We start from the raw sequence: 55511 nt of genomic DNA on the forward strand, positions 1-55511 counted from the left end.
CCCTTGACCCCTGCCCCCGCCCCGCTCGTCGTCTTCGATCTCGACGGCACCCTTCTCGACACCCATGCCGATCTCGTCGAAAGCCTGAACCATACGATCGCAGCCCTCGGCCTCGAACCGGTCAGTTATGACGACCTCACTCACCTCGTCGGCCAGGGAGCGCGGGTGATGATCGAGCGCGCCTGCCGGCTGCGCGGCCATTCGCTCGCGGAAGACGGCTTGCCGCTGCTGGTGGAACGCTTCGTCGCCCATTATGCCGGCAATATGCCCGGCCATACGGAACCCTATCCCGGTGTGGTCGCCGCGATGAACCGCCTGAAATCCGCTGACTACCGCCTCGCCGTCTGCACCAACAAGATGGAGAGCCTCGCGCTCGGTCTGCTCGGCAAGCTCGATCTCGCCCACTATTTCAAAGCAGTCATCGGCGGCGACACCTTCCAATACCGCAAGCCCGACGCCCGTCACCTCACCGGCACCATCGAGCGCGCCGGCGGCAATATTTCCCGAACCGTGATGATCGGCGACAGCATCAACGATATCGCCGTGGCCAGAAACGCCGCCGTGCCGTCGATTGCCGTGCCCTTCGGCTACTCGGATGTGCCGGTCTCGACTTTGAACCCGGACGTGATCATCACGCACTATGATGAACTAACGGTGGAGTTGGTGGAAAGGCTGCTGCGGGAGAATGCGGAGAAGGCTGCTGTTTGAGGGCTGGAAACTTCGCCGATGCCCTGCAGTTGTAGCCCCCTCATCCGCCTGCCGGCACCTTCTCCCTGCTGGGTAGAAGGGACAAGCCTCTGATCCCCTGCTCCCATCAAAACGTCCCATTGTTACGAGGTGTGCGCCGCTTGTTCCCCTTCTACCCAGCGGGGAGCGGTGTCGTACGTGACCCTCAGCCTTGCCTTACCGGGATGGAGGGCAATGTCGAGATGGCTTTTGCCGACATCGATTCCGGCCAGATCATGCTATTATCGGTCATCTTCGTCGTCCCTGTCTTGGATACGAACCCCAAGGTTCCTGCAACCACACGGGCCAGATGAAGAGCCGGTTGCGATCCTGCTCCCCACAGCCCCAAAACGGCTAAGAAGGTGACGATCCGACAACCAGCTGCCGGGCGGGCGGCCACTCGCCCGGCAAGCATCAATATCCTACATTTTTTTCATCGGTGGCCCGAAGGGTCGGATGGGGGGCGGCACGGCGCATCCGATCCTCATATTGCAGCACGCAGACACCCCAATAACGAAACGGGCGGCCCGAAGACCGCCCATTCAATAGCCCAATAAACCTGTATTAGATCTGCGCCCCACGCGCCTTGGTCGTCGCGTCGAAAGCCTTCTCGACATAGGCGTCACGGCCGTAAACGTCATCGAAATACTCCACCACGCCGTCCTTGTTCGGCCAGGCGGTGAAATAGGAGACGTAGACCGGGATCTTCTGCGGCACTTTCACCGCATGGTTCTGGCCGCTTGCAATCTGCCTGGCGACATCGTCAACCGTCGTGCCGAGCACGGCGGCCGCCATCGCGCGCGGATTGGCAAGGCGGACACAACCGTGGCTGAGCGCCCGCATGTCGCGCTTGAAGAAGCTCTTCGAGGGCGTATCGTGCATGTAGATCGCGTGGCTGTTCGGGAACAGGATCTTCAGTTCGCCGAGGGCGTTATCGCCGCTTGGCGGCTGGCGCACCGAAACATTCGCGGTCGAGCCGTACCAGTCGACGCTGGACGAGGCGACGGCATGGCCATTCACCTCAACCTCATACCCGAGCTGATCGAGGTAGTTGGGGTCCGAGCGCAGCTTCGGCAGCATTTCGTTGATGATGATCGACTGCGGCACGCCCCAGAACGGGTTGAACTCCACCGTCTCGATCTCGTCGTTGAAGAAATAGGTCTGGTTGTTCTTGCCGCCGACCACCACGCGCATAGACAGCTGTTCCTTGCCGTCATTGTGGTAGTAGGCCATGTAGGCCGGCTGGTTGATCATGACGTAACGGGAACCCAGATCTTCCGGCAGCCAGCGGACCTGTTCCATGGCGACAACGAGCTTGTCGATCTTCGAGGCATTGGTGTCGCCGCCCGTCATGGCGCGCACCGTCGCCTGGCCGATAACACCATCCGGCTTCAGGCCGTGCTCTTTCTGGAAGTCCTCGACGAGTGAGACGATGTCTGGCGAATAGTCGCTGCCTCCGGCGTAAGCTGCGAACGTCGCCGCATGATCGGTCTTCAGTGTCTCGGACCCGTGCTTCTGCAGCGCCTCGACGATATTGGCGATCTCGGGCGAGCTGTCGCCGGGTCTGAGCAGGCCCTGGAGCGAAATGAGGATCTGCTCCTCATTGCTGTCGGCAGCGCGAAGCTTGGCAAGCTCCGCCTTCAGCGCCTCGAACTGCGTACTATCGGGCGAACGACTGGCGATGTAGGCGCCGGCATTGGGGCTCATGCGGGCAAGCTTCAGCACCGGCGCCAGATTGACGACCTTGCGCTGGAAATCGTGATAGCCGGAAATCTTGTTCGGATCGATGCGGCCGCGGACCGTGTCCTGCACGAAGGCAAGCACCTTGGCCGAAAGTTCCAGCTCGAACTGCGTCAGCGCCCGGTCGCGCGCAGCAGGATCGGGATTGGCCGGATCGACGGCCGGCGCCTGCACGGCGTAATCGGCAGGGTCGAGACCCACGGAAGCCGCATCGGCCAGCGCCGCCATTGCCGACTGGGCGCGCTCGTTGATCTGGTTGCCGTCGACCCAGACGAGCGGATTGCGGCTGTCGCTGTAATAGGTTTCGAGCGCCTTGGCGACGTCGGCATTGGCACGAACCTTGGCCTGCGCCAGGAAGCGGCGCTGCACCACCGGTTCGGAATCGCTCCCCGGCGAAACCTCAGCAACCGCACCAGTGACGATAGGATCGGCAAACTTGCTGGTATCGACGAACTGCAGGGCTTCGGTCTTATAGGTGTAATAACGCGGACCGCTCACCTTCGGCAGCGGCGCCTCCGGGTCAAGCCCGCCAAGCGATCCGCCTTCGCCGCCACGCGGCGCCACACGCCCAGGCGGCATCTGATCCATGAAAATGGTGCTCTGGGTCCGCTGCCTGTCGCCGCGCAGCATATCCATCAGCGTATAGGCATGCGCGGGAGCGGCCATCATTGCCAGGCCGCAGGAAACTGCCAATGCGGATACCGCGCTTTTCAAAACGAACGTCATATATATTCCAGTCCCGATGTCATGCTGTTCTCAGCTCAAATCCCGCGAAACTCAAGCAGCGTAGGGCCTCATTGATCAGAAACCGGCCTTCGCCGCCAGCGCTGGCGGACTCAATTTCATGTGAGAGGAATCCTGCGCGGCGCCGCACAGCAGTTCACACAAAATTATGAAATTATTAGTTAATTTTTTACCGAATTTTCGCCGCCGGACCAGTACGGCAAAAACGTGCCGATACATAAAATTTCCAACGTGGCCGAAAAAGCACGCCGCTCGGCCGGCGCAAACATGACTGTGAGTATCAATATTTCGCACAGCATCCTGTTTTCTTACCCTGGTTTCCAACCTATAAGACCACATCTTTCGAAGATGCCAGAAAACAGCATGCGAGAGGAAGGCAAGGCTCATGACCGCAACCCGCACCGAAACCGATACTTTTGGCCCCATCGATGTCGCCGCCGACCGATATTGGGGCGCCCAGGCCGAGCGTTCGCTCGGCAATTTCAAGATCGGCTGGGAAAAGCAGCCGCTGTCGATCGTGCGCGCGCTCGGCATCGTGAAACAGGCGGCCGCCCGCGCCAACATGTCGCTCGGCCAGCTCGATCCGGCGCTGGGCAAGGCCATCGTCGACGCCGCCCAGGAAGTGATCGACGGCAAGCTCGACGAGCACTTTCCACTGGTCGTCTGGCAGACCGGTTCCGGCACACAGTCCAACATGAATGCCAACGAGGTGATCTCCAATCGTGCCATAGAAATGCTCGGCGGCGTCATGGGTTCCAAGAAGCCGGTGCATCCGAACGATCACGTCAATATGAGCCAGTCGTCGAACGACACCTATCCGACGGCCATGCACATCGCCTGCGCCGAACGGATCGCCCATCACCTGCTGCCCTCGCTGAAGCACCTGCATGCCGCCCTGGATATGAAGGTCACCGAGTTCAGCCACATCATCAAGATCGGCCGCACCCATACTCAGGATGCCACACCACTGACGCTCGGCCAGGAATTCTCCGGCTATGCCGCCCAGGTCGGCTCGGCCATCAAGCGCATCGAGATGACCCTGCCGGGCCTCTGCGAGCTCGCCCAGGGCGGCACCGCCGTCGGCACCGGCCTCAACGCGCCGGTCGGCTTTGCCGAGAAGGTCGCCGAAGAGATCGCTGATATCACCGGCATGCCCTTCGTCAGCGCGCCGAACAAGTTCGAAGCGCTCGCCTCGCATGATAGCATGGTCTTTTCGCATGGCGCCATCAATGCGGCGGCTGCCGCCCTCTTCAAGATCGCCAACGATATTCGCCTGCTCGGCTCCGGCCCGCGCGCCGGCCTGGGTGAACTGGCACTGCCGGAAAACGAGCCAGGCTCGTCGATCATGCCCGGCAAGGTCAATCCGACTCAGTGCGAAGCATTAACGCAGGTTTGCATCCACATCTTCGGCAACCACGCCGCGCTGACTTTTGCCGATAGCCAGGGCCATTTCGAACTCAACGTCTACAATCCGATGATGGCCTATAATTTCCTGCAGTCGGTGCAGCTGCTTGCCGACGCGGCCGTCTCCTTCACCGACAACTGCGTTGTCGGCATCGAGGCGCGCGAGGACAATATCAAGGCCGGCCTCGAGCGCTCGCTGATGCTGGTCACCGCCCTCGCCCCCAAGATCGGCTACGACGCCGCCGCCAAGATCGCCAAGACGGCGCACAAGAATGGCACGACTTTGAAGGAGGAGGCGCTCGCCAGCGGCCTGGTGACGTCGGAAGAATATGACGCGATCGTGCGCCCGGAAACGATGATCGGACCGAAGTAAAGGACAACAGGCGCAACGCCTCTCATCCGCCTGCCGGCACCTTCCCGCTTGCGTGGCGAAGGGGAGATAGCCGCAATGTCTCAGTCCCTCGCCAACCTCTCGCAGGGCACGTCCCCTCGCCCCGTTTTTACGGGGAGAGGGTTAGGGTGACGGGCACACACGGCACACCAGACAAGCCTCAAACCAACAGCGAAAAATTGTCCATCACCACCGAATTGCCCATGAAGTCGAAGCGGATTTCTTCGATGTCTTCGATATCGACCTCGAGATTGGGCCCGGTAACCTCGAGTTCCTGCTGATAGACGATCTGGCCGTCGCTCAGGGCTGTGAGCGTCAGGTGAAAGGGCGACGCCGACAATTCGGCGATCGAAACGCTCTGAAAGGTGAACTCCCCGCCATCGACCATTTTCAGGGTTACGGGCGCAGAACCCGGCGACAGAACGGTATCGCTGAAACCGTCCTCGGTAATGGCGTCGACGCCCGGAATGGTATCATAGACGATGCCGTTCAGAAGCGTCAGGTCGTGGCTGCCGTTCACGGAGAGCGCAAAGCCACGGTAATTGGGAAGAGAGAAATCATCTGCCCTTGATAAGACTCCCATATCATCGAAATCCAGGACTTCGTGGTATTTTTCGTCTTCGTTGACGCCGTCGATCGCCAGGGTCAGCACGCCGAGATCCGTGCCCCCGGAGCCATCGGACATCTTGTAATTCAGCTTTTCGATGAGCTGATCGGACTTACCCAAATTCTTCACCACGTCGAGCGTGTAATCCAGCTCATATGTGAAGTGACCGTCAGGTGTCACTTTGAAGGTTCCGTACTTGCCCTCAATGATCGTTTCGTGGTCAGGCCCATGTTTGGCGTCGATGCGGACGCCATTGACGAAGCGAACATACATGGCCGCTCCTTCGGGATCGCTGGCGAGGCGCAGCAGATCGCCCCTGATCCAGTCATGTTCGAAAAAAACGAGAAGGTCGTCGACAGCAGTTGGCTTTGCATTTGTCATTGGAAGCCCCGGCAGGTTAACGCTGCCGGGAATATGAACCGGGCTTGAACTGAAGGCAACCTGAAGTCGGCCGCTTCGCGACAGATCTCGCTTTCACCTCGCTTATTGCGTGTGCCGGGCAGGTTGCAAAATGTGGCACCATATGGCCCCAGCTCCAGACTCCGCCCCATCCTAATTGCATTTGCTTCGCAGCAGATTTAGACCGGTTCCAATTTTAGCGACGCACGCCCACCAGAAAGGTCACTTGGATGGCTGACGATCTCTTCCCGCTTGGCAAGGATGCCACCCCCTATCGCAAGATCAGCAGCGATTACGTCTCGGTCGACAATTTCAAGGGCCAGGAAATCCTGGCGGTTGATTCCGAGGGAATCCGGCTGCTTGCCGAAACCGCCTTTGCCGACATCAACCACCTGCTGCGCCCCGGCCATCTGAAGCAGCTTGCCGCCATCCTCGACGATCCTGAAGCGACCGACAACGATCGTTTCGTTGCCTATGATCTGCTGAAGAACGCCAATATTGCCGCCGGCGGCGTGCTGCCCATGTGCCAGGACACCGGCACGGCGATCATTATGGGCAAGAAGGGCCGCAGGGTCTGGACAGAGGGCGGTGATGCGGCGGCGCTTTCGAGAGGCGTGCTCGACGCTTATGAAAAGAAGAACCTGCGTTATTCGCAGCTCGCGCCGATCAAGATGTTCGAAGAGAAGAACACTAGGAATAACCTGCCGGCGCAGATCGATATCTATGAGGAAGGCACGGACTCCTACGACTTTCTCTTCGTCGCCAAGGGCGGCGGTTCAGCCAACAAGACCTTCCTCTATCAGGGTACGCCTTCGCTTTTGACCCACGACCGGATGATCGACTTCCTTACGGAGAAGATCCTGACGTTGGGGACGGCAGCCTGTCCTCCCTATCATCTGGCGATCGTGATCGGCGGCACCTCGGCGGAGATGAACCTGAAAACCGTCAAGCTTGCGTCGACCCGTTATCTCGACGAACTGCCGACCGAAGGCTCCGAGAGCGGCCATGCCTTCCGCGACATCGAAATGGAAAAGGAAATCCACAAGCTGACGCAGCAGATGGGCGTCGGCGCTCAGTTCGGCGGCAAGTATTTCTGCCATGACGTGCGCGTCATCCGCCTGCCCCGCCACGGCGCCTCGCTGCCGATCGGCCTCGGCGTCTCCTGTTCCGCCGACCGCCAAGCCAAGGGCAAGATCACCCGCGACGGCATCTTTGTCGAGCAGCTCGAAACCGATCCGTCGAAATACATGCCGGAGATCGACGAAGCGAAACTGTCGGAATCGACCGTGCATATCGACCTCAACAAGCCGATGGCCGAAGTGCTCGCCGAACTATCGAGGCACCCCGTCAAGACGCGCCTTTCGCTGACGGGCACCATTATCGTCGCCCGCGACCTCGCCCATGCCAAGATCCGCGAACGGCTGGAGAAGGGCGAAGGCATGCCCGACTACCTGAAAAATCACCCGGTCTATTATGCCGGCCCCGCCAAGACGCCGGCCGGTTATGCCTCCGGCTCCTTCGGCCCGACGACGGCCGGCCGCATGGACAGCTACGTCGACCAGTTCCAGTCCTTCGGCGGCTCGATGGTGATGCTCGCCAAGGGCAACCGCTCGCGCGCTGTGCGCGAGGCATGCAAGAAACATGGCGGCTTTTACCTGGGCTCGATCGGCGGCCCCGCCGCCCGCCTCGCCAAAGACTGCATCCGCAAGGTCGAAGTGCTGGAATATCCTGAGCTCGGCATGGAAGCGGTCTGGAAGATCGAGGTCGAAGACTTTCCCGCCTTCATCGTCATCGACGACAAAGGCAATGATTTCTTCCAGGAATTGAATTTGGGGTGATTGTCTGGTGTGTCTTTGAAGTCAGGTGAAGGGGAAGCTGACGGCTTGCCGTAAAGCCCCTCATCCGCCTGCCGGATAAGGCGCCGCACGGCGCGACCTTCCGATATTTGCGCGCTTACTGATTATCTGCGGCGCTTATCACATCTCCATCATCCACCCGCGCCAGAATCTCCGTCCGGAATGCGCCGGCAAAGAGACGGGCATGCTCCAGCAGCAAGGCACCGCCTGCGAAGACGATGAAAACGAGGATAACGAAAAAATGGCGCGGCCGCTTTCCATGATCTTACGTCCTGGCTTTTTGGCGGTGTCGGGTTTGGCGGTGAACCGTCATTCCGCATTGCTTCCGAAAATAGGAAACAACCAAAACTTACTGTCGACAAGATGAATACGATCTCTAAGGAGAAAAGAGCTGTAAGTTTTTTAAATACCGCCTCCCGCGCAACGGGTATGCACTGTCCCGATAAGGATACGTTTTTCCTTGAAAAATCATAGACGTACTTGAAGTACTAACCGGCCGCGAAGTTTTCATATGTAATCTTTGGTATATGTCGCTTTAATCTTTTCCCAAGAAATTTAAGCTAACAAATAAATATTGCCTTCGAAGAAATGAGGAGTTTGCCGGATGAATACGGCTGTCGCGCCCAAGGTGCAGGTTCCCGACGTAGCGGGCCAGATCACCTACGCAATGCGCTCGATGGGCGTCGCGCCGATACCCCGCAATTACGAACTCTTCTACGAGGCCTATATCGGCTCCAATCCGGCGCTCACCCGTGAACTCGCAGCTCTCGGCAGCCAGGCGACCCAGGCCGAACTCGATGCGCTGGGCGCGCAGTATTTCACCAGCAGCCCCGCACGCGTCTTCGACGATGCCCATACGCGCATATCAGGCGAACTCGACGGCCTGCTGCGAATCCTGAGGCAGGAGCAAAGTTCGCTCGAAAGCTATACAAGGCTGCTCGGCGAGACCCATAAGCGCATCACCTCCAAGAGCAATGCCAGCGCCGAATTGATCGAAAGCGCTATCGAACTTTTGAGCCAGGCGACTGGCGATACCATGGCGCATGGCGAACGCACCGTCGAGGACGTCGTCCAGCGCTCGCAGGAGATGGACCAAGTCCGCAAGGAACTCGATGAATACAAGCGCATCGCCAACACCGATTCACTGACGCGCCTTTCCAACCGCCGCGCCTTCGATGACCGGCTGTCAGCGGTCTTCAACAATCCCGGCATGCGGCCGGTAACCGCCCTGCTGCTCGCCGACATCGACAACTTCAAGAAGATAAACGACACCTACGGCCATCCCGTCGGCGACAAGATTCTCGCCACGGTCGCCTCCGTCATCCGCAGCAATGTCCGGCGAGACGTCTTCGTCGCCCGTGCCGGCGGCGAGGAATTTGCCCTGATCATCGAGGGCAACACAGCCGAGGAAGTGACGGCGATCGCCGAACGCATCCGCCGCACGCTGGAAACTACGCCGTTCAAGAATTCCCGCACCCGGGTGAATTACGGCCCGATCACCGTTTCGATCGGCATCTGCATGGCCTCGAATGCGGAGGATGCCGGCGAGCTTTACAGCAAGACCGACATCGCCCTTTACGGCGCTAAGAACGCCGGCCGCAACTGTATCGTCCTCTATCAGGACGGCATGCAGAAGGACTTCAGCAAGAGCTGGCTGATCTACAAGGCCTGACACGGAACCCTCATGATAAGCACGCTGTCGCCACAAGGTGACAACCTTCTTTCGTCGTGCTCGGGCTTGTCCCTAGCATCTGCCGCCGGTGCAGCAGATCCTCGGCACAAGGCAGCACAAGGCCGAGGATAACATCGAGTAAAGGGCGAACTCTGTCAAAATTGCGCCGTCACAATGAGATGACAGCGGTTCACCACATCGTCTTCGCCGCCCGTCCCGGCCATTCCCGGTCGTAGGTTTCCTGATCGAAATCGCTGACGGCAGCCTTCAGCATCTGGCCCGGCGTCGGCAAGCTCGCCGGATCAGCAAAATGCCCGGCATTCCAGAGTTCGGCGCGTATCACGGCGCGCGCACACTGGAAATAGACCTCGTCGATCGAAATGACGATGACGGTGCGCGGATGTTTGCCGTCCATCTCGAAACTCGAAAGCAGCGCATCGTCGTTCGAGACGACGCCGCGGCCGTTGATGCGCATCGTGGTGTTGGAGCCGGGGATCAGAAACATCAGCGCGAGCCTGGGATCACGCACGATATTGGAGAGCGAATCCACACGGTTGTTGCCGCGCCAATCCGGCAGATACAGCGTCTCGTCGTCGACGACGCGCACTACGCCGCCGAGATCGCCACGTGGCGAACAATCAAGCCCTTCCGGCCCGACGGTCGCAAGCGCCGCAAACGGCGAGATTTCGATCATCTGACGGTAAAGCGGCGTCAACCGCTTGGTCACCTTGTCGACCGAAGCCTGTGATAGGCCGGCGCCATAGATGGTATTGAGCTCTTCGATGCTGCTGATGATTTTCATGAAGCGTCCCGCCGCGGCTGATCTTTGCCACGGACGCTACAATGCCACGCGCCTCGCCGGAAGCTCAAATAGCGGAATGATCTCAGCATCTTTTTTGATGCTTTCGTCGGTTCCCTCGTCCACGCCGACTGCGAGAAAGGCCGCGATCGCGCCGAGCACCGGAGGCGCGCCGATGATGCGCCGATGGCCGAAACCGTTCGCCCAGAACAGCCGCATTCTCTTACTCGCCGCGCCGTAACGCCGGGCATGGGCCGCTGACACTTCCTTGTCGTCCTCGGCGTGGATCACCAGGACCGACCGGCCGATCGAGCCCGCCGTATTGTTGGCGTCGAAATCTCCGAGTCTTCGCCCAGTGACACGATGAACCTCATTCTCCAACGCAGCCTGCGCGGCGGCGCGAAGCCCGATCATCCGTCCGAAATCAGTGAAAAGCCAGGCCATCTCGCTCGGCGCGCCGATCAGCACCAGTCGCTCCCCGGTAACGGGCGCAGCATCCGGGATCAGGCCCGCCGCCGAGACCATCAGCGCCGCGCCCCCGAAGGAATGGCCAATCGCCGCGTCGAATGCACCGAAGCGCTCCCCTGCTGCCGCGATCGCCTGGACCGCAAGCCCCATATGCAGGAAACGGCCACCCGCGTGCCCATGGCCGGGAAAATCGAGCGCCACCACCTCGGCACCTGTCGCCGCCAGCATCGAGACGAGATCTGCCATGTAGACGGTGCTCGAGCCCCAGCCATGCGTGACGAGGTAGCGCTTGCGCTGACCGATCGCTCCGCCGTTGAGGCGATAGGCATGCGCTTTGGCGCCGCCGGCAAGCCTGAGGACAAAGCGTTCCGCGCCGGCAAGCCGCGCCGCACCAGCCGCGTGCGCCGTCTTTGCCTTCTCTCCCTTCGGCCGCGGCGATGGTGTGCGGCAGAACAGCAGGAATGCCGCCCTGCCCGCCAGCCGCGGCGATATCGCCTGCAGAACCCGAAATCCGAGGCGGGTGACCTCAAGCGCGAAATTTGCCATAGTGGGAATCCAAAAGACTGTTCAACACTGAACAATAAAGTACAACGATGAACAAAAATCAATCCCTGCCCTGGGATCATCCGCGTTTTCGCAGCTGGATCGCGGTGGCACGCGCTTGCCAGCTGATGCAGCAGTCCCTGACCCGCTCGCTTGCCGATCTCGATATCAAGCCGCCACACCTCGATATTCTGGTCAATCTCTACCGTTTCGAGGGTATCTCGCAGCAGGAGCTGGCGCGCAAGCTTCTCGTCGGCCGCTCCAACATGAGCATGCTGCTGCCGCAGATGGAGCAACGGGGTCTGATCGAGCGGCGCGGCGACGAGCGCGACAAGCGGGTGCTGCGCCTTTATCTCACCGGCGAAGGCCGCAAAGTGACCGAGGCGGCGATGGCGATCCAGACCGATCTCATCGAACGCACCCTCTCGGACGAGCCGATCGAACAATGCATGGCGACGGCCACCTCGATGGAGCGCATCATCGCCGTGCTGCTGAAAGATCTGCGCGACGATGACTGATGCATGTTGCCCAAAAGTGTGCAGCGGTCTTGGGAGGACGACATGCATAAAAAGACCCTCAAGCGCCTCGCATGAACCAAGTTCGAGGCGAGGCGCTTGAGGTTCAATGCAGCGACGGCGCCGTCGATGTGCCGCTCAGCGAGCGATATTCCCAGGCGGCGACGATGATCAGCACCAGCGTCGCCAGGATGCCGAGCAGATAGACCTCGAGGAAGGGCGCTGCGAAGGCTAGCAGGATCACCAACACGAGGCCGGCAAGATGCGACAGTGGCATCTGCCCGCTGGTCGCGCCCTTGAACCAGAGATTGCCGGCAAGGAACAGACCGGAGCCGCCGAGCACCGCCGCCCCGACGCCGAAGTCACCCGTCTCGTGCGGATGCGAGAACATGAATTCGACCGCCACCGCATGCACGATGATGCCGGCCAGGATCGGGATATGCGCGTAGGTGAAAGCCTGCCGCGCCAGAGCCCCCGGCGTCTCCTCATGCTCGATGCGATGAGCGGCGCGCCCGTGGCCGAAGCGGAAATAGAGCCACCACATGGCGACCGTGCCGATAAAGGCAGTCACGAAGATCAGGCTGGTCAGACCCGAAATCGGCAGCTCGGAAAAGGTGCGGCCTGAAACGAGAATCGCCTCGCCGAGGCAGATGATGACGAAGAGCGCGCAGCGCTCAGCCATGTGCGCGCCGGAAACGTCCCAGTCGCCGGGCCTCGATCGGCCAAGCCCAGGCACCGCAAAGCCCGCGGCTGGCCCGGCATATTCGATCGAAAGTGCTATCAGCCATGCGATAAGCCGGGCTTCATGCTCCAAGAGCCCGCCGGCGATCCAGAAGACGGCGGCGACCGCAAGCCAGCTTGTGATGCGCGCGAAATTCAGCGTATTGGCCCGGTCGACACGCGTCATCGCATAGGTGGCAAACAGCGAGCGGCCGACCTGCATCGTCACATAGGCGCCGGCAAAAAGCAGTCCCTTGTCGCCGAAGGCCTCGGGGATGGAGGCGGAAAGCACTAGGCCCAGCATCATCAGCACGACCAGCATGCCGCGCACCGGCTTCTTGTCGGGATCGAGCCAGTTCGTCACCCACGCGGTGAATATCCACACCCACCAGACGGCCAAGGTCATCACTGCCGCTTCGGCAGCGCCGAGAGGCGTATAATGGGCGGCAAGCGCATGCGAAAGCTGCGAGATCGAAAAGACGAAGACCAGATCGAAGAACAGTTCGAGGAAGGTCACCTTGCTGCCGGCGGCGCTGCCTTTGGCGCGCAGCCAGTTCTTTCTATTCGCTTTCGCCATGTGTCCCCCGATGGCCATATATTGAGATTCAGCGCGGCTTTTCCGCGGTGTCGCGGTTCATGCCCTTTTCCCGGAGTTCGTCCTCATAGGCCGAAAACAGCTCCGCCCCCCGTTCGCCCAGTTCGCGCAGGTAGGTCCAGGTGTAGATGCCGGTATCGTGCATGTCATCGAAACCGATTCGGACCGCATAATTGCCGGTCGGCGTCATCGAGACGATCGCGACATTGCGTTTGCCCGGCACCGTCACCTTCTGTCCCGGCCCGTGGCCCTGCACCTCGGCCGACGGTGACAGAACGCGCAGGAGTTCGGCCGAAAGATCGAAGCTCTGGCCGTCGTTGAAGGTCACCACCAGCCGCTGCCGGTCCTTAGAAACGCGAAGTTCGCTCGGCCAGATATCGCTCATCTCTATCACCCTCTTTCCCTTGGAGAAGTAGGCGTTCGGCTTTTTCGAGGCAAGCGCAAATTAGCGTGTGCGAAATCCGTTTCCCTTGACGGGGCAATCACATATGCACAAATAGAAAGATGTCGCTTGAAAACGGGGCCCATCCCGCTCGGCGCGCTTCAAATCCCCGCCGCGGAGGAATTGGTGAATAAGAGAGTGGGAACGATAGGCAACGCATCGCCGCTCACGGCAGATGCGCATCCGATGATCGACCCTTTCGGCCGGGCGGTCACCTATCTCCGCGTCTCCGTCACCGACCGCTGCGACTTCCGCTGCACCTATTGCATGGCGGAGAATATGACCTTCCTGCCGAAGAAGGATCTTTTGACGCTCGAAGAGCTCGACCGCCTCTGTTCGGCCTTCATCGCAAAGGGTGTCAGCAAGATCAGGCTGACCGGCGGCGAGCCGCTGGTGCGCAAGAACATCATATATCTCGTGCGCAAGCTCGGCGAAAAGATCGGCTCCGGTCTCGATGAGTTGACGCTGACGACCAACGGCTCACAGCTTTCCCGCTACGCCGCCGAGCTTTATGATTGCGGCGTGCGCCGCATCAACGTCTCGCTCGATACGCTCGATCCCGACAAGTTCCGCAAGATCACCCGCTGGGGCGATTTCGACAAGGTCCTGGAAGGCATCGGCGCGGCGCAGAAAGCTGGTATCAAGATCAAGCTCAATGCCGTGGCGCTGAAAAATTTCAACGATGCCGAGATGCCCGATCTCCTGCGCTTCGCCCATGGTCGCGACATGGACCTCACCGTCATCGAAACCATGCCGATGGGCGAGATCGAAGAGGACCGCACCGATCAATACCTGCCGCTCTCAGAGTTGCGCGCCGATTTCGAACGTCAGTTCACGCTAACTGACATTGATTTCCAGACCGGCGGCCCGGCGCGTTACGTCAGGGTTTCCGAAACCGGCGGCCGCCTCGGCTTCATCACGCCGATGACCCATAATTTCTGCGAGAGCTGCAACCGCGTTCGGCTCACCTGCACCGGCACGCTCTATATGTGCCTGGGCCAGAACGACGCCGCGGATCTGCGTGCCGCGCTCCGCGCCACCGAGGACGACGCCCTCCTCTGCGCCGCCATCGACGAAGCCATCACCCGCAAGCCAAAAGGCCACGACTTCATCATCGACCGGACTCATAATCGTCCCGCTGTGGCGCGGCACATGAGTGTCACTGGCGGGTGAGGCCCGGCCCCGCAAAGGGGGGAGCGATCAATCCAGTGAATCGATCGCAGCGCCGAACACCCTGAATTCGAACGAGGGGCAGGGATACGGTGCGGCAAACTCCCAAGTATCCAGCCGGGCTCGCGGGAGAGCCTCAGGCCACGACGATCAGCCGTCGTTCTAAGTGGACCCCCCGGGCGGGTGCGGCGGGCGCTATCCTACCCGTCAGTCGATCAATCGCTGCGCGGTAAATTTGTCGGTCACAAGCATATCGATCACCCCGACGCGAAGCGCGCCTGCGATCGCCTCGGTCTTCTTGGCGCCCCCGGCAAGAGCGATGACCCGATCCACCCGTTCGAGATCCTCGAGCGGAAGCCCGATGACCCGGTCGTCCAGCGGCGTCTTGACCGGCTTGCCGTTCCTATCGAAGAAGCGAAGCGAGATATCGCCGACGGCGCCCGCTTCCGCGAGATCGGAGAGTTCGCGGGACGAAAAGATGTTGCCGGACCGTGCGAGAAGTTCGGACGGTTCGACGGCTCCGATTCCGACGATCGCAAGCGTTATGCTGCCGAACAGGTCCATCGTCTCGCGCACGAACGGGTCGGCCTGCATCAGAAGTTTTGCTTCCCTTGATGTCGTAACGCCCTGCACGGGCAGCAGTTTCGGCTCGGCGCCGGTCAGTCGTGCAAGCCGCGTGGTCAGCTGCGTCGCATGCGTCTGCACCGAAGGATCGCCCATGCCTCCAAGGGTCTGGACGACGTATTTCGCCTGAGCGCTCTTCTGAGGATGGATGTTCTCGACCATCTTGAAAATGGTCTGGCTCCAGCTCGAAACGCCGATGATCTCCCCTGGCGCCAGCGTCACCTCCAAGAGATGCGCCGCTGCCTCGCCGATCCGGGCCATGATGGCCCCGTCCCGATCTTCCGTGCACTCGACGACGATCGCCTCCGGCAGACCGTATTTCTCGCGAAGCGCGCCCTCAAGCTCGCTATAGGTGCCGACGGGAGGGATCACGCTGGTTCGCACGATGTCTTCAGCCTCAGCGCGCTTCAGCATCCGCGACACCGTCGCCTGCGACAGGCGAAGGTGCTCTGCGATCTCCGCCTGTCGCCGTCCCTCTATGTGGTACATCTGGGCGACCCTTGAAATGAGGCGGAGTTCGTTGAGGCGAGTCATCGCTAATCCCAGATTGAATTTTTATTCACCTTTAGCCTGTGTTTCGCGGGACGTCGAGCGGGCGAGCGCATCATTCCAGGTATCGAGAAGTCCCGCGCGGTCCATGGGTTGCGGCTCGATGATCTCAGTGTTTCGCGGCAACGTCGCGACAACATGGAGATCGCTCCACATGCCGAGCGAGAGCCCCGCGAGATATGCAGCGCCCAAGGCCGACGCCTCGGGTGCTTCGCACTGGATCACGGGATGTTCGATCAGGTTCGACACACACTGCATCAGGAAGCGATTCTGGCTCGGTCCGCCATCGACATAGAGCGCGCCAAGTTCGCCACCGCTCTGCCTCCGCATTGCCGCGATCACGTCATGCACCTGCAAGGCGATGGAGTCAGTTACCGAGCGAGCCATCTGCGCGCGTGTGGTATTGAAGTCGATCTGGGAGAACAGCGCACGTGCATCGGCATTCCAGTAAGGCGCACCCAGGCCGACGAACGCCGGCACGAATCCAGGTCCGCCCCGCTCGGCGCTCGCTGCAAGTTCGACAAGGGCCGCGACATCCGCGAGGCCGAGAATGTCAGCCATCCAGGGAAGACTGGCGGCGCAAACCAGAATATTGCCTTCGAAAGCGAAAGTCGGCTTTCCCCCGATACGCCACGCGACCGTTGTCGTGATGCCGTTGCGTGGAGGAATGAACTGGGAAAGCGTCGTCATGACCGAAGAGCCGGTCCCGAAGGTCACCTTGCCGTCGCCCGGCCTGAAGGCCCCATGACCGAACAGGGCGGCGTGGCTGTCGCCGATCGCGGCCATGATGGGAGTACCGTCAGGCACACCCGGCAAGCCTTGGGTCCTGCCGAAATCGGCGGAGCTGTCGAGGACCTCGGGCAGCAGCGCGATATCGACGCCGAAGATCTCGCCGAGCTCTTCGCTCCATCTCTGCTCCCTGAGATCGAACAACTGGCTCCTGGCGGCATTCGACGCGTCGCAGGCATACCGGCGCCCCCCCGTCACGCAGTGGACGAGCCAGCTGTCGATCGTTCCCAGCCGCACCGATCGCCCGGCCGGAATGCGGTCGAGCAGCCATCGGAATTTCGAACCCGGGAACATTGGATCCAATGGCAGGCCTGTCAGCGCCTGCACCCGGGCAAGCTGGCCTTCGGCAATCAAACGTTCGCAATCCTGTGCCGTTCGACGGCACTGCCAGCTGACCACCGGTCCGAGCGCCTCTCCGGTGTCGGCGTCCCAGGCGGTGACGGACTCGCGCTGGTTGGAAATAGCTACGGCCTCGATAGTCACATCGGGGCCAGCCTTCAGGCAGGCGTCGACCGCTTCGCAGACCGATGCGTAGAGCCGTTGTGGGTCTTGTTCGACCCAGCCCGGCTTCGGATAGCCGATACCGACAGGAGCCGAACCTCTGCCGATGATTTTTCCCTTCTCGGAAACGAGAACTGCCTTTGAATTGGTCGTGCCCTGGTCGATTGCCAGAATTGCCCGCATTCTATCCTCCCCGGATCAGGTGCTGGCCGGGACGGCAAGCGTCCCGGCCGGTCACGTGATCCCAATCACTTGCGCTCGATCAGCGACTGCGCGGCGTCGGCGATTGCGGACGGCGCCATCCCGAATTCGTCGAGCAGGAACTCCGCTGAACCGGTCGGGGCGTAGACGCCGGGAACCCCGAGACGCTTCATCGGCACTGGAGCATGGTCGACCACCACTTCGGCCACCGCGGAGCCGAGCCCGCCAAAGATTGAGTGCTCTTCGGCCGTGACGATCGCTCCGGTTTCCCTAGCTGCGGCGATGATGGCCTCCTCGTCGATCGGACGAACCGTTGCGAGGTTGAGCACCCTGGCATCGATGCCGCGGTCTGCGAGAATTTCGGCAGCCTTCACGATGCGATGCGTCAATGTCCCATTGGCGATCAGAGTGACTTGGGAACCTTGGCGAAGGAGATTCGCCTTGCCCAGTTCGAATTTATGGCCTTCCCGAAGCAGGTCGGGCACACCGACCCGCGACAGACGCAGGAAGCAGGGCCCGCTGTAGGTTGCCGCCCAGGCGACGGCAGCGGCGGTTTCGATCCGGTCGCAGGGCGCGATGACCGGGAGATTGGGCAGGACCCGCGTCCAGGCGAAATCTTCGATCGAGTGATGGGTCGGGCCGAGTTCGCCATATGCCATTCCGGACGAAATGCCGACCAACTTGACGTTGGCGTTCGAGTAGGAAATGTCGGCCTTGATCTGCTCCAGCGACCGGCCCGTGAGAAACGGAGCAGCGCCGCACACGAAGGGCAGCCGTCCGCCATTGGCAAGCCCTGCACCGACGCCGACCATGTTCTGCTCCGCGATCCCGACATTGACGAGGCGCTCCGGAAACTTCGACTTGAAGCCGCCGAGCTTGGAGGAACCGACGGAATCATTGCAGACGGCAACGATCGTTTCGTTTTCGGCAGCCAGCCGCTCGAGCGTGGAGGCGAATGCGTCGCGGCAATCGTGAAGCTTGGGTGGGTTTACTGGCGCGTTCATTACAGTGCCTCCGACAATTCTGCCAATGCGATTTCGTATTGTTCCCTACTCGGAACCTTGTGGTGCCACTCGACCCGGTCCTGCATGAACGAGATTCCATGGCCCTTGTTGGTGTGGGCGACGATGCAATGTGGCCTTGATCCCCGGTGTTCGAGAGCAGGAACGACTTCGCTCATCTTGTTCCCATTGATTTCGGTGACTTCCCAATCGAAGGCTTCAAGCTTCGGACGAAGAGGGGCGAGATCATTGGTTTCGGCGAGCGCAGCTCCCTGCTGGAACCTGTTGTGATCGATGACCAGCGTCAGATTATCGAGCTTGAACTGGGCGGCCGCCATTATCGCTTCCCAGTTGGACCCCTCCTGCATCTCACCGTCTCCGGTGACGACGTAGGTGTGAAATTTCCCGCCCGAGAGTTTGGCGGCCTTCGCCATTCCGACTGCGACCGGAAGACCGTGGCCGAGCGGCCCCGTGTTCGTCTCGACGCCAGGAACCTTATTGCAATTCGGATGTCCGTTCAGCCTCGAATGCGGCTGCAAGAAGGTGGAAATCTCCTCTTCCGGAATGAAGCCGCGTTTTGCGAGCGTCACGTAGAGAGCGCAAGCCGTATGCCCCTTTGAAAGCACGAACCTGTCGCGGTTGGGGTGTTTGGGCTGATCAGGCCAGACATTCAGCACACGAAAATAGAGGGCGGTCAAAATGTCGATGACCGACATCTCTCCACCAATATGGCCGGCGCCAGCTTCAAAAACCGCCTGGAGATCGCGCAATCGGATTTCGCGGGCGATACGCTCGAGTTCTGTCGTATCCATGGGCTCCTCGTGTGCATAAATATTCAACCATCAATATTTTTGCACAACAGATCGATTAGTCAACCCCTCTGGCGAAGCTCTCGAGAGCGTACGTGACCGGAAATGTTATTGACAGCCGGAAACCAAGTTGTTAATGAATTTTCCAGCAGGCATGAATATTTATTCTGCACTGAACGGATAACCGATAAAGGCCTAAAGCATAGGGAGGAGCAATGGTGGCGCTCGATATCAATGAACACAGGCTTTCGTCCGGTGCGTGGCTGGGCAAGCTCAAGGGAGCTACCGGCCCGCTCGTGGGTCTGCTCGCGCTATGCATCTTTCTGAGCTTCAGCACGGACACGTTTCTATCGGTTCGAAACGGCCTGAACATTCTCGACCAGATCACCGTTCTCGGCATTATGGCGGTCGGCATGACGTTCGTCATCCTGATCGGCGGCATCGATCTCTCCGTCGGCTCGGCACTCGCCCTGGCGATGATGGTCATGGGCTGGACCGCAAACGTCGCCGGCCTGCCCCTGCCCGTCGGCATCGCCTTTGCGCTGATCGCCTCGGCTGTTTGCGGACTGATCGTCGGACTTCTGGTGACGCAGTTCAGGGTTCCGGCCTTTATCGCCACTCTGGCAATGATGTCGGCCGCCCGCGGCGTTGCCAACATGATCACCGACGGCCAGCAAATCGTCGGCTTCCCCGACTGGTTCATGATGCTGGCGATCGATCGCCACTTTGGCGTCATGACTGCCACAGTCTTTCTTATGCTTGCGGTTGTTCTGGCGGCATGGCTTTTCCTGCACTTCCGGTCCGAAGGTCGCATGCTCTATGCCGTGGGCGGAAACCCCGAGGTTGCGCGCCTGGCCGGCATCAATGTTCCGCTTGTAACGATCAGCGTCTATGTCGTGAGTGCGGTCCTTGCGGGACTTGCAGGCGTCGTGCTCGCAGCCCGGCTCGATTCCGTCCAGCCCTCCAGCGGCCTCGGCTATGAGCTCGACACCATCGCCGCAGTCGTTATCGGCGGGACGTCGCTCTCCGGCGGTACGGGCGGCATCGGAGGAACTCTGATCGGCGTTCTCATCATCGGAGTGCTGCGCAACGGTCTCAATCTTCTCAACGTCTCACCGTTTCTTCAGCAGGTGATCATCGGCATCGTCATCGTGCTTGCGGTCGGCGCTGAAACCATTCGTCGGCGTCGAGCCTGACGAGCAGGCTCCGCCGCTTTGGCGGACCCGGAATTCCGCCCTGAAAGATCGGGGCGGATCAATAACCCGAGGGGGAGGACATACCCGAGGGTGCCATTAACAACGGAGGAACTACAATGAAAATAGCGCGCACCATGCTCGCATCTGCCGCACTGCTCGGTCTCATGCTTGGTCCGGTACACGCGGCGGAACTGAAGAAGCTCGGCCTCGCCGTCGCCAACCTGCAGGCAAACTTCTTCAACCAGATCAAGCAATCGGTCGAGGCCGAAGCCAAGAAGCGCGGCATCGAGGTCATTACGGTCGACGCCAAGGGCGACGGGCCGACACAGGTCAACCAGATCCAGGATCTTCTGACCCAGAAAATCGACGCGCTGATCTACATTCCGGCAGGTGCGGCCGCTGCGAGCGTTCCGGTCAAGCTCGCCAAGAATGCCGGCATCCCGGTGGTTAACGTTGACCGCAACGCGGAGGGGGCCCCGGGCGACACATTCCTCGCAACGGATTCCGTCGCCTCAGCCAAGGCCGTCTGCGACTATATCCTGAAGGAAGCCGGCGGCAAGGGGAAGATGGTCATCATTCATGGCCAGAAGGGCACGACCCCGGAAGTCGATCGCTCGAAGGGCTGCGGTGAATCTCTTAAGGCCAACCCGGATGTGAAGGTCGTCGCCGAGCAGTACTCCAACATCTGGAGCCAGGATGAAGGCTTCCAGATCATGCAGAACATGCTGCAGGCCAACCCGGACGTTTCGATCGTATTCGCTCAGGCTGATGCTCTTGCACTCGGCGCCGCCCAGGCGATCAAGGTCGCGAAACCTTCCCAGAAGATCGTGGTTGGCGGCTTCGACGGCGACACCGCAGCGCTCGAAGCCCTCAGCAAGGGCGTCTTCGACGTTACGGCCACTCAGCAGACACAGAAGATGGGCCGCGACGCCGTTGAAAATGCCGCCAAGCTTGTCGCCGGCGAGAAGGTACCCCCGGTCCAGCTCATGGATGCCACGCTGACAACCAAGGAAAACGTCGCAGGCTTCATCGCCAACCATCCCTGATAAAGCCGAGGTCTTGAGGAGGTGTGCCATGACTGATCCCGTTCTCTCCCTGAGGGGCATATCCAAGTGGTATGGGCCGCTCCAAGTGCTGAAGAATGTCAGCCTGGACGTCTGTCCCGGCGAAGTGGTTGCTCTTCTGGGTGAAAACGGAGCAGGCAAGTCCACGCTGTCGGGCATCATAGCCGGTTCCCGCACGCCGTCCGAAGGATCGATGACATGGCTGGGGCAGCCCTATGCCCCGGCCAATCCCAGGGAGGCGATCGACAAGGGCATTGTCCTGATCCACCAGGAACTGCAGCTTCTGCCACAACTCTCGATCGCCGAAAACGTCTTCATCGGACGCTGGCCGATGAAAAACGGCGTCGTCGATCGTGCCCAGATGGTTCGCCGCGCCCAGGACCAGCTTGCTCGCTTGAACCTTCACATACCGGCAACGCGGAAGGTCGCCGGCCTTTCCACGGCAAATCAGCAACTCATCGAGATCGCCAAGGCGCTGGCGCTCAACGCAAAGCTGCTGATCCTCGATGAGCCGACAGCCGCCCTGGGCGGCGCAGAGACGGAAGCTCTGTTCGAACAGGTTCGCAAGCTTCGGTCGGAAGGCGTGGGCATCGTCTACATTTCCCACCGTATGGAAGAGATCAAGAAGATCACCGACCGCATCGTCGTTCTTCGCGACGGCGAGCGGGTGCAGGAATTCGCAGATAGCGCCACCCCGGTGCGAACCATTGTCGAGAGCATGGTCGGACGCCCGCTTGACCGCCTGTTCCCCACCCTGCCCGTTCCGACAGATCGCCCGGTGCTTCAAGTCTCCGGCCTGAGCTCGCCGGACGACTCGTTCCGTCACGTTACCTTCGAGGTGCGGGCCGGCGAAATTCTCGGCATCGCCGGGCTGGTCGGCGCCGGCCGCACCGAACTGGTGCGTGCCATTTCGGGCGCAGATCCGATCAGCGCCGGTTCGATCAAACTGGAAGGCGAGGAACTGAGCCTGCGCGATCCCGCGGACGCGATCGCGAGGGGTATCGTGATGGTTCCCGAAGACCGCAAGGAGCAAGGCCTCGTCGTCGGGCACCGGATCAGCGAGAACATCGTCTACGCCAATCTCGACAAACTGGGCGGCGGCTGGATCACACCGCGCATCAAGCGCTCCTTTGCGGAAAAGGCCGTCGCCAAGTTCGGCGTCAAGGGCCGTGCCGAGCAATACGCCTCGGACCTATCAGGCGGCAATCAGCAGAAGGTCGTGATCGCCAAGTGGCTCATGCGCGATCCGAAGGTCGTCGTGCTCGACGAACCGACGAGAGGCATTGATGTCGGCGCCCGCGCCGGCATCTACGACATTATCGTCAATCTTGCCAAACAGGGCGTGGCGGTCATCGTTGTAAGCTCGGACCTCGAGGAAGTGCTCGGCGTCTCCAATCGCATTCTCGTGCTCGCACAAGGCAAGCAAGCAGGGATCCTCGATCGTGACCAGGCGAATGACGTTTCGGTCATGGAGCTCGCTACCATCTAAAGCAATTCCAGCAAAAGTGTGCAGCGGTTTTGCGTCAGGAATTGCGTGAAAACAAAACAACAGAGAAAGGAAGAGCGGTGTCCGACATCACTCTGAACGCCCCGAAGCTTTTCGATCTCAGCGGCCAGGTTGCCATCGTCACCGGCGCCGGCAGCGGCATCGGGCAGCGCATTGCCATGGGCCTTGCCCAATGCGGCGCCGACGTGGCCCTGCTCGACCGCCGGACCGACGACGGACTGGCGAGGACAGCCGAATATATCCGCGCCGCCGGCTGCCGCTCGATCGAGATCGCGGCTGACGTCACGAGCAAATCCTCCCTTGCAGATGCCGTCGCACGCACCGAAGCCGATCTCGGCACCCTGACGCTTGCCGTCAACGCTGCCGGCATCGCCAACGCCAACCCGGCGGAGGAGATGGAGGAGGATCAATATCAGACGCTGATGGATATCAACCTCAAGGGCATATTCCTGTCCTGCCAGGCCGAAGCCCGCGCAATGTTGAAGAATGGGCGCGGCTCCATTGTCAACATCGCCTCCATGTCCGGCGTCATCGTCAACCGGGGGCTGAGCCAGGCGCATTACAACGCCTCCAAGGCGGGCGTCATCCATATGTCGAAGTCCCTGGCCATGGAATGGGTCGGCCGCGGCATCCGCGTCAACACCATCTCCCCCGGATACACCGCAACGCCGATGAACACCCGTCCTGAGATGGTCCACCAGACCAAGCTCTTCGAAGAGCAGACGCCGATGCAGCGCATGGCAACCGTCGACGAAATGGTAGGTCCGGCGGTGTTCCTTCTGTCGAATGCAGCAAGTTTCGTGACCGGCGTCGATCTTCTCGTCGATGGCGGTTTCTGCTGCTGGTGATGAGATGAGAAGCCGGCAGCTGGACAATGAACGGTCTCGCTCCCTCCTTGGCTGAGACCGAGGCGCTAAAGGGACCAACGGGCACGACGGCGTGCGATATCGTCGTCTGCCCGCCCTTCACGCCGGACAGCCGCGGGCCGCGCCCAGATTTGCTGTTATGTCAGGATACGAGGAAAGAGCATGAAACGCTTCGAAAACAAGACTGTCGTCATTACCGGAGGCAGCCGCGGCATCGGCGCTGCCATCGCCAAACGCTTTGCCCGCGAAGGCGCCAATCTCGTCGTCTCGGCAAATGAGGACTTGGTCCATGGCGTTGCCGAAGGGATCAGATCCGAAGGCGGCAAGGCGATCTCCTTCATCGGTGACGTTACCGACAAGGCGAGCGTCATCGCGCTCTACGATGCCGCCGAAAAGGAATTCGGCACCGTCGACGTCTCTATCCAGAACGCAGGCGTCATCACTATCGCCCGCGTCGAGGATCTGACCGAAAACGAGTGGGACAAGGTCATGGCCGTCAACACCAAGGGCGTTTTCCTCTGCGCCCAGGAGGCCATTGCAAGAATGCGCAAGCACAAGCGCGGAGGCCGGATCATCAACACCGCCTCCGGCCAGGCCCGCGACGGTTTCATCTTCACGCCGCACTACGCCGCCTCGAAAATGGGCGTCGTTGGCATCACCCAAAGCCTCGCCAAGGAAGTCGCGACCGATAACATCACCGTCAACGCCTTCTGCCCCGGCATCATCGAGACCGACATGTGGGCCTACAACGACCAGGCCTGGGGCAAGCTGCTCGGCAATTACGGCCCGGGCGAGCTGATGAAGGAATGGGTCGAGGGCATCCCGATGAAACGCGCCGGCTCCGGCGAGGACGTCGCCGGCCTGGTGACCTTCCTCGCCAGCGACGACGCCGCTTACATCACCGGCCAGACGATCAATGTCGATGGCGGGTTGATCATGTCGTAGGCGGGCTGGGAAGGCATTGAAGCTGGAACCTGAAGCAGCCATATACCTTTCGCTTGCCGCCGACGCTCCTCGCCCCCTCATCTGCCCTGACGGGCATCTTCTCCCCGCTCGGGAGAAGAGGGAGCAAGGCGCCGCCACGAGTCCCTTCTCCCCTCGGGGAGAAGATGCCGGCAGGCAGATGAGGGGGCCACACGGCACGCCCTTCATTGCCTGGCTTCGCGGAGCGCCAGCGAAGACAAAATGAACGCCCCTCACCCAATTACGTCCGGCTGATCGACACCCCACCATCCGCCAACATCGCCGTCCCCGTCACGAAGCTAGACAGGTCGGACGCCAAGAAGAGCGCCGCATTGGCGATCTCTTCTGGCAGCGCCATGCGTTTCAACGCATGAAGCCCATTGACGAAGGCGAGCAGTTCCGCGGTGGCATCGGGCGCGTTAGTGATGCTGGCAGGCGTATCGGTCCCACCAGGCAGCAGCGCGTTGACGCGGATTTTGCGGGACGCGAGTTCAACGGCCAGCACCTGCACGAGACCAATTAAGCCGGCCTTGCTCGCCGCATAGGCGCCCATGCCGGGAATGCCGGCAGTGTAGCCGACGAAGGTGGAGGTGAAGATCAGCGAACCGCCGCCCTCTCCCATCGCCGCCGACTGGTGCTTGGCGCCGAGGAAGGCGGCCGTCAGATTGGTCTCGATCGTCTCGCGCCAGCCCTCCAGTGACACTCCTCCGACCGGCCCCATCTCGCCGAGTCCACCGGCATTGTTGAAGGCGATATCGAGCGTACCGAACCGCGAAACCGCTGTTTCGGCCAGCCTTGCTTGCAGCGCCTCGTCCCTGACGTCGCCGGCAATGGCGACAGCCTCACCGCCCTCTGCCTCGATCTCGGCGACGACGGCATCGAGCGCCTCCTGCCGCCGGCCGTTGATTACCAGTCTCGCGCCTTGGCGTGCAAAAACCTTCGCGGCCGCATGGCCGATGCCCGAGCTTGCGCCGGTGATGATCGCGGTTTTGTCGGTCAGAAGTGTCATGTCCGTTTCTCCTCAGTTGTCGAGGCATCCCAGATCTCAGACATCAGTCGATGCAGCCACCCGTTTCCCGCGCGCAAAGGCAAAACTCGCGAATGCGGATGGTCTTGATCAGCGATCAGTTTCGCAACCGGATTGGGAAGGAAATTATACTGGCCACATCGGATTCGCGAGCTAGATCGGCATTTGACGCAAGTTCCATATAGTCGCCTGCCGTAACGTCAGCGTCATTGTGCGCTGCATCATCGATTTATCCCAGGGTGTGACATTCATTCGATTCCCTTCATTTATCATCCCGACTAAGAAGGAGCGCACAGGTAAAGGGAATCTCTTCATGTCGCGGTCACGCAATACCGAGGGCGCCATCTATATGAGCATGGCGATGGCCGGCTTTTCCGCGAGCGACGCACTCTCCAAATCGGTGATCGCCCATATGAATGCGGGCGAGATCATGTTCCTGCGCGGCCTTTTCACAAGCCTGCTCGTCTACCTGATCGCGAGGAAAATGGGCGCGCTGCGCTCCTGGCGCGTCGTGCTGAAGCCGATGATCATTCTCCGCATCATCTGCGAGATGCTCTCTGCCGTCACCTATATCACCGCGCTCGGCATGATGCCGATCGCCAATGCCTCAGCGATCCTGCAGTCACTGCCGCTGGTCGTCACCTTCGGCGCCGCGCTCTTCTTCAAGGAGCCTGTCGGCTGGCGGCGCTGGTCGGCGATCATCGTCGGCCTCGTTGGCGTGATGATCATTATCCGCCCCGGCCCCGAAGGGTTCACCGCGGCCGCCCTCCTCTGCGTCGGTGCGGTCATGACGACGGCCGGCCGCGATCTCGCCACCCGCTCGATCGATCCGGAGATTCCATCGTTGATGATCACCGTCATCACCGCGACCTCCATCTCCTTCTTCGGCGCGCTTCTCATTCCTGTGCTCGGCGGCTGGCAGCCGGTCAGCGTGACTTCCCTTGGACACCTCCTTCTCGCCTCAGTGCTGGTACTCGTCGGCTATCAGTCCGTGATCCTCGCCATGCGCACCGGGGAAATTTCCTTCGTCGCGCCCTTTCGTTATACCAGCCTGATCTTCTCCTCGCTGCTCGGCTTTTTCTTCTTCGCTGAAGTGCCTGACAGCTGGACACTCCTCGGTGCCGCAATCGTCATCGCTTCCGGCCTCTATACGTTCTATCGTGAAGCCAAGCGCCGCGTGCCCCCGATCGCGCAGGAATCGGCGCCGCGCTCACCGGTTTGAGGCAGGATAATGGCTGAACTCCCGCTCGACAGATCCGACATAGCAGGCGTCGTGCTGGCCGGCGGCCGCTCGCAACGCATGGGCCGCGACAAGGCGGAGGTGATGCTCGGAACCGAGAGCCTGCTTCGCCATGTGCTGCTCCGTCTCTCGCAGCAGGTCATCTCAGTTGCTGTCAACGCTGACGCAGTCGCCGAGGACGTGGCCGCGGTTCCCGACCGCATTCCTGGCAAGGCCGGGCCGATGGCCGGCATTCACGCGGCCATGGTCTACGGCGCTGGCCTTCCGGCGATTTCCCATGTCGTAACCGTCTCTGTGGATTGCCCGTTCTTTCCCATCGATCTCGTCGCCCGTCTGGCCGCAGCCCTGGAGCGCCCGTCGCAGATCGCCATTGCCGCCTCAGAGGGCCGCAGCCATCCGGTCTTCGGTCTCTGGCCGGTGACACTGGCCGCCGATCTGGAAGCCTGGATCGCTACCGACGAGAAACGCCGCGTGCGCGACTTCCTGTTGCGGCATGACGTTACGGAAGTGGCATTTCCGCTGCATCCGACCCGCGCCAGCCTGCTCGACCCCTTCTTCAACATCAACACGCCTGACGATCTCATCGAGGCGCAACGCTGGCTGGAGGCCCTGCGCACATGACCGCACCGAAAATCTTCGGCATCGCCGGCTGGAAGAACTCAGGCAAAACCGGACTTGCCGTCCGGCTGGTGACGGAGTTCACCCGCCGCGGCTACCGGATCTCGACGATCAAGCATGCCCATCATGATTTCGACATCGACAAGGTCGGAGCCGACAGCTACCGTCACCGCCAGGCCGGCGCTCATGAGGTCACCATCGTCTCCGGCACTCGTTACGCCATCATGCATGAGCTCCGCGGCGCGCCCGAACCCGAGTTCAAGGAAATCCTCGCGCGGCTTGTCCCTTGCGATCTCGTTCTGATCGAAGGCTATAAGCGCGAGCCGATCCCGAAGATCGAGGCGCGACGCCTGGAGGCCGCCAATCGCGAGCCGCTGGCGCCGACCGATCCTCATATCTGCGCGATCGCCGCCGATCACGCCGTAGCGGATACGTCCCTGCCGGTCTTCGATCTAGACAACACAGGCGCCATCGCCGATTTCATCGCGGCTGTCGTCGGCCTTGGACAGGTTAGCGCCTGAAGCGCCTGCATTGCGGCCAGGTCTCAAAATCGGAGGCGCGGCGCTTGCCATTGCCTTGGTAATTTCCTTGGCGAGTTGAGCCTGATTGTAGGGCTTTCCCAATCGCGGAAGATCAATGTCCGTGCCGGCAGGAAGATCGGCATAACCTGTCGCCAGAACGATCGGCAGGTGCGGGTACAGGCCCCGCACCGACAGGGCGAGCTGCGCGCCCGTCATGCCGGGCATCGAATAATCGGTGATCATCAAGTCGAAATGCTCACCGCTCCTGATGAGCTCGAGCGCCTCGGAGCCGGAATTTGCTTCGACGACCTCGTGGCCGAGATCTTCCAGCATGTCGACCGAACTCATCGCGATTAGCGCATCGTCATCGACCAAAAGAATCCTCAGTCTCGACGCGGCTTGAGGTGCAGGCAATTCATCGACCGGCCGCTCGGGGCACATTCCGGTCGCCGGAAGCCACAATTCCGCGGTCGTTCCCACCCCAACTTCACTTTTCAGAACAAGAGCGCCGTTGAGCTGGACGGCAAGCCCGTGGATCATCGACAGGCCAAGACCTGTCCCCTTTCCCAGCTCCTTGGTCGAAAAAAACGGATCGACCGCCTTCTTCAGCGTGTCCGCATCCATACCGATGCCGCTATCGGCGACCGCAAGCACAAGATAGCTGCCCTCGCCGACATCGCGATCATTACCTATAACCTGTTCCTCGCGCAGGGATATGCACAGCGTGCCTCCTTCCGGCATCGCATCACGGGCATTGACCGCAAGGTTGAGCAGCGCCAGTTCCAGCTGGTTCGCATCGGCGAGCGCCGGCGGCAACGCAGCCGGCAGCATGGTCTCGATGCTGACCGAGGGGCCGACCGAGCGCCGCAGCAGGTCGTTCATCCCCAAAACCAGTTCGGCGAGATGGACGGGCTTGACCTGCAAATCCTGCTGTCTTGCAAAAGCCAGCAATCGCTGCGTCAGCGCCGCTCCCCGCCGTGCGCCCTGCAGTGCACCCTCGACCAGACGCGTCGCCTTGGCATCTCCGGCGACATGCTTTCCCAGCAGCTCCAGATTTCCAAGAACGACCATCAGCAGGTTGTTGAAATCATGGGCGACGCCGCCCGTGAGTTGGCCGATTGCCTCCATTTTCTGGGATTGGCGAAGCTGCTCCTCGGCGCGCTCACGCTGGGCAACCTCCTCGATCAGGGTCTGATGGGCAGCGTTGACCTCCCTCGTCCGTTCCCTGACGCGTTCTTCGAGATTTTCGTTGAGCCGTCTCAGATTTTCCTCGGCGGTCTTGCGAGCCGTGGTGTCGGAGCAGACGCCGACGAGCTTCTTAGCGGAACCATATCTGTCGGCATAGAGCTGCGCGTGGACCTCTGTCCAATGCAAGGATCCATCCGGCCAAATCGTCCTGTGCTCGATCGAATAGTCCCGCCCGGTGTCGATCGTCTGGCGCAGGCTTGCCTGCACCAGATCCCGGTCCTCGGGATGAATGCTTGCGATCAGATCGTCGTAAGTCACTTCATCGTCTGGATCTCGGCCGAAAATTGCCTTGCATGTCGCCGAGACTGACAAGGCCGTCGAGGACAGTTCCAGCTCCCATGCCCCGAGACGACCCGCGGCGAGCGCGGTCTGCAGCCGCCGCTCTCCCTCGCCGAGGGCCTCGAGCTGCGCGCGCGCTTCGTACTGGCGCTGACGTCCCTTCAGGGCGGTCCGGGCGACGCTGATGAAGGACGTTGCATGGAACGGCCTTTCGAGGAAGGTGACGTTGCCGAGTACCTCGGAAAGCCTGGCTGCACCCGGATTTCGCTCAGGCCCGCCACCTCGCGTGGTGAGGACTATGAACGGCAGGTCCGACCAGCTCGGCTGGGCCGAAACCCAGGCGGCGATCGCCTTCAGATCGCTTGAGCGAACCGCTTCTTCCGTCAGAACGCCGAACGCGATGTCATCGCTCAGTGACGCGGCGAACATGGAGAGGTCGGCCGCGGCAATCGATGCCAGTCCGGCCTCTTCGATCAGCGAAATAGCCACCCAGGCGTCACGCCCGGCCGGGGCGTAGATCAGTGCTTTCGGTTTGCCGGAATTAGGAATTGCCGCTATCCCCACCATCGCTCGACAGGAGCGGCGCCGAAGTGCCGATGAATTCAGGCACGCCGCGAAGCACGCCCTGGAACCCGATGAGGGGCTCTCCAAGCGTCAGCCCGGAAGCGTCGATGCGGTACTCCCGGATGGTATCTTCGTGAAAGCCGGTCCGCTTCTTGATCACCGAAACGGCCCGCCGTACCTTTCCCGCAGCCTCGAAGTAGCGCAGAAGAATGACGGTATCGGCGAGATACGTAACGTCGACAGGTGCCTTCATGTCACCAACCAGCCCATGTTGGGCGACGGTCAGAAAGGTGTTGGCGCCACGCCTGTTCAGATATTGCAGCAGCTCATGCATGTGAAGGATCAGCGAGTTCTCATCCGGCATTGACGACTGATATCCGTTGATACTGTCGATGATGACTGTTTTTGCTCCCGATTTGTCGACGCAGTCGCGCACCCGGTGGGCGAATTCGCCCGGCGACAGTTCGGCGGCATCGAGCTGTTCGATGTGGATTTGATCCGCATCCCTCATCGCTTCGAGATCGATTCCGAGCGCCTTCAGGCGCGCAAATAGCAAGCCGAGCTCCTCGTCGAAGATGAAGGCGGCCGCCTTCTCGCCCCGTGCGACCGCCGCCGCCAGGAACTGAAACGAAAACGTGCTTTTGCCTGTGCCGGAAGGACCGAGAATAAGCGTGCTGGAACCTCGTTCAAGGCCGCCCCCAAGAAGAAGGTCCAGCTTTGGGATATTGCAGGAAATCTGATCACGGAGGTACGTCGATCTGTGTTCGGCGGCAACAAGACGGGGAAACACCATGACGCCGCCGGTCTGGATGATGAAATCGTGATAACCGCCCCGGAAGGCTTGTCCGCGATATTTTATGATCCTGAGACGTCGGCGCTCGGAGCCGTAGCTCGGCGCCAGTTCCTCGAGATGGATGACGCCGTGAACGACGCTGTGCACCGTCTTGTCGAGCACGTCGGAGGTGAGATCGTCGAGCAGAAGGACCGTCGCGCCCCGTCGGGCAAAATAATGTTTGAGCGCCAGGATCTGGCGACGGTAGCGGAGCGAGCTTTGTGCAAGCAGCCTTATCTCGGAAAGGCTGTCGAGAACCACGCGACGAGGATTGACCCGCTCGAAAGCGGCAAAAATCTCCTTTGTCGTCTCCCCAAGTTCGAGATCCGACGAATAAAGGAGGCTCTGCTGCTGATCGGCATCAAGCAGGCTTTCCGGCGGCACGACCTCGAAGACCTCGATATTGCCGTCGATCACCATCCCATGCGACGCGGCGCCGGCCCGTAATTCGCTCTCCGTTTCCGAAAGTGTGATGTAGAGCCCCTGCTCGCCGAGTCGTGCGCCTTCGATCAGGAACTGCAGGGCAATGGTGGTTTTGCCCGCTCCCGGATTCCCTTCCAGTAGAAACACGTGACCCGTGGAAAGTCCGCCCGCCAGAATTTTGTCTAAACCGGACACTCCAGTCCGAGCTTTCGTGGCAGGCACAGCAGTATTCATTCATTGTTTCCTTCAGTTTTTATTTGAAGTAGCGGCGACCGATAGAATGTCAAATCAGCCGCGCAGTCCCATTTGCCGCGGCTTCAAAGAGCTATGGAAGTCCGTTTGGGAAGGTCGTCGGCGCTGATCTGCATGCCTGGGCGGTCGGCCGGGAAACAGGCCTCTATCGCCGAAGGCGAAGGGCATCCACGACCAGCGCGAAAGCCGCCGAAGCATGCCTGCGGCTCGGATAGTAGAGATGGTAGCCGGGAAATGGTGGGCACCAGTCTTCTAGCACGCGCGTGAGCCGGCCGCTGGCAACATGCAGTTCCACGGCATCCTCCGGCATATAGGCCAGCCCCGCTCCGGCCAGTGCCGCATTCAGCCGCAGCCCAATATTGTTGAACACCAGCTGTCCTTCGACACGAACCTTCAGTTCGTGTCCTTCCTTCTCGAACTCCCACGCATAGATGCCGCCATAGGTCGGCAGGCGCAGGTTGATGCAGTTGTGGTCCATAAGATCCTGCGGCCTGGACGGTTTCGGACGTCGTTCGAAATAAGCGGGAGCGCCGACCACGGCCATGCGCATGTCGGGACCGATGCGCACCGCGATCATGTCCTTCGCCACCTGTTCCCCCAGCCGCACGCCCGCATCGTAACGTTCGGCGACGATGTCGGTCAGGCCGTAATCGACGATGATCTCGAGATTGATGTCGGGATAGTCGGGCAGGAGTTTTTCCAGGACGGGCCAGAGCACCGTCTCCGCCGCATGCTCGCCGGCATTGATGCGGATGGTACCGGCCGGCTTTTCCCGAAACGCGCTGAGGGCTGCGAGTTCGGTCTCGATCTCGTCCACTCGCGGACCGATGGTGGCGAGCAGGCGCTGGCCGGCCTCGGTCGGCGAGACGCTGCGCGTCGTGCGCGCCAGCAATCGCAGCCCTAGCCGCTCTTCGAGTCCCCGAATGGCGTGGCTGAGCGCCGATTGCGATACGCCCAGCTTCCCCGCCGCCTTCGTGAAACTCTGTGCACGGGCAACGGCAAGAAAGACGATGAGATCATCAATGGTCGGGCGCGGCATTTATGAAACTTTCTCATAGGTCCTTGCCGCTGATACCATCTAATCCAACCTAAAGCCACTCGCTACCTATCCTGGAACGCGGACGATCCTGTCCGGGCCCAGACACAGGAAACACCCTCATGGAAATCAAACGAAACGGTTCGCAGCCATCGGCCAAGGGGCCGAAAGACTGGTTTACCGGCACGGTGCGTATCGACCCTCTGTTTTCCGTCACCGATCCCGCTCGCGCCGCCGGCGCCAGCGTCACGTTCGAACCCGGCGCCCGCACCGCCTGGCACACCCATCCGCTCGGCCAGACGCTGATCGTCACGGCAGGCTGCGGCCGCGTCCAGCGTGAAGGCGGCCCCATCGAAGAGATCCGCCCCGGAGACGTGGTCTCGTTCGCTCCAGGCGAGCGGCATTGGCACGGCGCCGCGCCAACGACCGCGATGACCCACATCGCCATCCAGGAACAGCTCGAAGGCAAGGTCGTCGACTGGATGGGGCATGTCACCGACAGCGAATATCGAGGCTGAAAGGAAAGGGCTATACGGTTGCGTCAACGTGGAAACAGCGGACTCAAGTCTCGGACATCGGTCCCGGCTGCATGGGGCTGAGTTATGGTAATGGGCCGGCGACGTATCCAGGATGCCGTCGCACTGATCCGGCGGACAATCGAACGCGGCGTGACATTCTTCGACACCGCCGAAGCCTATGGCCTCTACAACAACGAATCCGCAGAGCGAATATTCGCTCTGGTGGCGCGAAGCTGAGCAGGACATCCTGCCGGTGCTCGAAGAACTCGGCACCGGCTTCATTCCGTTTAGCCCACTCGGCAAGTGCTTCCTCACCGGCGCAATCAGCGAGGCGGCTACTACATTCGACAGCAAGGATTTCCGCAATATCGTGCCGCGCTTTTCGCAGGAAGCACGGAAGGCCAACCAGGCCTCGTCAATCTGCTTACGGACATCGCCGCGCGTAAGCGCGCCACCTCCGCTCAGGGGCGCTCGCGTGGCTGCTGGCCCAGAAGCCCTGGATCGTACCGACCCCCGGTACCACCAAGCTGCATCGCCTGGAGGAGAACATCGGGGCAGCGCAGCTCAACCTGACTGCCGGGGATCTCGGCAGCCTCGAAAGTGACCCTCGCCACGATGATCGTTAGAAGCGGCCGTTATCAACCGCGGCCGCTTCTCCATCGTTCACGTCATTTCCTTGGCGCCGGGGCATTCTCCTGAAACGCCGGTATCGCTTCGAGCTTCGCAACGATGTCCGCAATACCAGGCCATTGGGCGAGATCGAAGCCCAAGCGCCGGGCACTGATTGCCTGCGGGAAGAGGAAAATATCGGCAAGACCAGGCCGATCGCCGATTGCGAAGGCACCATGCCTGCGGCCAGCGATCATCCTCTCGACGGCGCCCATCCCTTCGCCGATCCAGTGCCGGCTCCAGGCTGTGATGGCATCTGCATCCGCCTGGAAGGCGGTCTTGAGATGCAGGCCGATCCGCGGCGGCAGTAGCGCGTGGATCTCGGCGGCAATCGCAAGCGCGATCGACCTGGCCTGCGCCCTGTCTTCGGCGGTCTCAGGCATCAGAGGCGGCTCAGGCTGAATCTCGTCGAGATATTCGACGATCGCCAGCGACTGGGTGATGAGCGCGCCGCTATCCGTCAGCAAAGCCGGCACCAGCCCCTGAGGGTTGACGCTGCGATATCCATCCTGCCGGCTCTCGGCCTCTTCGCCGAGGATCGAGACCGGCAGTGCTTCGGCCGTCAGTCCCTTCAGGGCGAGCGCGATCCGGACCCTCGATGTGGCCGAAGAAATTTCATTCTGGTAGAGTTTCACTGTCTTTCTCCCTATTGATCCGAGGAGGCTGCGGACGCCGCCGCGACGAGGCTCGCCAGCGGCGAAGGCTCGCGCGAACTCACCTCATAAACGCAGGGCGCGGCGAAGACCGCAGCTCCCAGAATGCAGATGATCATCAATCTCATCAAATCCTCCATCATGAGGCCGACCGGCAATCCCTGTGCGTCAGGCAACGGTCACTTCGACGTGGATATTGCCGCGCGTCGCCTTCGAATAGGGGCAGGTCCGGTGCGCCTCATCCACCAGCGCCTTTGCCACATCCGCTTCGGTGCCAGGTAGACTGACCTTGAGACGGGCCTGCAGGAAATAGTCGCCATCGGTTGTGCCGAGATCGACCTCGGCATACACGGCGGTCTCTGCCGGCACCTTGACCTTCAATTTGCCGGCGGCAATGCCGATCGCGCCGATAAAACAGGCAGACCAGCCGGCTGCGAAAAGCTGTTCGGGATTGGTGCCGGGCCGGGCGCTGCCGGGAGGCGAGAGCCTGATGTCCAGCTCTCCGTCATCGCTCTGCGAGGCGCCGTCGCGTCCGCCGGTGGTGCGGGTCCTGCCGGTATAAAGAACCTTGTCGATCTTGGTCACGGAAACACTCCTTGTTGCGTCGCTTCATGCGACTGGCCGCTACCGCGGCCGGGTTGACGGAGTGTGGTTTGACGGATCGATATATCCGGCATGTTTCCGGAATCGGCCGAAATGTCACAAAACGTAGCATCCGGCGTCCAGGACATTTTCCCGTACAATCCATTCCGATAATTTCAACTTCACCGAATGGTGACTTCGGCCGCCAGTCCGCCACCCGAGCGATTGTAGAGCTTCAGAGAACCGCCGATCTTGGCCGTCAGTTGCTGGGCGATTGCCAGCCCGAGACCTGTGCCGCCCGTCTCCCGGTTGCGGGATTGCTCGAGCCGGAAGAAGGGCTGCATCGCGGCTTCGAGCATATCGTCCGGAATGCCGGGTCCGCGATCCATAACGCTGATGACGACGGAATTGTCAGCGCCTTGCTCGACGCTGATCTCGGCGGCGCCGGCAAACTTCAAGGCATTGTCGATGAAATTCGACAGGATACGGCGAAGGGCGTGCGGCCTGGTGAAGGCGGCGCCTTCAACCAGACCGACGACCGTAACGGTCTTTCCAGTGTCCTGATAGTCGTAGGCTATACTGTCGATGAACGAGGCGAGATCGATGCGGGCGTTCTTCTCTCCGCTGCCGTGGGCGCTGCGCGCATAGGCGATGCCGTCCTGGACGAGACGCTGGATCTCGGCGAGATCATGCACCAGCTTGTCCTTCTCAGGTGAATCCTCCGCCATGTCGGCGCGCAGCCGCATGCGGGTGATCGGCGTCTGCAGATCATGCGAGATCGCCGCCAGTATCTGCACCCGCTCCTCGAGATAATGGGCGATCCTCTCCCGCATCGCATTGAATGCTCTTGCCGCATGCGCCACCTCGCTCGGCCCCGCCTCGCTCAAAGCCTGACCGTCCTTATCAGGATCGAGCGCATCGGCAGCAGCGGCGAGCTCGCCGAGCGGCCGAATCGCCTGGCGGACCGCAAACCAGGTGCAGAGAATGAGCAGCGCCATCTGGATCACGAAAACATAAGGCAGCCATGCGGCGATCGGCATCACGCCTCTCGGTGTGACATCGATCGTCAGAGGAGTTCCGTCGCTCAGCGTAAGATGCGCCTGCAGCCGGCTCACCTCACCCGGAATCCGTTCGACGCGGATTGGAAAGCGATGCCCGGCGGCCGCCTCTATCTTTCCTGCGATCTCCCTCGCCTTGCTGGAGCTGTCGGGCGCACCGGCAAGGCCAGTCCCAAGTTCGAAACGGTAGTTGCCGCGGCTCAGCCAGTCCAGAAGGTCGCCGCGCTCACTTGCCGGAAGCCGATCGAGAACGGCAATCGATGTCGCGACGTCGTTCTCCAGCGTGCCGAGCATCACCGCCTTGGCCGACATGTAGCGCTCCATGTAGAGAACACTGAAGGAGAGCCCATAGGCGAAGGCCAAACCGATCAAAAGAATGAGAAATATCCGCGATCGCAGAGTTCTCGGCCACGTTAGGTTCGCCAGGATGGGAATATCGGCTCTCATCGGCGCGGCTCAGAAATTTCGACCGGAACCGAGAAGACATAACCTTCGCTGCGCACCGTCTTGATATAGGTCGCCTCGCGCGCATCGTCCCCCAGGCGCTGCCGCAGACGGCTGACAAGAAGATCGATCGAGCGATCGAAGAGTTCGGCGTCGCGGCCCTGCGTCAGGCTCAGAAGCTGGTCGCGGTTGAGCACGCGCTGCGGATGGTCGATGAAGACACGAAGCAGGCGGTATTCGGCACCGCTCAAGGCAATCGCGGTCCCTTCCTTGTCGAGAAGGTGACGTGCGACCGTGTCGAGCCGCCAGTCGCCGAAGGTCAGCAATTGACCAGCCTCACTGATCTGCAGGTTGGGCGGCAGCATGCGGGTACGCCGCAGCACCGCCTTGATGCGGGCAAGAAGCTCGCGCGCGGCAAAGGGCTTGGCGAGATAATCGTCGGCGCCCATCTCCAGCCCGAGGATTTTGTCCATCTCGTCCGTACGGGCCGTCAGCATCAGGATTGGTATCGCCTTGTGCCGGCCGGCGCGCAGTTCCCGTGACAACACCAGCCCATCGTCGCCGGGCATCATAACATCGAGCACGATCAGGTCGACGGCATTCGCTTCCAGAAAACTGCGCATCTGCCGCCCGTCCGCGGCAATGCTGGTCCTGAGGCCATTCTTCTGCAGATAGCCCGAGACCAGCTCGCGGATTTCACGATCGTCGTCGACGATCAGGATGTGATCGACATGATCCATATTGCCTATTCCTCACGATTGCGGCCGCGCCCGCCGCCTCGCTCTTATCGAAGTGCCAGATGCGACCTACGCATATTCCGCCCGCGCGAGCAACGAAGCTTTGCCGCCAATCAGAAGCGGTCGACGTCGATGACCGCCTGGGCGAAAGCCTGCGGCGCCTCCTGCGGCAGATTGTGGCCGATGCCGCCACCGATCGTGCGATGTTCGTACCTCCCGGAAAATTTTCCGGCGTAGGCGGAAGGTTCCGGATGCGGCGCACCGTTTGCATCGCCTTCCATGGTGATCGTCGGCACCGAAATCATCGGCAGAGCGGCAAGCTTCTTCTCATAGGCATCATATTTCGCCTCGCCTTCGACAAGCCCCAGGCGCCAGCGGTAATTGTGGATGACGATATCCACATGGTCAGGATTATCGAAGGCGGCAGCGGATCTGTCGAAGGTCGCATCGTCGAAATTCCACTTCGGCGACGCCGTTTGCCAGATGAGCTTTGCAAAGTCGTGTGTATTGCTCTGATAGCCCAGGCGGCCGCGTTCGGTGGCGAAGTAGAACTGGTACCACCAGGCAAGTTCCGCCTTCGGCGGCAGCGGCTTCTTGTTGGCCTCCTGGCTGCCGATCAGGTAGCCGCTCACCGATACCATCGCCTTGCAGCGCTCGGGCCACAGCGCGGCCATGATATTGGCGGTCCGTCCGCCCCAGTCGTAACCGGCAATGACAGCCTTTTCGATCTTGAGCGCATCGAGCAGGGCGATCATGTCGGCGGCAAGCGCCGAAGGCTGGCCGTTGCGCGGTGTCTTGTCATCGAGGAAGCGGGTCGTGCCGTAGCCACGCAGATAAGGCACGATCACCCTGTAGCCGGCCGAGGCAAGCAGCGGCGCGACATCGACGAAACTGTAAATATCGTAGGGCCAGCCATGAAGCAGCAGCACGACCGGACCATCCGCCTTTCCAGCCTCGGCATAGCCGATATCGAGCACATCGGTTCTGACCTGCTTCAGCGCTTCGAACGACGTATTGGTCCCGGCCTTTACGCCAGGCAGCGCTGCGCTGCTAGACTGCGGCTGTTGGGCTGCGACCGCTCCGGCCACGCCGAATTCGACGGCTGCAAGTGCGATTGCCGTCATGCCGAAGAAACGGCGGCGGTGATGATTGATTTGCTCTGACATCGGTCTCTCCTGTCGAATGGATCACGGCGCTCAGATGACGTTCGGCTTGTATCGCCCATATGTCACAGGCTGCGGTTTTTGAATGCGAGTGTAACCTCCGCCTGCCAAGATACATTCCGATACAAAAGCGCCGCCTCGGCAGGGCATCCGGCGGGCTATCGCCGTTTTCACCGCCGCCTCTGCGGAAAGGCAGTTTGTATTCTTTTGTATCGCGGGCACTCCAGCGCAATAGTTCGGTACATTTTCGCATCAAACCAGACACATCGGAGATACCTCCGCCAGGCTATCTCCCAGCCGTTGCTGGTTCAGGCGCATCGCCGTCCAGAGCCCGATCAATCGGTTTCAAAGGAAACGATGATGACACTTCTGATCATTGCCTATCTCGGAGGCGTGCTGACCATACTCAGCCCTTGCATCCTCCCTATCCTCCCCTTCGTCTTCACCCGCGCCGGCCAGCCTTTCGTCAAGAGCACACTGCCGATGCTGGCCGGCATGGCCGCCACTTTCGCGCTGGTCGCCACGCTTGCCGCCGTCGGCGGCAGCTGGGCCATCCGCGCCAATGAATATGGCCGCCTCGCTTCGATCGTCCTGCTCGGGCTCTTCGGAGTGAGCCTGCTGTCGCCGCGCTTCGCGAGCACGCTGGCCCGCCCGATCGTCGACCTCGGCAACAATCTTCTAAACGCCAGCGGTGGCGGACGCACTGCGCCGTCGGTCAGGAGCGCGCTCATCCTCGGCGTTGCCACCGGCCTGCTCTGGGCGCCCTGCGCCGGACCAATTCTCGGCCTTGTGCTGACCGGCGCGGCATTGCAGGGCGCCAACCTGCAGACAACCGCCCTCTTGATCGCTTATGCCGCCGGTGCTGCGACGTCGCTTGCCGTCGCCTTGCTGATCGGTGGTAAAATCTTCGCCGCGATGAAGCGCTCGCTCGGCGTTGGCGATCGAATCCGCCAAGCTGTCGGCGCTACCGTGTTGGCGGGCGTGGCGGTGATCGCGCTCGGTCTCGACACCAGCCTCTTGGCGCGCCTTTCCTATGCCAGCACCGTCTCGCTGGAACAGACCCTGCTGGACAGGCTGCATGCCAAGCCCGTCGCCGGCACGCCCTCTGAGGTGGGGAGCAGCGACACAATCATTCCCGCGGCGGCCGATGGAAGCAAGCCTTTCCACAGTGATCTGCCCGTCGAAGCTTACGCGCCTTCGCTCGACGGCGCGGTCGAATGGCTGAACTCGAAGCCTTTGACCACAGAGCAGTTGCGGGGCAAGGTGGTGCTCGTCGACTTCTGGACCTATTCCTGCATCAACTGCATTCGCACCATTCCTTATGTCAGAGCCTGGGCGGAAAAATATGCGGATCAGGGCCTGGTCGTCATCGGCGTGCACGCGCCGGAATTTGCCTTCGAAAAGAAGATCGACAACGTCAAGAAGGCTGTCGGCGACTTTCAGATCGGCTATCCCGTTGCGATCGACAATGACTACAAAATCTGGCGCGCCTTCGAGAACAGCTACTGGCCTGCCGCCTATCTGATCGATGCCAAAGGTCAGATCCGCTATCACCATTTCGGCGAAGGCAATTACGGCAGGACTGAAAAGGCCATCCAGGACCTGCTGCGCGAAGCGGGCAACCAGATGGTGGAAACGGCCACGGTTGCGCCCGATGCCAAGGGTGTGGAAGCGGGTCCCGACCTCGCCAACATCGGCTCCGGCGAGACCTATCTCGGCTACGCACAGGCCGAAAATTTCGTCTCTCCCGAAGGGCTGCAGGCCGATACGCCGCAGAACTACTCGATCGCCAAGCCCGGCATCAATGCATGGGGCCTGTCTGGCGCCTGGACCGTCGGTAAGGATCAGGCAACGCTCGACCAGCCGGGGGGCGGCATCGCCTATCGTTTCAGCGCCCGCGATCTGCACCTCGTGCTCGGAGCCGGCGCCGACGCCAAACCGGTCCGTTTCCAGGTGAGGCTCGATGGCAAGGCGCCCGGAGCCGATCATGGCTCCGACATCGACGCCGACGGCAATGGCACGGTCACCGCAACGCGGCTTTACCAGCTCGTTCGCGAGTCCGGCGCCGTCACCGCCCGCACCTTCGAAATCCGCTTCCTCGATCCGGGCGTCCAGGCTTACGCCTTCACCTTCGGCTGAACCCTAAGAATTTCAAATCCCGCCCTTCAACATCACCAAAAGGAGTGACCCCATGAACAAGCATCTGATTTTCATCGCAAGCCTTGCATTTGCCACCGCCGGAATCGCCTTTGCTGCCGAGGCTGCGGCGGTCAACAACATCGTGATCGTCCACGGCGCGCTGGCCGATGGCTCGGGATGGCGAAAAGCGACCGAGATCCTCGAAAAGCGCGGCTTCAACGTCACCGTCGTCCAGGAGCCCCTCACCTCGCTCGACGATGACGTGGCGGCAACGAAGCGGGTTCTCAACCTCCAGACGGGACCGGTCCTGCTCGTCGGCCACAGCTATGGCGGCATGGTAATCACTGAAGCTGGTCACGATCCACATGTCGCTGGCCTCGTCTATGTCGCAGCGTTCCAGCCCGACAAGGGGGAAAGCCTGCTGAGCCTCGCCAGCTCGAAGCCGGCCGGCAGTATGGATATCAAGGAAACTAAGGACGGCAAATATCTCTATCTCGATCCGGGCGCCTTCGCCGCGGCTTTCGCGGCCGATCTGCCGAAGGCCGAGGCCGATTTCCTGGCAAGATCGCAGGTCTTCGCCGCCAAGCAGGCCTTTTCGGCCAAAGTCGGACGGCCGGCATGGCGGACGAAGCCGAGCTGGTCGGTCGTCGCCACCGAGGATCGCTCCATCAATCCCGAGCTGGAGCGTGACATGGCCAAACGAGCCGGCAGCGACATCACCGAGATCAAGGGCAGCCACGCCGTCTTCGCATCCCAGCCGGAGAAAGTCGCCGACGTGATCGAAAACGCGGCTACGAAAGCTGGCCGATAGAGAGGGTAAGAAAAGGCCACTTCCCCTTCTCCCGGCGGGAGAAGAGGAGGTCAGCGCCCCTCCCTGACGCCAGGGAGGGGCGGATCAGCTACTGGTTGGCGGCGACCGGACGCACCAGCGGAGTGACGCGACGGATGGTGACGCGGCGGTTTTCCTGTTCGGGGCCTGGCGTGTTGACCTTCAAGTAACGTTCGCCGTAGCCCTGAGTCGCCATGTTTTCCGGCGGAATGCCATAGACGTCGGAGAGCACATTGGCGACCGATTCCGCCCGCTGGTCGGAGAGGACCAGGTTGCTCTGGTCGGAACCGACGGCATCCGTATGGCCCTCGATCAGGAAGGTCTCGCTCGGATCTTTCTTCAGCACCTGGCTGATCGCGTCGGCAACCTTGCGCAATGTGCGCGCCTGGGTCATCGGGATCTCGGCGCTGCCGGTCGCGAAGGTGATCGTATCGAGGTCGATGCGGCGCACCTTGTCGCGAATACGGGCAGAATACTTCACTTCGTCAAGCGAATAGACACGCTCCACCTGCTCGACGGGCGGCTCGCTGAGGAATTCGTAATAGTCCCGGTCAGGATCGCTGCTGGTGTCGATGATATAGTCGTTAAGCGGGACACGCAGCCGCATCGGCGGCAGATCAGCGCCCGGGTCATCGAAATAGCCGCGATCAGGATCCTCGTAGAGATCAGGTGAGTAGTAGAGCACGTATTCGCGCCCGCGGGAATCGACGCGCGACCGCTGGATGATGTCGCCGTAGCGGTTGCGAATGGTGACGATCCGATAGCCTTCCGGCCGGGTGATGATCTCGCGATAGCGATTGTCCGGGAGCTCTTCATAGATCGGCCGTTCACCGTCGCGCAGGAACCTCCTGTCGTCGTCGCTACGCACGATAACTTGATTGTTGTACTGGATGATCACCCGGTTATCATCCGTTTGATCCTCGATGCGCGCTCCCTCGGGACGGGCAAATTGCGGCCGGGTGTCGAGCCTCGTGCCCTTCTCGCTGGTGACCGCCTCGAGCTTGATCGCCGGCGCCGCAGCGGCGGCAGGAGCCTGAGCATCCGCATCCGAGGTCGGAACCTTCACCTCCTGGCTTTCGGCCCGCAGCTTGTCGCGGTCACGGCGACCTTCCCGCCCCTTGTTGCGATCGGCATCCTTGTCGCTGTCAAGCACGGCGGCACCGTTCTCGACTGGCAGCACGACGGTCTCGTTGCTCTTGGCCGGATCTGCGGCGATCTTTTTCCGGCGCTCCAGCTCTTCGGGAGAAACCTTTTCCGGTGCCGGAATGGCCTGCTCCACCTGCTGTCCGCCGCTGGCATTCGGCAGCGGCTGGGCCGTGTCGGTGGCGGGCGCAGCCGGCTGTTCGCCGGCGGGCTGTTTGGCGGCGGGTTGCTCAGCGGTGGGTTGCTCAGCGGTGGGTTGCTCAGCGGTGGGTTGCTCAGCGGTGGGCTGTTTGGCGGCAGGCTTGGCAGCCGTGCCATCCGTCGGTGCTTCGGCAGGCGCAGCTTCGGGAGCGGCCGCCTTGTCTTCGGCTGGCTTCACCGCCGGGGCTGCAGCCTCGCCCTTCTTCGGCTTCTTGGCTGGCGCTTCGGCAGCGGGTTTTGCCTCCGGCTCAACTGCAGGCTTGGCCTGTTCCTCGGTGGGCGTCACCGCCTCGGGAGCGGCGGTCTCGGTCTTAGCCTTGCCCTTATCTCGGCTCTGGGCCTTGTCCTGACCCTTCTTGCCGCCTTCCGGCTTGACCTCGGGCTGGGCCTGTTCGGTCTCCGGCTGGGCTTGCTTTGCCGCCGGCTGCTGTTCAGGGGCCGGCTGAGCCTCCGGCTCGGCCTGCTCAGTCTGCTGCTTCTTCGGCTTTCTCGGCTTTTCCTGCGTTACCGGCTGCTGTTCTTCCTGTTGCGGCTCGGCCTCCGGCTGAGCCGCCTGCTTGGCTTTCCGCTCCGGCTTGCTCTCGGCCTTCGGCGCGGGCTCCTCCTTCGGCGCTTCGGCCTTCGGCGGTTCCGGCTCCGCCTTGGGTTCGGGCGCAGGCGCCTCCTTGCGCTCGGCCTTCGGCTTCTCGGCAGGCGCCTCCTTCGGCTGCTCGGCGGCCGGCGCCTGTTCGGCCGGGGCTTCCCCCTTCTGCTTGCGCTTCTTCTTCAAGAGTTCCTCTTCGGAGGGCGCGTCCTGCGCCACTTCGAAGCTGCCCTGTTCGAGCTGCTGCACGGCCGCAGCCTCGGTCGTAGCGCCGCGCGCGGCCGCCACTGCCGATGCCGGCTGCAGCGCCAATGAGAGAGAAAGCAGCGGGAAAGCTGCGCTTGCAAACAATCTTGATTTCTTGCCCATCGGGTTTCCTCGATCCTGTTTGAGCTTCCTGAAGGCCGACAGGCCTCGGTTCGCCCTAGTTTCGCAATGAGGCGAAACGGCGAATTGGCAAAGTGCCAAACCGCCGATTTGTTCCGTTTCTAGGAATCAGCGGATTAACCTCCGGTGAATGTTGCAGTCTGCTTTCGTTCATCTCACCTGTTATTTGCACCGCACAATTTGTGGGAATTTCTGTTGCATTTCCGTGAAAAAAAGTCTGATTATCGCCGCAAGGCGGTGCCCGTCACCGTTGAACAGCAGCCGTCAGCCCAAGAGAAAAAAGCGCGATGGCTACCAACAGAGAGGATCCTCATGCATATCTCCAACCGTATCTTCGCGGCAGCCTCGATCGCGGCAATGTCGCTCTTTGCCGGTTCGGCCATGGCCGATGGCGAGAAATACGTGATCGGCACCGATTCGACCTATCCGCCCTTCGAATTCGTCGATGCCAGCGGCACCATCCAGGGCTTCGACATCGATATCGCCAAGGCGCTCTGTGCCGAGATGAAAGCGGAATGCTCCTTCGTCAGCACCGATTGGGACGGCATCATCCCGGCTCTGAACGCCAAGAAGTTTGATATGATCGTCTCCTCCATGTCGATCACGCCGGAGCGCCTGAAGCTCGTCGACTTCTCCAACAAGTACTACAACACGCCTCCGGCCATCGCCGTGCCGAAGGATTCCAAGATCACTGACGTTGCCGACCTCAAGGGCAAGGTGATCGGCGCACAGACTTCCACGACGCATGCCAACTACGCCGAGAAGCACCTCGCCGATACCGAGCTGAAGCTCTATCCCACCGCCGACGAATACAAGCTTGACGTTTCCAGCGGCCGTGTCGATGCCGTCATCGACGACGTCGTCGTTCTCTCCGAATGGGTCAAGTCCGACGCCGGCGCCTGCTGCAAGATCCTGACGACCCTGCCGGTCGACAAGGAAATCAACGGCGAAGGCGCAGGCATCGCCATCCGCAAGGGTGATCCGCTGAAGGAAAAGCTCAACACGGCGATCGCAGCGATCCGCGCCAACGGCGAATACAAGAAGATCCAGGACAAGTACTTCGATTTCGACGTTTACGGCGAATAAGAAATTCGGTATCTGGCCGATCAAGCGAATGGCGGAAGGCTTGCTCTTCCGCCATTTTTGTTTGACAAAGGTGGCAAGATCAAAACGGCAAAAGCCGTGAGGGGAATTCTCGCATGGGCGGATTGTTTTCCGCGCTTGGCTCCTTCTGGAGCTCACTTGTGCACATTTTCGATCCGCTATGCGGACCCGTCGGCATCTTCACCTGGTTGGGTCAGTCGACGATACTTGCCTGTGGCGATACTGGCTGGGGCGACGAGATCGCCCTTGGGCTGCAGGTCACCGTATCGGTGGCGATCGTCACCCTGCCCATCGGCCTCGTCATCGGTTTCCTCGTCGCGCTCGGCCAGCAGTCGGACGAAAAGTCCCTGAGGCTGGCGGCCGGTATCTATACGACGATCTTTCGCGGCCTGCCGGAGCTTCTGACGCTCTTCATCATCTATTACGGCATGCAGATGCTCATCCAGTCTCTCCTGGAGCTTGCCGGCTATGTCGGGCCGCCGATCGAAATCAATGCTTTCTTCGCCGGCGTCATCGCGCTGTCGGTCGTCTTTTCCGCCTATTGCTCGGAAGTACTGCTCTCGGCCTTTCGCGCCATTCCCAAGGGCCAATATGAGGCCGGAGACGCGCTGGGCCTGCATCGCGGCCGCACTCTGCGCCTCATCGTTCTGCCGCAGCTCATACGCATCGCGCTACCCGGCCTCACAAATCTCTGGATGGTGCTTCTGAAAGACACATCCTACGTCTCGATCATCAGCTTGGCCGACATCCTGCGCCAGACGAACGTTGCCGTGCGGGTGACCAAGGAACCCTTCTTTTTTTATGGCATCGCCTGCTGTCTCTATCTGGTGCTCGCCATCCTCTCCTCCTTCCTGCTCGCCTATGTCGATCGCTGGGCCAAGCGTTCGGAGGTCCGTCGATGAGCTACGCCGAAACATTGATCCCGCCGCAGCCCGCGCCGCGCCAGGTGGCGAAGCCGATGACAACGGCACGTCTTGCCGGCTGTATCTTCGTCGCATTTTGGGCCATGCTGGCCGCGCTGCTGATCTTCACCGTCATCAATGGCTGGGATATCGAGAAATTCACCCGCTATGGCCCCCGCTATCTGCACGGCCTCTGGGTGACGCTCAGTCTTGTAGCCATTTCGGTGGTTTGCGGCGCACTCCTGTCGCTGCCGCTTGCTATGGCGCGCTTGTCGAAAAACAAGCTGCTGAACTGGCTTTCCTATGCCTATATTTATTTCTTCCGCGGCACACCGCTGCTTGCCCAGCTCTTCCTGGTCTATTACGGCCTCGGCGTATTCCGCCCCCAGCTGGAAGGCGTCGGCCTCTGGTGGTTCTTCCGAGACGCGTGGTATTGCGGCCTGTTCGCCATGACCATCAATACCGCGGCCTACCAGGCGGAGATTCTGCGCGGCGCAATCGAAAGCGTACCGCACGGGCAGCGCGAAGCAGCGGCTGCCCTCGGAATCCATAGGAGCATCGCCTTCCGCAAGATCATCCTGCCGCAGGCCTTCATCGTGGCGCTTCGCCCCTACGGCAACGAGATCATCCTATTGATCAAAGGCTCGGCCGTGGTGGCCATCATCACAGTGCTCGATCTGATGGGCGAAACGCGCTACGCCTTCTCCCGCACCTTCGACTACCAGACCTATCTCTGGGCAGCGATCTTCTATCTCACCATCGTCGAGGCGCTGCGCCATCTCTGGGCCTGGATTGAGCGTCGCCTGACGCGGCATCTGAAACGGTAGGGCATAACGCCGAAAAGTATAATCGTTTCTGGGACAGCGATTGCTCAAACCGGCATGGCAGCACTCGCTTCGCCATGCTGCCAAGCACTTGAAAATAAAAAAGAATACTTCCTCGGCAACGTATCTGTTAAGCTTGCGTTAACCATTCGCATGTTTCCATTTCACCTAGCGCTAATAAAGCGCGAGTGGGAACGAGAAGAAGCTGAATACGATGCACAAGGACATGGAAAAGCAACTGCAGGGCTACGGTCTGACAACTGCCCAGATCCTCTACCGCCTGCCGGATCACCCTACGATCCTGCAGACTTACGTCTGGCAGGATTATGACCTCGCCCCTGATTTTCCCGAAATGCGCGGTTTCCTGAAGTTCTGGCAGGAAAAGCTCGACGGACCGCTGCATTCGGTTCGCTACGTCCACCGCAAGCTGATCTCGGCCACCGAGTGGCGGGCGCTGAAGGGCGAGTTCATCCTGCACTGATCTGAGCGCGTCAGACATGCGCTTCGCCGTGGCCGAATTCGCCTTCGTCACGGTCCGGGCGCAGCGCGAAGACGAGGATGCCGAGGTAGAAGACGACGACGCCGATGATGACGGCAAGGCCGGGAACCGGCCCGAGCACTGCGTTGTCGATGACATAGGTCCAAGACTGCGCCTGCAGCGCTGGCATGCCCTCCGTCTGTAGCTTCGGCGTCGTGATCTTCAGACACCATGCCAGAAACAGGATGAAATACATCCAGCCGTAATTACGCTTAAGCCGCCGGTGCATCGCCTCATGATAGCTGAGCAGAAAACGCGGCTTGCGCAGGCTGTTGGCGATGACCGTGGCCCATTCGCCCCGGGCCGCCGCGTCAGGCGCCAGGATCTGCGCGAAATAGTTTCGTTCGATTTGCCGGATTCGGGCACGGTAGATATCAAAGAAGCGGTAGCGCCGCGCCTCGATCATCAGAAGCAGCGTCACCAGCATGATACCGAACAACAGCACGCCGTGATGCGAGGTCGGCGTCGACAACGACACTGAAAGCAGTGCCGCCACCACGGTGATCGCCCAGTTGGACGTCCGGTCGATGCGGTCGCGCCAGCTCGTCATCCGCCCGAGCTCGCCGCGGTAATAGTGGCTAAGTGTATTGGTGATCTCGCCCGGCGTCGTGGGCAGCAGCAAGGGGCGCTCACCCTCTTCTTCCCTTGCCGGTCGCATCCTGTCTTGCTCCGCTTTCATGGCATTTCCTCCCGTCGTCTTCTTTTTGGCCATTCTGCGCCTGTTGCCGCGCCATTGCAAAACATCGAAAGCCGCCGTAGAGCCATGCCTGAAAACAGAAGGACATGGACCGCGATGGCAAAGAAGATCAACGAAGAAGCCCTTGCCGAGGCCTATAACCGCGCGCTGGCGCTGGAGAAATCCGGTGATGTCGACGCGGCGGTGGCGGCCTACGAGGACGTTTTGGCGATCGATCCCGAGGATCACGGCGGAGCCGCCGTGCGCATCGCCGCGATGGGCCGCGGCGAAATCCCGGTCAAGGCGCCTGACGCCTATGTCGAAACGCTGTTCGATCAGCATGCCGAGGTGTTCGAGGACGTACTCGTCGAGCAACTCGGCTATCACGTGCCGATGCTGGTGCGCCAGCGCCTGCAGGCATTGAAGCTCGGCCCGTTCAAGCGGCTGCTCGATCTCGGCTGCGGCACCGGTCTCACCGGCGGTGCGCTGCGCGACCTGTGCGAGGACATGACCGGCATCGACATATCGGAGAAGATGGTCGAGATCGCGCATGAAAAAGATCTTTACGAGACGCTATTCGTCGCCGAGGTCGAGGATTTCCTCGACGACAACGACGAGGAGGCGTTCGACCTCATCACCGCCACAGACGTGCTCCCCTATCTCGGCGCGCTCGAACCGCTCTTCTTCGGCGCCGCCGAAAACCTGATGCCGGGCGGCCTGTTCATCTTCTCCTCCGAAACCCTGCCCGAAGAGACGCTTGCCGGCCGCGCCTATATGGTCGGGCCGCATCAGCGCTTCGCCCATGCCGATGCCTATGTCAGGGAACGTCTGACGGCGACCGGTTTCGAACTCGTCGAGGTATCGGAGATCAACGTCCGCATGGAAGACGGTCAGCCGACACCGGGCCACCTGGTGATCGCTCGATACATCGGCTGAGGAAATAGTTGCACGACTAGCGAAGTATCTATTGCGCGGCGCTTTCGGACCTGATACTTAGTCGTTCGGTAAAGTTTTCTACCGGATAAGAAAGGTCGCCGCATGTCGCTCGTGCTCTATGGGCATCCGCTCGCCTCCTTCTGCCACAAGGTGCTGATCGCGCTTTATGAAAACACGACTCCGTTCGAAAATCGCCTCGTCGATCTGTCCGACGAGGCTTCGCGCGCCGATCTCTTCCGCTTCTGGCCAATCGGCAAGATGCCGCTGTTGAGGGACGAGGCGCGCGACAGCACCATTCCCGAAACCACGATCATCATCGAATATCTCGACCATTACTACCCCGGCCCCGTGCGCCTGCTGCCGCTGGAGATCGATCGGGCGCTGCAGGTCCGCCTCTGGGACCGCTTCTTCGACCAATATGTCCAGGTGCCGATGCAGACCCTCGTCAGCCATCGCCGGCGTCCAGAGGGCACGGCAGACGAAATAGAGATGGCCGCCTGCAAAGCGACGCTCACCACTGCCTATGCGATGATCGAAAAGCAGCTGGGCGAAAGCCCTTGGATAACAGGCGATGCCTTCACCATGGCTGATTGCGCTGCAGCCCCGGCCCTCTTCTATGCCGAGACGCTGGTCCCGTTCTCACAGGAGCAGCCGAAACTTGGCGCCTATTACAACAGGCTGCTGGCGCGCCCGTCCTTCGCCAGGGCGCTGGAAGAGGCCCGCCCTTATTTCAAGTTCTATCCCTATCAGGACAGGCTGCCCGCCCGCTTTCGGGATGCGGCGGAATGATCGAAAACCAGGCGAATCTCGACCGCATGTTCCACGCGCTTTCCGACCGCAGCCGCCGCGGGATGATCGACCGCCTCGGCCGCGGCCCGGCCTCGGTCACCGAACTGGCCGCACCGCTCGCCGTCGCCCTGCCGACGGTGATGAAACATCTGCAGGTGTTGGAGGAGAGCGGCCTCGTGCTGTCCGAAAAATCCGGCCGGGTGCGAACCTATCGCCTGCAGCAGGATGCGCTCGCCGCTATCGAGCGCTGGGTGGAACAGCGAAAGACCCGCTGGAACGCCGCCTTTGACAGGCTGGATCAATTTCTCGCCGATGAGCCGGAGACCCTCCCCGAATGACGACACGCTCTGCCGAACATACCACCTTCGTCATCGAGCGCCGCCTGAAGGCGCCCGTCGCCCGGGTCTTTCGCGCCTGGTCGACGCCGGAGTCGAAGCGGCAATGGTTTGCCTGCCACGGCGAATGGGTGCCGCTGGAATATGCGCTCGATTTCAGGCCGGGCGGCACAGAGAGGAACTATACCGCCGACACCGATGGGCTTCTGCACGCCTATGACGCCCACTACATCGATATCGTGCCGGATACCCGCATCATCTATGCCTATGAGATGAAGCTCGGCCAAACCCGCATCTCAGCCTCGCTCGTCACCGCCGCCTTCAACGTCGAACCCAGCGGCACCAGAATGGTCTTCACCGAGCAAGTGGTTTTCCTCGACGGCTACGCCGACAACGGCGCTCGCCTTCAGGGCACCGAGATCGGCCTCGACAATCTCGAGCTCTTTCTCGAACGCGAGGCAAGCCCAATTCACTAACGCGGCCGGATGACCCGTCACGCGCTTGATTTCTTCCGCGAGCCGGCCGCGCGCGCCGACGTATTCAGCGCTGCCGCGGCTCGAATGAGCGCCTTCAGCGCCTCCTCGTCGATCTCGTCGCCTTCATGAAAGTCGATGGCGCGCCGGGTGTTCCCGTCGAGGCTGGAGTTGAAAAGCCCGTTCGGATCCTCAAGCGAGACTCCTTTTGCGAAGGTAAGCTTGACCACGCTCTTATAGGTCTCACCGGTGCAGATGATGCCGGCGCGCTCCCACACCGGAACCCCTCGCCACTTCCATTCCTCGACCACCTCGGGTTCGGCCTGCTTGATGAGCGCGCGGACCCGCGCGAGCATGTCGCCGCGCCAATCCTTGAGCTCCTCGATCCTCGCATCAATCAGTTGAGAGGGAGAGGCTTGCCCGTTCCCTTCCTTGGAATCGGTCTTCTTCAAGGTTGCCGTCGCCTTCTTCATCTTTGTCGTTCTCCCGTCGCCGCGCATCAAAACCTCACATCCGTTCGCCGGGCAACCGGCTCGCCTGCTCTACCCAGGAGGCGACTTGCGCCTCGTCGAAGGGATCGTCCTTGCGGATATCGAGGTAACGCACCTCTTTCTGCTTGGACTCGCCCGGCGGCAGAGGATGCAGCGACGCGCCCTTGAAGAAGGCCACCTTGACATAGCTGGCGTAGCAATGGACGCCGAGGAACCAACCCTGCCCTTCCATGCCGTAAAAGGGCGAGTTCCACTTGACCGCCTTGCAGACGCCGGGCACGGTTCTGGTGATCAGCGCATCGAGGCGACGCCCGATCTCACTTTTCCAGTCCGGCATGGCGGCGATGTAGGCTTGCACGGGCGCATCGCCACAATCCTTGGGGATTTGCGGGTTGCCGCCCGACAGAAGCTTCGGCGCCGCCCCCGCCGGTTTAGCGGTCTTTTTCGTGATCTTCTCCGCGCCTTTCGACGTTCTGCCCGCCATAGATTTCCTCCTAACCGCCGATGCCTCCCACCTCGCGCCGTGCCGCGGTATAGGGCAGTACGACAAGGTGAGACCGGTAACGAGAAGCAGCCCGAGCGGCAGCAGCGCCAAGAGCCCAATCCAGACCGCCGACTCCTCCTGCACCATGGCGATGATATTGGCGATGGCGACCAGCGTAAAGGCAATGGACAGCCAACGGTGGACCTGCCGAAACCAGTTGTTCAAGTTCAATGAAGCCTCCTCGAAATCAGCCCGACGGCCCGCCCGCTCGGCGATGGATCAGTCAATCCGCGCCAACACCTGCTCCAGTTTGTCGAAGAATTGCGGCCACCCGCTCCTGGCGCCGCCATAGGCCTGCCGCTGATCCGCCCGGAAACCCGACTGCTCCATGCGCAGATGCGTACCCGCGCCCGTGGACGTGAGCGTCCAGGTCACGACGGTTTCGAGGCCATAGGCGCCCCAGCTGTAAGCGAGGGTCTTGTGGGGCTCGACTTCCAGAACGCGGCAGTCGACCGCACCCCAATCGGCGTTGAAGTTAAAGCGATGGTCGACGACCGGCTTGAAGTCGCTTTTCATCAACCACTCCTGGATCAGATGCGGCTGGGTCAGCGCCCGCCAGATCTTTTCCGCCGGAAAAGGCATCTCCCGCTCGATGACAACGGAACGTGTTTCGGTCGATATGTCTGTCATTGATCCATCCTCTTCAACAAATCTTCGAGGGCATTGAAGCGGCTTTGCCAGAAGCCGGCCATCTCGCTCGTCCAGTCGACGAGCGGCGCAAGCGCGCCGAGCTGCGCGCTATAATGCGTCTGCCGCCCCTCATGACGGTCGCGCACCAGGCCGGCTTTCTTCAGCAGCCCGAGATGTTTCGAAACGACCGGCTGCGAGACCCCGGCCTGCGCCGTCAACGCTCCGACCGTCTTCTCCCCTTCCCGGCACAGCCGCTCGAAAAGCGCGCGCCGGGTAGGATCCGCAAGCGTCCTGAAAAGCACGTCCTGAACGTTCGACATGACGACCCATACCTATTGAGCTATGAATAAACCTATAGCCACTGAGATATACGTATGTCAAGCGACGATAGAAAGCGACAAATGGATTGGAAAAACCTGGGGCCAGCCCGCGAGCATACAACAATCGAAAAGCCACGAACACATCCGGCATAGCCCATCGGCTATGCATAATTGCGACTCGCCAGCCTGAAGGGCAACCGACATGCGGAAAAACGCCGGAAGCCGCTGACGGCTTCCGGCGATACATGCTCTGCATCTTTTTGAATTCAGGAGCCTGAGACGACTTTGAGGTTGCCGCCATGGCTGCCGCCGGCGAATATCTGCTTGCGGCCGAATTCATTGTTGAATGCCAGACGCTGCTGCTCGCGAGTAATGCCGAGCTCGGGGAAGAGCAGCTCGGCCACACGATAGGCCTCTTCGAGATGCGGGTAGCCGGAGCCGATCACTGTGTCGATGCCAAGTTCCTGATATTCGCGCAGGCGGGCAGCCACCGTCTTCGGAGAGCCGACAAGCGCGGTGCCTGCGCCGGCGCGCACCAAGCCGACGCCGGCCCATAGGTTCGGCGAGACCTCAAGCTTGTCGCGGCGGCCGCCGTGAAGAGCGGCCATACGCTTCTGTCCGACTGAATCGGATTCGTGGACAAAGCGCTCCTGCGCCTCGCGGATCGTTTCGTCGTCGAGATGACGGATCAGCCGCTCGGCCGCCTCCCATGCCTCCTCGTCCGTTTCCCGCACGATGAAATGCAGGCGGATGCCGAAGGTCACCTCGCGGCCACGATCAGCAGCCGCCTGGCGCACCTTGGTGACCTTCTCGGCCACCTGCGCCGGCGGTTCGCCCCAGGTCAGGTACTTGTCGACGCGGCCGACCGAGAAATCGATGCCGGCATCCGACGAGCCGCCGAAATAAAGCGGCGGGCGCGGGTTCTGCACCGAGGGAAAGCCGAGGCGCGCATTGGTCGCCTTGATGTATTTGCCGTCGAAGCTCGCCGTCCCCTTGTCCAGCAGCTCTTCGAACACAGTAAAGAACTCCTCGGCATGGGCGTAGCGCTCGTCATGCTCGAGATGGATGCCGTCGCCGGCAAGCTCCGCCGGGCTGCCGCCCACGACGATGTTGAGCAGCAGGCGGCCGTTGGAAATGCGGTCGAGCGTTGTCGCAAGACGCGCATAATAGGCAGGCGATGCCGTGCCCGGGCGGATCGCCACCAGGAACTGCAACTTCTCGGTCTTTGCCGCCAGTGCGGCTGCCGTCACAAAGGATTCCTCGCACGCAACCCCGGTCGGCAACAGCACGCCAGAATAGCCCAGCCGGTCTACGGCCTGCGCGATCTGGGTGAGATAGCCGATCTCCGGCGCCCGGTTGAGGTCGGAAGAGCCGAGATAAGTGCCGTCGCCCGATGTAGGGATGAACCAGAGAAAATTGATGGGATCAGAGGTGGCGGTCATGAAAACGGTCCTTTACTGCGAAATTCGAAGATCGGCTCGCGCGGTGAGCCTGGCATGGCTGCACACCGCCGCCATGCGAATGCTCGGAAGGGCCGCGGTGGCGGTGCGAAAATGGTCCGGGCGCCTGTCTACGCTTGAGCATTTGAATGTCCTGTCGGTCGACGGCGGTTATCACGCTCCGTTCCAGAGCTGGCCCCCAATTCGCACAAATACTGACATACACTACAGATTATATCGATAATACGAGTTTGCCATTGTTGCGCCGTTCGCGGAATATTTTTTCGCGTTTGACGTGGTGAGGGCTCTTCCCATGCCGCCTTCGGTAAACTCGCCCGGAATCGCGATCAGGCGGAGTTCCTTACGCTCTGCCTCGCTACTTCTCTCGACGTTCGGCAGCCAATTGCTCGCGAATGAAGGCGGGACCGCCGGCAAGACGTTTCGCAAGCAGGCTCGCCGGATCGACCATGCGCCAATATGGCGTCACTGTCGAAAGCGGTTCGCCGTTCTCCAGCGCGCCGAAGGATAATTCGGCGATCGCACGCAAATGCCGCTGCACCGTCACCGGACAGCAGGCATCCGCTCCGTACTGGGCCGCGAGCAGCCGGCGCAGGACGCCGGCCTCAGTAAGAACACCTTCAGGCGCCAATCGAATCTGATCTTCGATCATCTGCCGCGACGGAATAAGCATCGCCTGGGTGCCGCTGCGGCCCTTGCGACGTGGCTCGATCGTCGGAACTTCGTTCATGTCACCCCTCGGGAAACGTTATTCGTCGTTCCCATCTAGGGCTCGGCTGAATGGCGACCAGCCTCATATGCGCCAACCGGAAGGAAGTCCGTCTTCACGGCTTTTCTGCTTGCGCCATTTCGGTTAATCCTCAAGGCCTCTCACTCAGGATAAGGATAGGACATATGGCTAAAGTCGCGTTCATCGGTCTCGGCGTCATGGGCTTCCCCATGGCCGGTCATTTGAAAACGAAGGGCGGCCACGATGTCACCGTCTACAATCGCACAGCCGAGAAAGCCGCTGCCTGGGGCGAGAAATTCTCCGGCAAATCCGCGCCCACACCGGCAGAGGCTGCGGCTGGCGCCGACTTCGTCTTCGTTTGCGTCGGCAATGACGACGATCTCCGTTCGGTGACCTCGGGTGAGAACGGCGCTCTGCACGGCATGAAGCCGGGTTCCGTGCTGATCGATAATACCACCGCCAGCGCCGAAGTCGCCCGCGAGCTTTATGCCGCGGCAAAGGAAAAGGGTGTGGATTTCATCGACGCTCCAGTCTCCGGCGGCCAGGCCGGCGCCGAAAACGGAGTGCTAACCGTCATGTGCGGCGGCGATGAAGCCATCTTCGAGAGAGCCCGGCCGGTGATCGACGCCTATGCGCGCATGGTCGGCCTCATGGGGCCGGCCGGTTCCGGACAGCTTACCAAGATGGTCAACCAGATCTGCATCGCCGGCCTCGTCCAGGGGCTTTCTGAAGCGCTGCACTTCGGCAAGCGCGCC

56 protein-coding genes and 1 pseudogene (1 of these 57 running past the window's edge) are annotated in these 55511 nt (G+C 61.1%); 28 read left to right on the top strand and 29 right to left on the bottom strand.

The features are described 5' to 3' along the window. Positions 1-3 precede the first annotated feature (3 nt). The gene (locus PH551_RS28610; RefSeq protein WP_285196070.1) at positions 4-708 is read left to right on the top strand and encodes an HAD family hydrolase; all 705 of its coding nucleotides are present in this window, start codon (positions 4-6) and stop codon (positions 706-708) included. Positions 709-1290: 582 nt separating this feature from the next. Here the strand turns inward: PH551_RS28610 and PH551_RS28615 are convergent. After that, positions 1291-3192 carry a L,D-transpeptidase family protein gene (locus tag PH551_RS28615; RefSeq protein WP_085778388.1) on the bottom strand — a complete coding sequence of 634 codons (1902 nt, stop codon included), beginning with the start codon at positions 3190-3192 and terminating at the stop codon, positions 1291-1293. Positions 3193-3267: 75 nt separating this feature from the next. Then, positions 3268-3597, bottom strand: coding sequence for a hypothetical protein (locus tag PH551_RS28620; protein WP_285196032.1), 330 nt, complete (start codon positions 3595-3597; stop codon positions 3268-3270). Here PH551_RS28620 and fumC point away from each other — a divergent pair. Further along, a complete protein-coding gene (gene fumC / locus PH551_RS28625) occupies positions 3596-4987 on the top strand; it encodes a class II fumarate hydratase (RefSeq protein WP_085778389.1) in 1392 nt (463 codons plus the stop codon). The two genes, PH551_RS28620 and fumC, sit on opposite strands and share 2 nt — an antisense overlap. Before the next feature lie 178 nt (positions 4988-5165). On the opposite strand, the gene PH551_RS28630 is transcribed toward fumC, so the two are convergent. Beyond that, entirely contained in the window at positions 5166-5993 is an 828-nt protein-coding gene (locus PH551_RS28630) for a VCBS domain-containing protein (protein ID WP_285196033.1), read from the bottom strand. 248 nt (positions 5994-6241) lie between these two features. Between PH551_RS28630 and PH551_RS28635 the strand changes: the two genes are divergently transcribed. The 3 genes from PH551_RS28635 to PH551_RS28645 all read left to right on the top strand — a co-directional run bounded on the left by PH551_RS28635 (position 6242) and on the right by PH551_RS28645 (position 9539). Next, on the top strand, positions 6242-7849 hold the full coding sequence (locus PH551_RS28635) for a fumarate hydratase (protein WP_285196034.1): 1608 nt from the start codon (positions 6242-6244) through the stop codon (positions 7847-7849). Between the two features lie 202 nt (positions 7850-8051). After that, a complete protein-coding gene (locus PH551_RS28640; RefSeq protein WP_157131404.1) occupies positions 8052-8234 on the top strand; it encodes a hypothetical protein in 183 nt (60 codons plus the stop codon). Between the two features lie 237 nt (positions 8235-8471). Continuing rightward, positions 8472-9539 carry a GGDEF domain-containing protein gene (locus PH551_RS28645; RefSeq protein ID WP_085778392.1) on the top strand — a complete coding sequence of 356 codons (1068 nt, stop codon included), beginning with the start codon at positions 8472-8474 and terminating at the stop codon, positions 9537-9539. 190 nt (positions 9540-9729) lie between these two features. Here PH551_RS28645 and PH551_RS28650 read toward each other — a convergent pair whose 3' ends face one another. Continuing rightward, entirely contained in the window at positions 9730-10341 is a 612-nt protein-coding gene (locus PH551_RS28650) for a pyridoxamine 5'-phosphate oxidase family protein (protein WP_085778393.1), read from the bottom strand. 36 nt (positions 10342-10377) lie between these two features. Next, complete coding sequence (locus tag PH551_RS28655) at positions 10378-11352, bottom strand: alpha/beta hydrolase (protein ID WP_285196037.1); 975 nt, start codon at positions 11350-11352, stop codon at positions 10378-10380. A 47-nt stretch (positions 11353-11399) separates the two neighbouring features. Between PH551_RS28655 and PH551_RS28660 the strand changes: the two genes are divergently transcribed. Continuing rightward, a complete protein-coding gene (locus tag PH551_RS28660) occupies positions 11400-11867 on the top strand; it encodes a MarR family winged helix-turn-helix transcriptional regulator (protein ID WP_085778395.1) in 468 nt (155 codons plus the stop codon). A 103-nt stretch (positions 11868-11970) separates the two neighbouring features. On the opposite strand, the gene PH551_RS28665 is transcribed toward PH551_RS28660, so the two are convergent. Together PH551_RS28665 and PH551_RS28670 are read right to left on the bottom strand one after the other, a co-directional pair. Next, positions 11971-13161 carry a low temperature requirement protein A gene (locus PH551_RS28665; protein WP_285196038.1) on the bottom strand — a complete coding sequence of 397 codons (1191 nt, stop codon included), beginning with the start codon at positions 13159-13161 and terminating at the stop codon, positions 11971-11973. A 28-nt stretch (positions 13162-13189) separates the two neighbouring features. Next, on the bottom strand, positions 13190-13564 hold the full coding sequence (locus PH551_RS28670) for a gamma-butyrobetaine hydroxylase family protein (RefSeq protein ID WP_020921463.1): 375 nt from the start codon (positions 13562-13564) through the stop codon (positions 13190-13192). Positions 13565-13747: 183 nt separating this feature from the next. On the opposite strand from PH551_RS28670, the gene moaA reads away from it, so the two are divergent. Further along, entirely contained in the window at positions 13748-14794 is a 1047-nt protein-coding gene (moaA, locus tag PH551_RS28675) for a GTP 3',8-cyclase MoaA (protein WP_085780093.1), read from the top strand. Between the two features lie 204 nt (positions 14795-14998). Here moaA and PH551_RS28680 read toward each other — a convergent pair whose 3' ends face one another. The 4 genes from PH551_RS28680 to PH551_RS28695 all read right to left on the bottom strand — a co-directional run bounded on the left by PH551_RS28680 (position 14999) and on the right by PH551_RS28695 (position 19268). Next, positions 14999-15949, bottom strand: coding sequence for a sugar-binding transcriptional regulator (locus PH551_RS28680; protein WP_085778396.1), 951 nt, complete (start codon positions 15947-15949; stop codon positions 14999-15001). Positions 15950-15970: 21 nt separating this feature from the next. Then, positions 15971-17437: an FGGY family carbohydrate kinase gene (locus tag PH551_RS28685; RefSeq protein WP_285196039.1), complete on the bottom strand. Its 1467-nt coding sequence runs from the start codon at positions 17435-17437 to the stop codon at positions 15971-15973. A gap of 65 nt (positions 17438-17502) precedes the next feature. Next, complete coding sequence (locus PH551_RS28690) at positions 17503-18459, bottom strand: transketolase family protein (RefSeq protein WP_085778398.1); 957 nt, start codon at positions 18457-18459, stop codon at positions 17503-17505. Further along, a complete protein-coding gene (locus PH551_RS28695; RefSeq protein ID WP_097601479.1) occupies positions 18459-19268 on the bottom strand; it encodes a transketolase in 810 nt (269 codons plus the stop codon). Before PH551_RS28695 ends, PH551_RS28690 begins: the two co-directional genes overlap by 1 nt. 212 nt (positions 19269-19480) lie before the next feature. Here PH551_RS28695 and PH551_RS28700 point away from each other — a divergent pair, with 212 nt between their 5' ends. The 5 genes from PH551_RS28700 to PH551_RS28720 all read left to right on the top strand — a co-directional run bounded on the left by PH551_RS28700 (position 19481) and on the right by PH551_RS28720 (position 24843). Continuing rightward, positions 19481-20461: an ABC transporter permease gene (locus PH551_RS28700; protein WP_085778400.1), complete on the top strand. Its 981-nt coding sequence runs from the start codon at positions 19481-19483 to the stop codon at positions 20459-20461. 116 nt (positions 20462-20577) lie between these two features. After that, entirely contained in the window at positions 20578-21507 is a 930-nt protein-coding gene (locus PH551_RS28705) for a sugar ABC transporter substrate-binding protein (RefSeq protein ID WP_085778401.1), read from the top strand. Between the two features lie 28 nt (positions 21508-21535). Continuing rightward, positions 21536-23014 carry a sugar ABC transporter ATP-binding protein gene (locus tag PH551_RS28710; RefSeq protein ID WP_085778402.1) on the top strand — a complete coding sequence of 493 codons (1479 nt, stop codon included), beginning with the start codon at positions 21536-21538 and terminating at the stop codon, positions 23012-23014. Between the two features lie 77 nt (positions 23015-23091). After that, on the top strand, positions 23092-23880 hold the full coding sequence (locus PH551_RS28715; protein ID WP_085778403.1) for an SDR family oxidoreductase: 789 nt from the start codon (positions 23092-23094) through the stop codon (positions 23878-23880). A 180-nt stretch (positions 23881-24060) separates the two neighbouring features. Next, the gene (locus tag PH551_RS28720) at positions 24061-24843 is read left to right on the top strand and encodes a glucose 1-dehydrogenase (protein ID WP_097601475.1); all 783 of its coding nucleotides are present in this window, start codon (positions 24061-24063) and stop codon (positions 24841-24843) included. 259 nt (positions 24844-25102) lie between these two features. On the opposite strand, the gene PH551_RS28725 is transcribed toward PH551_RS28720, so the two are convergent. Then, a complete protein-coding gene (locus PH551_RS28725) occupies positions 25103-25870 on the bottom strand; it encodes an SDR family oxidoreductase (protein ID WP_285196040.1) in 768 nt (255 codons plus the stop codon). A gap of 331 nt (positions 25871-26201) precedes the next feature. Here PH551_RS28725 and PH551_RS28730 point away from each other — a divergent pair, with 331 nt between their 5' ends. From PH551_RS28730 to mobB, 3 genes are read left to right on the top strand one after another with little or no spacing between them, the layout of a single operon-like run. Continuing rightward, positions 26202-27110, top strand: coding sequence for a DMT family transporter (locus tag PH551_RS28730; RefSeq protein ID WP_285196041.1), 909 nt, complete (start codon positions 26202-26204; stop codon positions 27108-27110). A 9-nt stretch (positions 27111-27119) separates the two neighbouring features. Continuing rightward, the gene (gene mobA / locus PH551_RS28735; RefSeq protein ID WP_285196042.1) at positions 27120-27749 is read left to right on the top strand and encodes a molybdenum cofactor guanylyltransferase MobA; all 630 of its coding nucleotides are present in this window, start codon (positions 27120-27122) and stop codon (positions 27747-27749) included. Continuing rightward, the gene (gene mobB, locus PH551_RS28740) at positions 27746-28267 is read left to right on the top strand and encodes a molybdopterin-guanine dinucleotide biosynthesis protein B (protein WP_285196043.1); all 522 of its coding nucleotides are present in this window, start codon (positions 27746-27748) and stop codon (positions 28265-28267) included. Before mobA ends, mobB begins: the two co-directional genes overlap by 4 nt. On the opposite strand, the gene PH551_RS28745 is transcribed toward mobB, so the two are convergent. From PH551_RS28745 to PH551_RS28755, 3 genes are all read right to left on the bottom strand, one after another. Further along, entirely contained in the window at positions 28199-30361 is a 2163-nt protein-coding gene (locus PH551_RS28745) for a PAS domain-containing hybrid sensor histidine kinase/response regulator (protein ID WP_285196045.1), read from the bottom strand. The genes mobB and PH551_RS28745 overlap by 69 nt on opposite strands. After that, complete coding sequence (locus PH551_RS28750; protein ID WP_285196046.1) at positions 30336-31847, bottom strand: ATPase domain-containing protein; 1512 nt, start codon at positions 31845-31847, stop codon at positions 30336-30338. Before PH551_RS28750 ends, PH551_RS28745 begins: the two co-directional genes overlap by 26 nt. 163 nt (positions 31848-32010) lie before the next feature. After that, positions 32011-32904, bottom strand: coding sequence for a LysR family transcriptional regulator (locus PH551_RS28755; protein ID WP_285196047.1), 894 nt, complete (start codon positions 32902-32904; stop codon positions 32011-32013). Positions 32905-33023: 119 nt separating this feature from the next. Between PH551_RS28755 and PH551_RS28760 the strand changes: the two genes are divergently transcribed. Both PH551_RS28760 and PH551_RS28765 read left to right on the top strand, forming a co-directional pair. Beyond that, positions 33024-33419 carry a (R)-mandelonitrile lyase gene (locus PH551_RS28760; RefSeq protein WP_285196048.1) on the top strand — a complete coding sequence of 132 codons (396 nt, stop codon included), beginning with the start codon at positions 33024-33026 and terminating at the stop codon, positions 33417-33419. Positions 33420-33431: 12 nt separating this feature from the next. Beyond that, positions 33432-34118, top strand: a pseudogene (locus PH551_RS28765) (aldo/keto reductase). Here PH551_RS28765 and maiA read toward each other — a convergent pair. The 6 genes from maiA to PH551_RS28795 all read right to left on the bottom strand — a co-directional run bounded on the left by maiA (position 34088) and on the right by PH551_RS28795 (position 38728). Further along, positions 34088-34723 carry a maleylacetoacetate isomerase gene (gene maiA / locus PH551_RS28770; protein WP_085778410.1) on the bottom strand — a complete coding sequence of 212 codons (636 nt, stop codon included), beginning with the start codon at positions 34721-34723 and terminating at the stop codon, positions 34088-34090. The pseudogene PH551_RS28765 and the gene maiA overlap by 31 nt on opposite strands. A gap of 11 nt (positions 34724-34734) precedes the next feature. Next, the gene (locus PH551_RS28775; RefSeq protein ID WP_285196049.1) at positions 34735-34869 is read right to left on the bottom strand and encodes a hypothetical protein; all 135 of its coding nucleotides are present in this window, start codon (positions 34867-34869) and stop codon (positions 34735-34737) included. 40 nt (positions 34870-34909) lie between these two features. Then, positions 34910-35326, bottom strand: coding sequence for an organic hydroperoxide resistance protein (locus tag PH551_RS28780; RefSeq protein ID WP_285196050.1), 417 nt, complete (start codon positions 35324-35326; stop codon positions 34910-34912). Positions 35327-35505: 179 nt separating this feature from the next. Beyond that, the gene (locus PH551_RS28785; RefSeq protein WP_285196051.1) at positions 35506-36828 is read right to left on the bottom strand and encodes an ATP-binding protein; all 1323 of its coding nucleotides are present in this window, start codon (positions 36826-36828) and stop codon (positions 35506-35508) included. Further along, positions 36825-37565, bottom strand: a complete 741-nt coding sequence (locus PH551_RS28790; RefSeq protein ID WP_285196052.1) for a response regulator — start codon at positions 37563-37565, stop codon at positions 36825-36827. Before PH551_RS28790 ends, PH551_RS28785 begins: the two co-directional genes overlap by 4 nt. Positions 37566-37675: 110 nt before the next feature. Then, the gene (locus tag PH551_RS28795; RefSeq protein WP_285196053.1) at positions 37676-38728 is read right to left on the bottom strand and encodes an alpha/beta fold hydrolase; all 1053 of its coding nucleotides are present in this window, start codon (positions 38726-38728) and stop codon (positions 37676-37678) included. 357 nt (positions 38729-39085) lie between these two features. Between PH551_RS28795 and PH551_RS28800 the strand changes: the two genes are divergently transcribed. Both PH551_RS28800 and PH551_RS28805 read left to right on the top strand, forming a co-directional pair. Then, entirely contained in the window at positions 39086-40864 is a 1779-nt protein-coding gene (locus PH551_RS28800; protein WP_285196054.1) for a cytochrome c biogenesis protein DipZ, read from the top strand. A 52-nt stretch (positions 40865-40916) separates the two neighbouring features. Beyond that, positions 40917-41675 (top strand): alpha/beta hydrolase, encoded by a 759-nt coding sequence (locus tag PH551_RS28805; protein ID WP_285196055.1) that lies wholly within the window; start codon positions 40917-40919, stop codon positions 41673-41675. Positions 41676-41763: 88 nt separating this feature from the next. On the opposite strand, the gene PH551_RS28810 is transcribed toward PH551_RS28805, so the two are convergent. Further along, a complete protein-coding gene (locus PH551_RS28810) occupies positions 41764-43989 on the bottom strand; it encodes an OmpA family protein (RefSeq protein ID WP_285196056.1) in 2226 nt (741 codons plus the stop codon). Positions 43990-44319: 330 nt separating this feature from the next. Between PH551_RS28810 and PH551_RS28815 the strand changes: the two genes are divergently transcribed. The 4 genes from PH551_RS28815 (at position 44320) to PH551_RS28830 (ending at position 47318) form a co-directional block, all read left to right on the top strand. Next, positions 44320-45093, top strand: coding sequence for a transporter substrate-binding domain-containing protein (locus tag PH551_RS28815; protein WP_285196057.1), 774 nt, complete (start codon positions 44320-44322; stop codon positions 45091-45093). Between the two features lie 113 nt (positions 45094-45206). Further along, the gene (locus tag PH551_RS28820) at positions 45207-46013 is read left to right on the top strand and encodes an ABC transporter permease (RefSeq protein WP_085778418.1); all 807 of its coding nucleotides are present in this window, start codon (positions 45207-45209) and stop codon (positions 46011-46013) included. Further along, entirely contained in the window at positions 46010-46840 is an 831-nt protein-coding gene (locus tag PH551_RS28825; RefSeq protein WP_285196058.1) for an ABC transporter permease, read from the top strand. The genes PH551_RS28820 and PH551_RS28825 overlap by 4 nt, the downstream gene beginning before the upstream one ends. 211 nt (positions 46841-47051) lie before the next feature. After that, entirely contained in the window at positions 47052-47318 is a 267-nt protein-coding gene (locus tag PH551_RS28830; protein WP_085778420.1) for an usg protein, read from the top strand. Positions 47319-47328: 10 nt separating this feature from the next. Here the strand turns inward: PH551_RS28830 and PH551_RS28835 are convergent, their stop codons facing one another. Continuing rightward, a complete protein-coding gene (locus tag PH551_RS28835) occupies positions 47329-48054 on the bottom strand; it encodes a DUF2270 domain-containing protein (RefSeq protein ID WP_097601458.1) in 726 nt (241 codons plus the stop codon). Positions 48055-48168: 114 nt separating this feature from the next. On the opposite strand from PH551_RS28835, the gene PH551_RS28840 reads away from it, so the two are divergent. From PH551_RS28840 to PH551_RS28855, 4 genes are all read left to right on the top strand, one after another. Then, a complete protein-coding gene (locus PH551_RS28840) occupies positions 48169-48987 on the top strand; it encodes a class I SAM-dependent methyltransferase (protein ID WP_285196059.1) in 819 nt (272 codons plus the stop codon). A 102-nt stretch (positions 48988-49089) separates the two neighbouring features. Continuing rightward, on the top strand, positions 49090-49776 hold the full coding sequence (locus tag PH551_RS28845; protein WP_085778423.1) for a glutathione S-transferase family protein: 687 nt from the start codon (positions 49090-49092) through the stop codon (positions 49774-49776). Continuing rightward, positions 49773-50114, top strand: coding sequence for an ArsR/SmtB family transcription factor (locus PH551_RS28850; RefSeq protein WP_285196060.1), 342 nt, complete (start codon positions 49773-49775; stop codon positions 50112-50114). The genes PH551_RS28845 and PH551_RS28850 overlap by 4 nt, the downstream gene beginning before the upstream one ends. After that, positions 50111-50587, top strand: a complete 477-nt coding sequence (locus PH551_RS28855) for an SRPBCC family protein (RefSeq protein WP_285196061.1) — start codon at positions 50111-50113, stop codon at positions 50585-50587. The genes PH551_RS28850 and PH551_RS28855 overlap by 4 nt, the downstream gene beginning before the upstream one ends. A 17-nt stretch (positions 50588-50604) precedes the next feature. Here the strand turns inward: PH551_RS28855 and PH551_RS28860 are convergent, their stop codons facing one another. From PH551_RS28860 to PH551_RS28885, 6 genes are all read right to left on the bottom strand, one after another. Beyond that, positions 50605-51057: a DUF1801 domain-containing protein gene (locus tag PH551_RS28860; protein ID WP_285196062.1), complete on the bottom strand. Its 453-nt coding sequence runs from the start codon at positions 51055-51057 to the stop codon at positions 50605-50607. Positions 51058-51091: 34 nt separating this feature from the next. After that, entirely contained in the window at positions 51092-51559 is a 468-nt protein-coding gene (locus tag PH551_RS28865; protein ID WP_285196071.1) for a DUF1801 domain-containing protein, read from the bottom strand. 279 nt (positions 51560-51838) lie between these two features. Then, on the bottom strand, positions 51839-52249 hold the full coding sequence (locus tag PH551_RS28870) for an SRPBCC family protein (protein WP_097601451.1): 411 nt from the start codon (positions 52247-52249) through the stop codon (positions 51839-51841). Beyond that, positions 52246-52569 (bottom strand): ArsR/SmtB family transcription factor, encoded by a 324-nt coding sequence (locus PH551_RS28875; RefSeq protein WP_285196063.1) that lies wholly within the window; start codon positions 52567-52569, stop codon positions 52246-52248. Before PH551_RS28875 ends, PH551_RS28870 begins: the two co-directional genes overlap by 4 nt. 266 nt (positions 52570-52835) lie before the next feature. Continuing rightward, on the bottom strand, positions 52836-54011 hold the full coding sequence (ssuD, locus tag PH551_RS28880; RefSeq protein ID WP_285196064.1) for an FMNH2-dependent alkanesulfonate monooxygenase: 1176 nt from the start codon (positions 54009-54011) through the stop codon (positions 52836-52838). A gap of 373 nt (positions 54012-54384) precedes the next feature. Then, the gene (locus tag PH551_RS28885; RefSeq protein WP_285196066.1) at positions 54385-54756 is read right to left on the bottom strand and encodes a hypothetical protein; all 372 of its coding nucleotides are present in this window, start codon (positions 54754-54756) and stop codon (positions 54385-54387) included. A 164-nt stretch (positions 54757-54920) separates the two neighbouring features. Between PH551_RS28885 and PH551_RS28890 the strand changes: the two genes are divergently transcribed. Further along, positions 54921-55511 carry the 5' portion of an NAD(P)-dependent oxidoreductase gene (locus PH551_RS28890; RefSeq protein ID WP_285196067.1) on the top strand. The gene runs 279 nt beyond the window's last position, so 591 of the gene's 870 nt are visible here — the first part of the coding sequence; it begins with the start codon at positions 54921-54923; the stop codon falls past the right edge of the window.

The organism is Rhizobium atlanticum (genome assembly GCF_030182485.1).
Classification (GTDB): Bacteria; Pseudomonadota; Alphaproteobacteria; order Rhizobiales; family Rhizobiaceae; genus Rhizobium.

What these genes read in the sequence shown, in the direction of transcription:
- PH551_RS28615 (WP_085778388.1), bottom strand. Translation starts at nt 3,192, where the DNA reads ATGACGTTCGTTTTGAAAAGCGCGGTATCCGCATTGGCAGTTTCCTGC.
- fumC (WP_085778389.1), top strand. Translation starts at nt 3,596, where the DNA reads ATGACCGCAACCCGCACCGAAACCGATACTTTTGGCCCCATCGATGTC.
- PH551_RS28620 (WP_285196032.1), bottom strand. Translation starts at nt 3,597, where the DNA reads ATGAGCCTTGCCTTCCTCTCGCATGCTGTTTTCTGGCATCTTCGAAAG.
- PH551_RS28630 (WP_285196033.1), bottom strand. Translation starts at nt 5,993, where the DNA reads ATGACAAATGCAAAGCCAACTGCTGTCGACGACCTTCTCGTTTTTTTC.
- PH551_RS28635 (WP_285196034.1), top strand. Translation starts at nt 6,242, where the DNA reads ATGGCTGACGATCTCTTCCCGCTTGGCAAGGATGCCACCCCCTATCGC.
- PH551_RS28640 (WP_157131404.1), top strand. Translation starts at nt 8,052, where the DNA reads ATGCTCCAGCAGCAAGGCACCGCCTGCGAAGACGATGAAAACGAGGAT.
- PH551_RS28645 (WP_085778392.1), top strand. Translation starts at nt 8,472, where the DNA reads ATGAATACGGCTGTCGCGCCCAAGGTGCAGGTTCCCGACGTAGCGGGC.
- PH551_RS28650 (WP_085778393.1), bottom strand. Translation starts at nt 10,341, where the DNA reads ATGAAAATCATCAGCAGCATCGAAGAGCTCAATACCATCTATGGCGCC.
- PH551_RS28655 (WP_285196037.1), bottom strand. Translation starts at nt 11,352, where the DNA reads ATGGCAAATTTCGCGCTTGAGGTCACCCGCCTCGGATTTCGGGTTCTG.
- PH551_RS28660 (WP_085778395.1), top strand. Translation starts at nt 11,400, where the DNA reads ATGAACAAAAATCAATCCCTGCCCTGGGATCATCCGCGTTTTCGCAGC.
- PH551_RS28665 (WP_285196038.1), bottom strand. Translation starts at nt 13,161, where the DNA reads ATGGCGAAAGCGAATAGAAAGAACTGGCTGCGCGCCAAAGGCAGCGCC.
- PH551_RS28670 (WP_020921463.1), bottom strand. Translation starts at nt 13,564, where the DNA reads ATGAGCGATATCTGGCCGAGCGAACTTCGCGTTTCTAAGGACCGGCAG.
- PH551_RS28680 (WP_085778396.1), bottom strand. Translation starts at nt 15,949, where the DNA reads ATGACTCGCCTCAACGAACTCCGCCTCATTTCAAGGGTCGCCCAGATG.
- PH551_RS28685 (WP_285196039.1), bottom strand. Translation starts at nt 17,437, where the DNA reads ATGCGGGCAATTCTGGCAATCGACCAGGGCACGACCAATTCAAAGGCA.
- PH551_RS28690 (WP_085778398.1), bottom strand. Translation starts at nt 18,459, where the DNA reads ATGAACGCGCCAGTAAACCCACCCAAGCTTCACGATTGCCGCGACGCA.
- PH551_RS28695 (WP_097601479.1), bottom strand. Translation starts at nt 19,268, where the DNA reads ATGGATACGACAGAACTCGAGCGTATCGCCCGCGAAATCCGATTGCGC.
- PH551_RS28700 (WP_085778400.1), top strand. Translation starts at nt 19,481, where the DNA reads ATGGTGGCGCTCGATATCAATGAACACAGGCTTTCGTCCGGTGCGTGG.
- PH551_RS28705 (WP_085778401.1), top strand. Translation starts at nt 20,578, where the DNA reads ATGAAAATAGCGCGCACCATGCTCGCATCTGCCGCACTGCTCGGTCTC.
- PH551_RS28710 (WP_085778402.1), top strand. Translation starts at nt 21,536, where the DNA reads ATGACTGATCCCGTTCTCTCCCTGAGGGGCATATCCAAGTGGTATGGG.
- PH551_RS28720 (WP_097601475.1), top strand. Translation starts at nt 24,061, where the DNA reads ATGAAACGCTTCGAAAACAAGACTGTCGTCATTACCGGAGGCAGCCGC.
- PH551_RS28725 (WP_285196040.1), bottom strand. Translation starts at nt 25,870, where the DNA reads ATGACACTTCTGACCGACAAAACCGCGATCATCACCGGCGCAAGCTCG.
- PH551_RS28730 (WP_285196041.1), top strand. Translation starts at nt 26,202, where the DNA reads ATGTCGCGGTCACGCAATACCGAGGGCGCCATCTATATGAGCATGGCG.
- mobA (WP_285196042.1), top strand. Translation starts at nt 27,120, where the DNA reads ATGGCTGAACTCCCGCTCGACAGATCCGACATAGCAGGCGTCGTGCTG.
- mobB (WP_285196043.1), top strand. Translation starts at nt 27,746, where the DNA reads ATGACCGCACCGAAAATCTTCGGCATCGCCGGCTGGAAGAACTCAGGC.
- PH551_RS28745 (WP_285196045.1), bottom strand. Translation starts at nt 30,361, where the DNA reads ATGGTGGGGATAGCGGCAATTCCTAATTCCGGCAAACCGAAAGCACTG.
- PH551_RS28750 (WP_285196046.1), bottom strand. Translation starts at nt 31,847, where the DNA reads ATGAATACTGCTGTGCCTGCCACGAAAGCTCGGACTGGAGTGTCCGGT.
- PH551_RS28755 (WP_285196047.1), bottom strand. Translation starts at nt 32,904, where the DNA reads ATGCCGCGCCCGACCATTGATGATCTCATCGTCTTTCTTGCCGTTGCC.
- PH551_RS28760 (WP_285196048.1), top strand. Translation starts at nt 33,024, where the DNA reads ATGGAAATCAAACGAAACGGTTCGCAGCCATCGGCCAAGGGGCCGAAA.
- PH551_RS28775 (WP_285196049.1), bottom strand. Translation starts at nt 34,869, where the DNA reads ATGAGATTGATGATCATCTGCATTCTGGGAGCTGCGGTCTTCGCCGCG.
- PH551_RS28785 (WP_285196051.1), bottom strand. Translation starts at nt 36,828, where the DNA reads ATGAGAGCCGATATTCCCATCCTGGCGAACCTAACGTGGCCGAGAACT.
- PH551_RS28790 (WP_285196052.1), bottom strand. Translation starts at nt 37,565, where the DNA reads ATGGATCATGTCGATCACATCCTGATCGTCGACGACGATCGTGAAATC.
- PH551_RS28795 (WP_285196053.1), bottom strand. Translation starts at nt 38,728, where the DNA reads ATGTCAGAGCAAATCAATCATCACCGCCGCCGTTTCTTCGGCATGACG.
- PH551_RS28800 (WP_285196054.1), top strand. Translation starts at nt 39,086, where the DNA reads ATGACACTTCTGATCATTGCCTATCTCGGAGGCGTGCTGACCATACTC.
- PH551_RS28805 (WP_285196055.1), top strand. Translation starts at nt 40,917, where the DNA reads ATGAACAAGCATCTGATTTTCATCGCAAGCCTTGCATTTGCCACCGCC.
- PH551_RS28810 (WP_285196056.1), bottom strand. Translation starts at nt 43,989, where the DNA reads ATGGGCAAGAAATCAAGATTGTTTGCAAGCGCAGCTTTCCCGCTGCTT.
- PH551_RS28815 (WP_285196057.1), top strand. Translation starts at nt 44,320, where the DNA reads ATGCATATCTCCAACCGTATCTTCGCGGCAGCCTCGATCGCGGCAATG.
- PH551_RS28820 (WP_085778418.1), top strand. Translation starts at nt 45,207, where the DNA reads ATGGGCGGATTGTTTTCCGCGCTTGGCTCCTTCTGGAGCTCACTTGTG.
- PH551_RS28825 (WP_285196058.1), top strand. Translation starts at nt 46,010, where the DNA reads ATGAGCTACGCCGAAACATTGATCCCGCCGCAGCCCGCGCCGCGCCAG.
- PH551_RS28830 (WP_085778420.1), top strand. Translation starts at nt 47,052, where the DNA reads ATGCACAAGGACATGGAAAAGCAACTGCAGGGCTACGGTCTGACAACT.
- PH551_RS28835 (WP_097601458.1), bottom strand. Translation starts at nt 48,054, where the DNA reads ATGAAAGCGGAGCAAGACAGGATGCGACCGGCAAGGGAAGAAGAGGGT.
- PH551_RS28840 (WP_285196059.1), top strand. Translation starts at nt 48,169, where the DNA reads ATGGCAAAGAAGATCAACGAAGAAGCCCTTGCCGAGGCCTATAACCGC.
- PH551_RS28845 (WP_085778423.1), top strand. Translation starts at nt 49,090, where the DNA reads ATGTCGCTCGTGCTCTATGGGCATCCGCTCGCCTCCTTCTGCCACAAG.
- PH551_RS28850 (WP_285196060.1), top strand. Translation starts at nt 49,773, where the DNA reads ATGATCGAAAACCAGGCGAATCTCGACCGCATGTTCCACGCGCTTTCC.
- PH551_RS28855 (WP_285196061.1), top strand. Translation starts at nt 50,111, where the DNA reads ATGACGACACGCTCTGCCGAACATACCACCTTCGTCATCGAGCGCCGC.
- PH551_RS28860 (WP_285196062.1), bottom strand. Translation starts at nt 51,057, where the DNA reads ATGAAGAAGGCGACGGCAACCTTGAAGAAGACCGATTCCAAGGAAGGG.
- PH551_RS28865 (WP_285196071.1), bottom strand. Translation starts at nt 51,559, where the DNA reads ATGGCGGGCAGAACGTCGAAAGGCGCGGAGAAGATCACGAAAAAGACC.
- PH551_RS28870 (WP_097601451.1), bottom strand. Translation starts at nt 52,249, where the DNA reads ATGACAGACATATCGACCGAAACACGTTCCGTTGTCATCGAGCGGGAG.
- PH551_RS28875 (WP_285196063.1), bottom strand. Translation starts at nt 52,569, where the DNA reads ATGTCGAACGTTCAGGACGTGCTTTTCAGGACGCTTGCGGATCCTACC.
- ssuD (WP_285196064.1), bottom strand. Translation starts at nt 54,011, where the DNA reads ATGACCGCCACCTCTGATCCCATCAATTTTCTCTGGTTCATCCCTACA.
- PH551_RS28885 (WP_285196066.1), bottom strand. Translation starts at nt 54,756, where the DNA reads ATGAACGAAGTTCCGACGATCGAGCCACGTCGCAAGGGCCGCAGCGGC.